Genomic DNA, 55,266 nt, shown 5'->3' on the forward strand with positions numbered 1-55,266 from the left:
GCCTGAATTAAGCCGACCCGCGAAGCGGGTTCGGCTTGAATGAGTTGTTAGGCGTCATCACTCGGACGCCTCAGCGGGGGAAACATAGGGTACGGAATAATGCAGTCTCTGCTTTAAGCATGAACCGTGAGCGCTGAGCACTTGAACGGCGTCCCCCTCAAGCGGCAGAACGATAGGCTGCAGGTCCTGCTCTATCCAAGCTCCGCAGAAGCAGCAGTGATGGTCGCCGCAAATGAGGTCAGACCAAGTTTGGTGCACCGAGAAATCTGCCATGACACCTAACGTTTGACATGAGGGGCGCCCAAAGGCGCTAGCCTTTGGGCGTCTCTCTCGATGGAAAGGTTAAGCGGCACGGGCTACCTTTCAGGGGAGTTTGAGTTGTGAATCGCAGCTCACTCGGTTCATTGGGAACTCGATGAACCGGAGAGCCCCTTTCCGCATGCCCTCGATTCGAGCACGCAGCTTCGTTTCGCCTTCGAGTTGATAGATGACCCGTTGCGGGAAGTCGTGTTGTGGATTCTCGAACACGACCTCGGTCTCACCAAGGCGCAGGAGAGGAAAGACCACTGTTTTCTGCCCTGACGGCATGGCGATGAAAGCCAGTTGTCCGCTTTCCGCAGCTCGGATCTGCATGAACTCAAACTCGACTGTCTTTCCTTGCTTCACCGTGCGGCTCACGCCGAGCAAGGTACCGCCAGCCAAGGGCAGCCAGTGCTCGCCTGAGCCCGGTTCGGCGGTATCGCTTTTCCAGCAGCCCCCAAGCCAAGCCAACTGCGAGATGTCTGCAGCTCTTGCACTTGTGCCCGTGCCAGCGACAAGCACGATTATTACTGCTATGAAGGGCAGAGTATGCATGATGTTTGTGCCACCTAACACCAGAATTAAGCCGACCCGCGAAGCGGGTTCGGCTTGAATGAATTGTTAGGCCGCGCCACCACGATCCCGAGCACGTTTGACCAGGAAATTCGTAGCAACTAGACCAATCACAAAAAAGAGCGCAAGGATAGCCAGCGCTGCGATCACGTAAGCAGTGTCTCCCATTGAGGCTCGATGCTGTCGAAGTGGCCAAGACACGATAAAAATACAAGCGAACCATAGCGCAGTACGAATGCCATAGGTTTGACGCTCTACTGATGGCGTTTGAGCACTGAAAAATCCGCGCCGCCACAGGCCATAGCCCCAAAAAGCTAATGCAACCGCAAGTATCCCCAAAATTGCATGTGCACTCATGAGCGGCCTAACAACTATTCGAAGTCAAAAAGGTGCGTAGCACCGGGGTGTAGTACGTAATCTCTGACCTCCACACCAAGTGCATTCCCATTGGTTTTACCGCGACATCCCGATCGTGGTGCGTGACCACGGTGCGTAAACATGTCGCATTCCCCTGCGGCGACTCATCGCAATGCGACCGTATCATTCCGACCGAACGGCTTCAATGTCTTCGTCTGCATCGGCCGCCAGGCAGCCATCTTCGGCAGCGCCTAGCGGGCGACGGCCTGCCAGGCTGTTGGACCGCGTCCGCGATCGGTTGCAGCGGCTGGGCCGTGCCAAGCGCACCGAGGATGCCTATGTTGGTTGGATTCGGCGCTTCATCCTGGCCAACGACAAACGCCATCCAGAGACGATGGGAGTGCGCGAAGTGGAGGCGTTCCTGACCATGCTGGCGGCGCGCGATGGCGTGGCGCCTTCCACGCAGAATCAGGCACTGGCCGCCTTGCTGTTTCTGTATCGCGAGGTGTTGGGACGCGATCTGTCATGGATGGACGAGATTCAGCGTGCCAAGCGGCCGCGGCGGTTGCCGATCGTCCTGAGTGAGGTGGAGGTCATGGCGGTGCTGGCGCAGATGGAGGGCGTCACGCACTGATGGCGGCACTCCTCTACGGGACCGGCATGCGCTTGATGGAGTGCGTGCGCCTACGCATCAAGGATGTGGATGTTGCGCGCAACGAGATCGTGGTGCGCGATGGCAAGGGTGGGAAGGACCGCCGCACACTGCTGCCGCAGTCATTGCGCGATGCGCTGCAGCTCCAGTTGGACGAAGCCAAGCGCGTGCATGCGCGGGATATGCAGGTGGGCGCAGGTGAGGTCTGGCTTCCGCACGCGCTGCTGCGCAAGTATCCCAATGCAGCGCGTGAGCCAGGATGGCAGTATCTGTTCCCGGCGCCGCGTCGTAGCGTGGATCCGCGCGGGGGTGAGGTTCGCCGCCATCATGTGGACGAGAAGGGTTTGCAGCGTGTGGTGAAGGCGGCCTGTCGGCAGGCAGGGCTGGACAAGCCGGCCAGCTGCCACACGCTACGGCATTCTTTCGCAACCCATCTGCTCGAAGCTGGGTACGACATCCGCACCGTGCAGGAGCTGCTGGGTCACAAGGACGTGGCGACCACCCAGCTCTACACCCATGTGCTGGGGCGAGGCGCGTCGGCGGTGCGCAGCCCGCTCGATCGTCAGCCGCAGGCTTGGCGATAAGTGCTGCTTGCGCGCCTCAGCCGTCCAGCATCGCCTTGTCGCGCACCGCACCCTTATCCGCGCTGGTCGCCAGCAGCGCATACGCCTTCAACGCCGTGGTGACCTTGCGTGGGCGCACTTCCACCGGCTTCCAGCCCTTGGCATCCTGCTCTGCGCGACGAAGAGCAAGTTCCTCGTCCGAGATCAGCAGATTGATCGAACGGTTGGGGATGTCGATCAGGATCTTGTCGCCGTCGCGTACCAGCCCGATCGCGCCGCCCGCCGCCGCTTCCGGTGAGGCGTGGCCGATCGACAGGCCCGAGGTGCCGCCGGAGAAGCGGCCGTCGGTGAGCAGGGCGCATTGCTTGCCCAGGCCCTTGGACTTGAGATAGCTGGTGGGGTAGAGCATTTCCTGCATGCCGGGGCCACCCTTGGGGCCTTCGTAGCGGATCACCACGATGTCGCCGGCTTTCACTTCGTCGGCCAGGATGCCCTTCACTGCCGAATCCTGGCTCTCAAAGACGCGCACATTGCCTTCGAACACGTGGATGGATTCGTCCACGCCCGCGGTCTTCACCACGCAGCCGTCGCGGGCGATATTGCCGTACAGCACGGCCAGGCCGCCCTCCTGCGAGAACGCATGCGCGACATCGCGGATGCAGCCTTCGCTGCGATCGGTGTCCAACGTGTCCCAGCGCGTTGCCTGGCTGAAGGCAATCTGCGTGGGGATGCCGGCCGGGCCGGCCTTGTAGAACGTGTGCACGGTCTCTGCGTCGGTCTGGGTGACATCCCATTGCGCGATGGCATCGGCCAGCGTGCGTGCGTGCACCGTGGCCGCGTTGGTATGCAGCAGGCCGCCACGCGCCAGCTCGCCGAGGATGGCCATGATGCCGCCGGCGCGGTGCACGTCTTCGATGTGGTACTTCGGCGTGTTCGGGGCGACCTTGCACAGCTGCGGCACGCGCTTGGACAGGCGGTCGATATCGCGCATGCCGAATGGCACGTCGCCTTCCTGCGCGGCGGCGAGCAGATGCAGGATGGTGTTGGTCGAGCCGCCCATGGCGATATCCAGCGTCATCGCATTCTCGAACGCTTCGAACGTGGCGATGCCGCGCGGCAGGGCGGTGGGGTCTTCGCCGCCATACCAGCGGTGGCACAGCTCCACCGCCACGCGCCCGGCGCGCAAAAACAATTGCTCGCGGTCGGCATGCGTGGCCACCACGGTGCCGTTGCCCGGCAGCGACAGGCCGAGCGCTTCGGTCAGGCAGTTCATCGAGTTGGCGGTGAACATGCCCGAGCACGAGCCGCAGGTGGGGCAGGCGCTGCGTTCGAACTCGGCCACCTTTTCGTCGGAGGCGCTGTCGTCGGCGGCGATCACCATCGCGTCGATCAGATCGAGCTTGTGTTCGGCCAGCTTGGTCTTGCCGGCTTCCATCGGCCCGCCGGAGACGAACACGGTGGGGATGTTGAGCCGCAGCGCGGCCATCAACATGCCGGGGGTGATCTTGTCGCAGTTGGAAATGCACACCAGCGCGTCGGCGCAATGCGCGTTGACCATGTATTCGACCGAGTCGGCGATGATCTCGCGGCTGGGCAGCGAATACAGCATGCCGTCGTGACCCATGGCGATGCCGTCGTCCACGGCGATGGTGTCGAACTCCTTGGCCACGCCGCCGACGCGTTCGATCTCGCGCGCGACCAGCTGGCCGAGATCCTTCAGATGCACGTGCCCGGGCACGAACTGCGTGAACGAGTTGGCGATGGCGATGATGGGCTTGTGGAAGTCCCCATCCTTCATGCCGGTGGCGCGCCACAGTGCGCGGGCGCCGGCCATGTTGCGGCCGTGGGTGGAGGTTTTGGAGCGGTACTCGGGCATGGCGAATTCGACGGCTGATTGGCGAGCGGTGGCTGGCAATTAGACCGCGTCGTGACTGTTGCTGCTGCAACGGTCGCGGCGCGCTCCGGTGATCCGGCACGGTAGCACGCGGGCCAGGGCACGCCGTGGCGGTGGGGAGGGCGCGCGCCGCGCGCATCGCACAGGCGGCGGCGGAGCGTTCGCGGGCACGGCGCGCGAACACGCGCCTCCCGCTGGTCGGCGTGGCATGTAATGCGATGTAAACGTATGCGGGGCTGCATGCAGTGCCCGGAGTGCGAACCGGAGCGCAGATTGCGCCGTTGCCACACCGGCACCATCGCCGTCAGACCGGTGCGGCAGAGGGGAGCACCACCGCCAAGGATCTCCACCAACGGCACCGCAGGAGGCGCCCATGTCCGACCATCCACACCCACGCCGCACGGCGGCGGCAGCCCCGCATCCCATCGACCAGACGCCGGCAGCAACCGCCGGGATCACCCGCCGTCGCGTGCTGCAGGGCGCAGCCGGCGCGGTGGCACTGGCCGGCCTCGGGTGGGGCGGTCGCGCGGCTGCGCAGAGCGCCACCCTGCCGTTTGCGGGCCTGAACCTGTCGGGCTTGGCCTCCAACAGCTATGTGGAGAATGCGGAGATCGGCACGCACTATCGCGCCATTACCGCACAGCACGTGGCCGCCGCCGGGGCCTGCCCGTTGTTCCGGCTGCCGACCACCGCCGCGCGCTTCACGCGGGGGCAGGGCCTGGCCTTGAACGAGACCTACTGCAGCCAGGTCCAGGATGCGCTGGACCACATCGCCGCCCGCGGCAAGCGCGCCATCGTGGAGCTGCATGACTATATGCGCCTGCCGCAGCGGGTGGCCGTCAAGTCGGGCTATCGGCGCGACGCCAGCGGCACGCTTGTGGATGCGCGCGGCAACCGTATCGACGACCCGGCGGCCGCCGCGGTCTGGGCCGACACCTATCCGCTGCGCAATTTCGGCTACCAGGGCTATTTCGATCGCCGCGATGGGCTGCTCAAGCTGTACGAATACCGCGTGATCGGCACGCCGGGGTGCACGCTCTACAACGCGTCCGGCCTGCCCGACCTGTGGGCACGCATCGTCAACCGGTTCCGGCAGCACCCGGCGGTGTTCGGCTGGGGCGTGATGAACGAGCCCTATCAGGGCGACGAGCGCGCCGCCGACGGCAGCGTGCTGTCGATGGCGGCGCACTGGCAGAACACCGCCACTGCGTGCTGCAAGACCATCATCGATCGCGACCGCGACCACTTCGTGTTCGTGTGCGGCAACGGCTATGCCAGTGCCCGGCTCTGGCAGGAGGATTCGATGGGCCTGTTCGACATCCCCGATCCCTACAACCGCATCGTCTACGAAGCGCACAACTATCTGGACAACAACGGGGCTGGCGGCGGCAACTGGATCGGACCGGGCGGGCGCAACGAAGTGATCCAGCCCGATACCGGCATCATGATGGTGACGCCCTTCATCGACGCCCTGCGGGATGCCGGCAAGCGCGGTTATCTCGGCGAGCACGGCTACCCGGCCGGCAACCGCAGCGCGGAGGTCGCCACCACACGCATGCTGGCCCATCTGCAGGCGAACAATATCCCCAGCACGCAATGGTGCTTCGGCCCCGGTTGGCCGGATGACGACGTGCTCGGCATGAGCCGCGACGTGGGCGCGGACATCCAGGCCAAGAGCAATCTCGCTGCCGTGCAGGCCTTCTTCGACGTGCGCCTGTCCAGCTACATCCCGCCGCGCTAGCCACGCTGCCGCTGCCGGCACGCGGCGGCGGTTTACACTGGCGGCATGCGCAAGAACCTCCCGTGCCGCGCCGGCTGCGCGGCCTGCTGCATCGCGCCGTCGATCAGTTCGGCCATCCCCGGCATGCCGCAAGGCAAGCCGGCGGGCGTGCCCTGCGTGCAGCTCGACGGCCAGGGCCGTTGTCGCCTGTTCGGGTTGCCGACGCGGCCGGCGGTGTGCGCCAGCCTGCGTCCGTCCGAGGACATGTGCGGCGCATCGCGCGCGCAGGCGCTGGCCACGTTGACGGCACTGGAGCACGCCACGCGGCCGTGAGCCGCGGCACGCCTCAGCTGCCGGTGCCCTGCGCCTTGCGGGAGAAGACCCGCTTGATGCCCGTACCCACGGCAAACACGCCCAACAGCACCAGCTTCCAGCCCTTGGCCAGCAACAGGCCCAGCTTGGCGAACAGCCCGGCCTTGGCCGCCAGGCCACCGCCGATCAGGCCGGCCAGCCCATAGCTGGCGATCTTGTCGGTGGACGGGTTGTGGTCGGCATAGCGCGCGCCCTGGTCGAATTCGGTCATCGGCAGCAATTGCTGCATGCCCTGGCGGACCTGTTCGAGCTGGTCCATGCCGGCGACGGCATTGAGGCTGAGGTAGCCGCTGCGGCCGAGCACGCGGATATCGTAGTTGAGCGTGTGCTGCTGGGCGCCATCGAAGCGCAGTTCCTTGGCCCAATAGAGCTTCTTGCTGCCGGCGTCGTACCGCGGCGGCACCGCCCAGCCGAGCAAGTCGACGGTGCCGTAGCCCTGCTCACGGCGCGCGGCGTTGTCTTCGGCGGTGCCCTTCTGCATGTCGGCCAGCAATTCGCTGTAATCGATCTTGGCGGCATCCTCGTCGGACACATAACCGTCGTCGGCATAGGTCACCACCACTGCCCAGCCACCCGGCGCATCCAGCGCGGGTGTGCGCGGCACGATCATGCCCAGCACGCTGTCGTCGGGCGGGTTGCCCCACAGCTGCTCGAGCACGCGGCGCGTGTCGGCCTTGTCCAGGTAGCGGAATGCCGGGTCCAGATCGAAGTGCGCCTTGGCTTGCGGCACGTCGATGTGGCCGTTGCGGTACTGCAGGGCAGACAGCACCTGCGCTTCGTCGACGGCGTCGGCTGGAATGGCCAGCAGCGACTGGCTCGCGATCAGCAGGCAGGCGGCCAGCAGGCTGCGCAGGGCAAAACGCGTATGCATCGGGTCGAATCCATTCGAGGGCAGCGTCCCCACGCCGCAGGGCGCCGATCTTGCCATGCCTGCGTAGGGCGGACAACGGCTCAGCTGGTGCCGACGGTGCCCAGGTACTGGTCCTTGAGCCGCACATAATGCTGTGCGGAGTAATGCAGGCTTTCGATTTCCTTGTCGCTGAGCGTGCGGGCCAGCCGTGCGGGATTGCCCAGCCACAATTCGCCTTCGCCAACGATCTTGCCCGGGCCGACGACCGCCCCGGCGCCGACAAAGCCGTAGCGTTTGACGGTGGCGCCGTCGAGCACGCAGGCGCCCATGCCGATCAGGCACAGGTCTTCGATGGTGCAGGCATGCAGGATGGTGCCGTGGCCGACCGTGACGTCGGCGCCGATCACGGTCGGGTAGCCGGCCTTGTTGAACGGGCTATGGTGGCTGACGTGGATGATGGTGCCGTCCTGCACGTTGGTGCGTGCGCCGATCTGTACATGATTGACGTCGCCGCGAATCACCGTGCCCGGCCACACCGACACGTCATCGCCCAGGCTCACCTTGCCGATGATGGTGCAGGCAGGATCGACATAGACGCGTGCGCCCAGTTGCGGGGTGTGTTCCAGGAACGAGCGAATCGGGGTCACGATGATCTCCGGCATGGGGCGTGCCGCCCGGTGCGGGCACGGCCTGCATGATAGCCGCCGGTGGTGGCTGCGGCGGGGCTCAGGCACAGCGGTGGAGCGCATTTGCGCACGTAGCGCGCTGACGCCGGAGCCGGTGGCTGCATGGTCGTCAACCTGGGAGCGTCCAGCCAACCCGTGATCGACTGGACGGCCATGGCCGGAACGTACCCAACGGGGCTGGGGAACACTGGATGGGCCGCGCTACTGGGCGGCGCGGTGTCGGGGATCGATCTGCTGGTTGCACAGACAGGTCTGGTGGTGCGGCGCGACTGAGCGATGGCCGCCGCCTTGCCGGGCGGCGGCCATTGAAATCGTTATAGGGGCAAGATGTCCCAACAACCGGAGACCGCAACATGCAAGCCCGTCGATTGATGCTGATTACCACCCTGACCCTGGGGTTATCGATGAACCACCCATCCGCAGCGCAAAATCGTCCTTCCGTCCCCGCAGTGCCTGATGCCGGCACGTCACAGCAGGTCCCGGAAGGTCGGCCCATCGTCCCGGAGTGGACTCATCTCGGCATGTCGATGCGGGCGCTGGAGCGCGCCTACATCGAATCGTATGAGCAGTCCGGATTCCGGTTGGTCAGCCGCCATGTGTCGCCGCCGCCAGGCGACTGGTTGATCGAGCTCGTGTTCCAGTTGAAGAGTGCGCCGAAGGGACCCGGAGCGCCTGGCACCACGCTGCGCATCGCTGGCCCCCGATGCCCATGCGGCGTGAGCAGGCTAGACTTCACGTGGGCTGACTACAGTAGTTCCGATCTGGCGGCGTCCGCACGCGGACAACGTCTTCTCATCAAAGCCGATGCCGCTGCGCTGGCAAAGGTCCGGCAACGGTTGGGGGTAAGCTTGCCCCCTATTGATATGCCCACACCTCCAGACTCACACAAGAGCACTGCATCGCCTCTCGCCGAATGATCCTGGCGTCCACCTGACCCCGGCGTTTCTCATCCACGGCGCATCTCGCCGCACAAATTTAGTCAGAAAGCGAGACAGTCGGCGACACGCCTCGTACCGGCATGTCGCCGCGAGCCCTGGAACGCGCCGGCCACTCCGCGGACTGTTTCTTTACCGGCACCGACACGTTCACCTACGTGGTCAACGATGGCAAAGCCAATTCCAACATCGCGACGGTCACGGTCACGGTGCTGGGCCCGAACCTGCCGCCGCTTGCGTTCGACGATGTGGTGGACCTCAAGGAGAACGGTTCGGTACAGATCGACCCAACCGCCAACGACTGGGATATCAACGGTGACGACCTGAAGGCCATGCTGGTCTGCGGCCCGAGCCACGGTCGCCTGTCGCTCAATCCGGACGGTACCTATACGTACACACCGGATGCCAACTGGTACGGCCTGGACGGCTTTACCTATCAGGCGTTCGACGGTCAGTACCGCTCGAACCCGGCAATGGTCTGGATCCGCGTGGCGCCTGTAAACCAGGCGCCGGTGGCAGCTGTGGATGCCTTCACCGTACGTGCCGGCGTGGCAACGCGCCTGGACGTGCTCGCCAACGACAGCGATGTCGACGGCCTGACCGCGAAGCTCGCCACCTCGCCGAAGAACGGCACGCTTACCCGCAACCGCGACGGCAGCTTCAGCTATACCGCGAAGTCCGGCTTTGTCGGGACCGATACGTTCACGTACGTGGCAACCGATGGCGCACTCGACTCCAGGCCGGTCACCGTCAGCATCACGGTACTGGCGCCAAACCGTGCGCCCGTGGCCAAGGACGACAAGGCCACCACCATGGCCGGTGCCGCCGTGCGCATCGATGTGCTCGGCAACGACAGCGATGCCGACGGCGACCGCCTCGCCGCCCTGCTCGTCTGCGCTCCGTCCCATGGCAAGTTGTCGCTCAACGCCGATGGCAGCTACACCTACACGCCCGACAAGGGCTGGTACGGCACCGACAGCTTCAGCTACCGGGCGACCGACGGCGATGCCCAGTCCGGCGTGGCGATGGTCAGCATCACGGTGCAGAAGGTGAACCGCGCACCCACCGCCCAGAGCGCCTCGTTCCAGGTGCAAAAGGACGGCAGCGTGCGGATCGACTTCGACTGCCTGGTCAACGACCCGGACGGCGACGCGCTGACGCTGAGCCTCACCAATCCGTCGAAGGGTTCACTGACGCGCAACCGGGACGGCAGCTATACGTATCGTCCGAAGAGCGGCTTCATCGGTACCGACACGTTCACCTACTCGGTCAGCGACGGCAAGCTGACCGCCAGCGCGAGAATCACCCTGGTGGTGTCGAAGAACCCGCCCCGCGACAATGCGATGAGCATTGTTGTCGGTGCGTCGGCCTCTGCCGGAAGCGTCCAGGGCGGTGGCTACATCGTCGTCAACCTCGGGGCGTCTAGCCAACCCGTGATCGACTGGACGGCCACGGCCGGAACGTACTCAACGGCACTAGGAAACACTGTATGGGCCGCACTGCTGGGCGGCACGGTGTCCGGATCGATCTGCTGGTTGCACAGACAGGTCTGGTGGTACGGCGCGACTGAGCGATGGCCGCCGCCCCCGCTGGGCGGCGGCCATTGAAATTGTTATAGGGGGCAAGATGTCCAAACAACCGGAGACCGCAACATGCAAGCCCGTCGATTGATGCTGATTACCACCCTGACCTTGGGAATACTGATGAATTACCCGTCCGCAGCGTATAGTCCTGTCGTGACCGAAACTCCCCACGGCGGCATGTCGCGAGAGGCCCTGGAACGTGCCTACATCGAGTCTTACGAGCAATCTGGGTTCCGCCTCGCTAGCAGCAAAAAGTATTCAAATCAGTATGGTTCCTGGAGCACCGTATTGGAGTTCCAGTTAAAGAGTGCACCAGAAGCGCTGGGTGCGCCCGGCACTACTCTGGTCATCTCGGGTAGTAACGCGCCAAGGTGTCAGCCATGCAACCTGAGCAGGGAAACTTTCAGGGCGCCCGACGAGCACAGCTCTGATCCGGCAATCTTCGCGCGGGGGCAGCGCGTTCTCATCAAAGCCGATACGGATGCGCTGGCAAAGGTGCGGAAACGATTGGGCGTGAGCTTGCCCGCCATGGATATGCCCACACCCTGATACTGTCCTTTCTAATGAGACACGTGCTACCCCCTTGGCAGCAATGGCTGGTGGTGACAACGGCCTAGCCGAGTCAGGCCGCCTGTAGCGCTTCACATTAATATCCTGGCGTACGTCTCCAGCGTCCAATGGGCTACAGCCCGACGGCAGCTCGGAGAACCCCTTGCGCATTGCCGGCGCCGATCGAGTCTCGGTGCGTAGGCCTCGGTGCGTCGGCCTCTGCCGGAAGCGTCCAGGCCGGTGGCTACATCGTCGTCAATCTGGGCACGTCCAGCCAACCCGTGATCGACTGGACGGCCACGGCGGGAACATACCCGACGGGGTTGGGGAACACTGGATGGGCCGCGCTACTGGGCGGGGCGGTGTCCGGGATCGATCTGCTGGTTGCACAGACAGGTCTGGTGGTGCGGCGCGACTGAGCGATGGCCGCCGCCCCCGACGGGCGGCGGCCATTGAAATCGTTATAGGGGGCAAGATGTCCCAAGAACTGGAGACCACCACGTGCAAGCCCGTCGACTGCTTATTATCGCCACCCTGACAATGGGGCTACTGATGAACTACCCATCCGCTGCGACTAGTCCTGCCTATAGCGGAACACTCCACGTCGGCATGTCGCGGAAAACGCTAGAAAGCGCCTACATTTCGGCTTACGAACAATCTGGGTTTCGCCTCGCCAGCCGCAAGGAGTATTTGAATCGGTTAGGCACATGGAACACAGTACTTGAATTTCAGTTGAGCAGTGTGCCGAAGGGGCCGAATGCACCGGGCTCTACGTTGATGATCTCGGGCATTGATTCAGGGTGTCCGTGCGAGGTGACCAGGGAAACTCTCAGGGGGCTGGACCCAGATAGTCCCGATCCGAAGGCACGTTTCCGGGGATTTGGTGTTGTCATCAAAGCCGAAACAGCTGCATTGAGAAAGGTTAAGGAACGGTTGGGGGTGAGCTTGCCCGAAATGGGTATGCCCACACCCTGAAGCTACTGCTCCAAGACACGCGCTATCCCTCGGCAGCAACGTGGGATGGTGCGCTAACGGTGACAATGGCCTTGGCGAGTCATCGTAATCGCCGGGGTTAAGCCCGAAGCGCAGCCATGAACGTTGCCGGCGCACGGCTGGTGAAGAAGGCGCCGCTAACGTGGGAGTGATCCACGCGAGCGGAGCAAGCAAAGCTTCGAGAGATCCTGTGCGGACATTCCCGATCCTTCGGCAGTTGCACGGGTTTCGACACATCGTCGATTTTCAGTTCGGTACCAACGCGTTCACCTACCCGGTGAGCGACGGCAAGCTGACCGCCACTGCGAGCATCACTCTGTTAAGTTCCAGGAACCTGCCTTGCGACAATGCGATGAGCATCGTCATCAGTGCGTCAGCATATTCCGGGAGTGTCAGGCAATAGGTTTTTTCTTGGTTGTGCAATGACGCGCCCGCAGGGCACAGCCAGTGCACGGCCACTGCACAGCGGTGTGAGGAAGCATGGGATTGGCCTTCAGCGTTGCATGCGCTGCGTCACCATGGCATCGGCTGCCGCATGCATGGTTGCTTGGTCGGACAGAGAGATCGGCACGGCGCCTGGCATGCCCCAGCTTTTCTATGCGGCATTGCAGGAGCTGTCGTAGGTCACTGATCGCGCTTGCAGTAGGAGCGTGTGACAAGGCACGCATTCGCCGGATTGCCGAACGCGCGGGTGCCCAGGCGAAGCGCTTGCCCGTGGCGTCCGATAAACGCACAGCACTGTGGTAATCCGGATTGAACGATGTCTGCGATGGACCTAGCGTGCGTGAAGTCGCGCTGGTCGTTGTCGCGCAGCGCGAAGTTGGTTTCCTGGTGGTCGCCGTCATCGTGGCGGCGGATAGATTCATGTCGATGCAAGGCCACCATGCGTCCCTGTCTGCAATACACACGCTCGTCTTCCCGCAGGAAACTCCGATGCTACAACGTACCTCAACACCTGCACCCTTCGTACTGCAACGCATGACGCGGTTTCAGTGGAGGGCGGTGGCGGTGTGCGTGTTGCTGACCATGCTCGATGGCTTCGATGTGATGGCGATGGCCTTCACCGCCCCGCATGTGTCGGCGCAGTGGCAGTTGTCGGGCAAGCTGCTCGGGGCCTTGTTCAGTGCCGGCCTGGTCGGCATGGCGGTGGGATCGTTGCTGTTGGCGCCGCTGGCCGACCGCATCGGGCGGCGCGCGACGATCCTGGCATGCCTGGCGATTTTGACCGTGGGCATGGGCGCCTCGGCGCTGGCCACCGGGGTGTGGCAACTCGGCGCGTTGCGTGCATTTACCGGGATCGGCATCGGCGGCATGCTGGCCTGCGTTGCGGTCATCGCTGCCGAATATTCCACCGCCCAGTGGCGCAGCACGGCACTGGCGCTGCAGGCCACCGGTTATCCGATCGGCGCGACGCTGGGCGGCGCGATCGCAGCACTGCTGTTGCAGCACTGGTCCTGGCACGCGGTGTTCGTGCTCGGCGCGCTCGGGTCGCTGCTGTGTGTGCCCTTGGTGCTGGCGTTTTTGCCCGAGTCGTTGGAATTTCTGATCGCGCGTCGCCCACCCAACGCAGGCGCACGCTTCAACGCAGTGCTTGCGCGTATGGGCATGCCGCCGCAGGCGGTACTGCCGTCACCGCCGCCGCATGGCTCCGGTCGGGCGCGGGGCTATGCGGCCTTGTTCGTGCCGGCATTGCGGCGGCAGTCGCTGTTGATCGCGCTGGCGTTCTTTCTGCTGATGTTTGCGTTCTATTTCGTGCTCAGCTGGACTCCGAAGCTGCTGGTCGTGGCCGGCTTGTCGGCAGAGCAGGGCGTGACCGGTGGCGTGTTGTTGAATCTGGGCGGGATCGCCGGCGGTGCGATCTTCAGCGCGCTGGCCGCGCGTGCGCGGCTGTCGTGGCTGACCGCCGGTGTGCTGGGGCTGTCGGCGCTGGCGCTGCTGGCCTTTGGCTGGTACAGCACGGTGCTGGGTTGGGCGTTCGTCATTGCGGTGCTGAGCGGCGCGGCGCTGTTTGCCGCCATCGCCGGGCTGTATGCGGTGGCGCCGGTGGTCTTCACGGCGGCGGTGCGTTCCACCGGCATGGGCTGGGCGATCGGGGTGGGCCGCTTCGGTGCGATCGCCTCGCCGCTGTGCGTGGGCGTGCTGGTGGATGCGGGCTGGTCGCCGGCGGCCCTGTACCTGGCCTGCAGCGTGCCGCTGCTGCTCGCGGCCATCGCCGTGCTGGGCATGCGCCTGCCGGCGCGCTGAACTGCTCAGCCGGCGGTCGCCGCGCGGCGCGAGCGAGTTCTACCGGACCAAAGAAATCCTGCGCACTGCCGATAACCCGACAGACCCTCCATCGTCGTGGCGGGCTCTTCCGCGGACCATTTGCAGATCAGCGCCGGCATGCTCAGAACCATCGATTCAGACCAACTCCGCCCCGGCATGTATGTCTACAAGCTGCTGGGCGCGTGGGTGCACCACCCGTTCTGGAAGACCTCGTTCCTGGTCGATTCGGACGACGTGGAGAAGATCCATGGCAGCCGGATCGAGCAACTGGTGATCGACACCGCGCGTGGCCTGGACCTGGACACGGCAGCGCCGGACGCGCCCGATCCGCAGCCTGAGCCGGAGCAACCGCCGCCGCCGGCACCGGAATCCCCGGAGCCGGCCACCGCCACGCGCACCGCGCGGACCAATAGCGTCACCGCGCAGGTCGGCATCGAGTCCGAAGTGGTGCGCGCACGCAAGATCTTCGAAGACGGCCGCGATACGGTCGAGGCGATGTTCCGCGATGTGCGGCTTGGCCGCACCGTCGACACCGAGGCGGCGATGCCGCTGGTGGAGGCCATTAACGATTCGGTCCTGCGGCATCCGCAGGCCTTGATCAGCGTGGCAAGGCTCAAGACCGCCGACGACTACACCTATCTGCATTCGATGGCGGTGGCCGGCCTGATGAGCGGGCTGGCGCGCCAGCTCGGTCTGCCTGAAGGGCAGGTCGTCGAGGCGGCCATGGGCGGCCTGCTGCACGACATGGGCAAGGCGGTGACGCCGCTGGACATCCTCAACAAGCCCGGCAAGCTCACCGACGAAGAGATGGCGATCATGCGCCAGCACCCGCTGGACGGTCATCGTCTGCTGGTGGCCGGCGGGGTGCAGAACGCGGTGGTGCTGGAGATCGCGTTGCACCACCACGAGAAAATGGACGGTAGCGGCTACCCGAACCGCTTGGCGGGCGAGAACATCGCGCTGATGTCGCGGATGGGCGCGGTGTGCGATGTGTACGACGCCATCAGCTCGGACCGCCCCTACAAGCGCGGCTGGGATCCGGCCGAATCGCTCAAGCGCATGGCGTCGTGGCAGGGGCACTTCGACCCGGTGGTGTTCCAGGCCTTCGTGCGCCGGCTGGGGATTTATCCGGTCGGCTCGTTGGTGCGGCTGGAGTCGCAGAAACTGGCGGTGGTGATCGAGCAGACCCCCGATGCGCTGCTCAAGCCCAAGGTGCGCGTGTTCTATTCGGCCAAGCTGCGCAGCCATGTGCTGGTGCAGGACATCGACCTGTCGCGCCCGGACTGCCAGGACCGCATCGCGCAGATGGAAAGCCCCTCGGACTGGGGCTTCCGCGATCTTGAGAAACTCTGGCTGCCGTAATCCGTAACCCGTAACCCGTAACCCGTAACCCGTAACCCGCTGGCCACAGGCCGCACATGTGCACCCGGCCTAGCCGGTGCGGAGATGCGCTGGGCGAGTGGGCTGGGTCCGCAGGCGTCGTCCGGCGACGGCCGCAGCCTTGCCGTCGTGATTGCCACCACCGCTGCCAGGCCCGGCATACCGCGCACACCTGTGCCCGGCGTGCCTGTCACAGGCGGTTGCCACCATGCCCGCCAGGCCTATCGGCCCGCCGAGTCAGCCTGGCGAGCGCGACCATGCTGCGCTGCAGCTTGGCAATGTAGTTATGATCCATAACTATTCCGGAACGCAATCACTTGCCGACCCCGGATCCCATGTCGCAGCCGTGCCTGGATGACCGTCGCTTCCCACACCTGCGTGCCGCCGCATGCGGCCGTCATGTGCTGGCGCTGGACTGGCACCAGCCTGTGGCGACCTGCCTGCACGGCGGTGCCACGCGCTCGGCGGCCACGCCCACATCGGCATGCCTGCGCGCGTCTACAATGCAGCTCACGCCGCGGATCGGCGTTGCGGGCGGTGAGCGTTGCGCGCACCGGTCCGCCTGTCGTCTTCGCTGCGAGAACCGTCATGTCCGTCACTGCCACTGCCGTACCGCTGCCGGATGCCGTCACTACGGTGGATCAGGCACGCCTGCTGCGGCTGCTGGGCTACCGCATCACCCGCACCGAGTTGCTGGTGCGGCGGATGTTTCAGGACTGCGTGGCTGCGTTCGACCTCAAGCCGGTCGACTTCTCGCTGCTGATGCTGGTGGACGGCAACCCGGGCATCAACCAGCGCCAGATCGGCGACGTGCTGCACGTGTCGGCGCCCAACCTGGCGATCGTGGTGGCACGCTTGGTCAAGCGCCGCCTGCTGCGGCAGGTGCGTGGACGCCAGGACCGACGCATGCAGCATCTGTCGCTGACCAGCGCCGGCGTGACCCTGCTGAGCGCTGCCGAGGCCGAAGTGCTGCGCATGGAGCAGCAGCTCAGCGTGGTGCTGGGCAGCAGCGAGGCGCCGTTGCTGCGCGCACTCGACCGGCTGGACCGTCTGGACACCGTGTAATCCGCCGCTGCCGTGCAGGCGCACGGCCAGCTTTCCTGTTGACCTGCGCACGCGCCGTTGCCGGCGTGTCGATCGCGCCTGCCTGACCGTTGTCCCGCCGCAGTTCCCGCTGTTCCTCCCAATGCTGGAGATGTTCGCAGTGAGCTATCGATCGGTCCTGTCTGGGTTGTCTTCCCGCGCGTCGGCACTGCGCCGTGCAGCGCTTGGCATGCTGTCGCTGCTTGCTGCCGGCACGGCCGGCGCACAGAGCCTGCCGCAGAGTACGACGCTGACCAACGGCATCAATACCGGCGGCACCAGCTATCTGGACGGCTTCACCCGCACCACGCCCGGCTGGGCGGTGGTCACCTATCTGCGTCAGAGCTCACTGGACGCGATCAAGGATTCGCGCGGCAACGACGTGCCGGTGTTCGACCGCCCACGCATCGATTCGACCCTGCTGCTGACCCAGGTCGCCTATGTCACCCCGTACACGCTCTTCGGCGGCGCAGTGGGCATCAACACGCTGCTGCCGCTGATCAATCTGGATGCCTCGTTCGGGCGCAACAGCATTGCCAGCTTGCGCGACAACGGCGCCGGCGTGGGCGACCTGACCTTTGGCCCGTATCTGCAGATGCTGCCGGTGATCCGCAATGGCAGGCCGGTGTTTTCGCAGCGCTTCGAAATCGATGCGATCGCGCCGATCGGCAAGTTCGACCGCGATCGCGACCTCAATCAGGGCGCCGGCTACTGGTCGCTGGTGCCGCAATATGCGTTCACCGTGTTCCCGACATCCAACTGGGAAGTCAGCGCACGCATCAACTACATCTACAACTTTCGCAGCGAGCGCCGGCCGAACCTGCCACCGGGCTTCGAGTTCCGCAACGGCCAGGCCGGCGACGCGGGCTGGATCAACTTCGCCACCTCCTGGGAAGTGGTACCCGACATCCGGCTTGGCGTGAATGCCTATTACCTCACCCAGTTCCGCGACAACCGCACCAATGGGCAGCGTGTGGCCGACACCCGCCAGAGCGTGTTCTATGCCGGCCCCGGCGGCGTGTGGCGGATGGATGCCAACAACATGCTGTTTGCCAATGTGTATCTGCCGGTGGAGGTCAAGAACGCCGCCTCCGGCAACAACGTCAACCTGCAGTACGTCCATGTGTTCTAGCGCCGGCACGGCCGGCCTCTTCGGAGAGTGGCAATGAATTTGCAGAACAAGACCATCGTGGTCACTGGCGTGGCATCGGGCATCGGTGCCGAAGTCGCGCGTCTGGCCCGCTTTCATGGCGCCACGGTGATCGGCGTCGATCGCACGCCGGTGCAGATGTCGCTGCACGGGTTCCACCAGGCCGATCTCGGCGATCCGGCGTCCATCGATGCGCTGGTGCAGGCCTTGCCGGCGCGTATCGATGCGCTGGCCAATGTGGCTGGCGTCCCCGGTACCGCGCCGCTGGAGGTGGTGGCACGCGTCAACTATCTGGGCCTGCGCCATTTGAGTCAGGCGCTGCTGCCGCGTCTCACGCCCGGCGGTTCCATCATCGATGTGGCTTCCATCCTGGGCGCCGAGTGGCCGCAGCGCCTGGAACTGCACAAGCAACTGGCTGCCACCGACAGCTTTGCGTCTGGCGATGCATGGCTGCAGGCGCATCCGGTGGCGCACGACACCTGCTACCAGTACTTCAAGGAAGCGCTGATCGTCTGGACGCTGCTGCAGTCGCGGCCCTGGTTCGCCGAGCACGGCGTGCGCGTCAATAACGTTTCGCCGGGGCCGGTGTTTACGCCGATTCTTGGCGATTTCGTCACCATGCTCGGCGAGGAGCGCGTCAAGGAAGATGCCAAGCGCATGACGCGGCCGGCGTATGCCGACGAGGTGGCGGAGGCCATCGTGTTTCTCGCCTCCGATGCGGCGCGCTGGATCAACGGCATCACCCTGCCGGTCGATGGCGGGCTGGCGTCCACCACTCTGTAACACCACCCCCTCAGCAGGAGGCTAGACCATGAACGCTCTCCCCAATACCGCCATTGCCGCAAGCGCCGCTCCGGCGTGGCATGGCTGCATCTTCAATGGCGACTGGGTGCCCGGCAACGGCGGCACCGCGCAGATCATCGAACCGGCCACCGGCACGCTGCTGCACGAAGTCGGCAAGGCCGACCTGGCCGATGTCGCCGCTGCCGTGGCGCTGGCGAAAAAAGCGCAGCGTGCCTGGGCAGCCACTGCGCCACGCGAGCGCGCTGCGGTGTTTCACCGTGCCGCGCAGCTGATGGAAGCGCGCAGTGCCGAAGCGGCACTGCTGATCGCGCGCGAAACCGGCGGCATCCTGCCCAAGGCCCAGCGCGAAGTGAACGAGTCGGTGGTGATCTACCAGCAGTCTGCGGCACTGCCGCTGCAGGCGGTCGGCCAGGTGCTGCCGACGGGCGCCGGCCAGCTCAGCTTGGCCCGGCATCTGCCGCTGGGCGTGATCGCAGTGATTTCCCCGTTCAATTTCCCGCTGATCCTGTCGCTGCGCTCGGTCGCCCCGGCGCTGGCGATGGGTAATGCAGTGGTGCTCAAGCCCGACCCGCGCACGCCGTATACCGGTGGCGTGGTCATCGCCCAGGTGCTGGAAGAAGCGGGCCTGCCGAAGGGACTGCTGCATGTACTGCATGGCGATGCCGCCATCGGGCAGGCGCTGGTCGAATCGCCGGATATCCCGATGATTGCCTTCACCGGCTCCACCGCGGCCGGGCGGCGCATCGGCGAAATCGCTGGCCGGCATTTGAAGAAGGTGTCGCTGGAGTTGGGCGGCAACAACGCAGTGATCGTGCTCGACGACGCCGATCTGGACAAGGCCGCCGCTGCAGTGGCATTCGGCGCCTACATGCATCAGGGACAGATCTGCATGGCCACCGGCCGCGTGCTGGTCCAGCGCGGGATCGCCGATGCATTCACGCAGCGGCTGGCCGAAAAAGCCAGGCATCTGCCGGTTGGCGATCCGGTCAGCGGCACCGTGGCACTGGGGCCGATCATCGACCAGCGCCAGCTGCAGCGGGTGATCGATATCGTGGACGACAGCGTCGCCGCCGGTGCGGTGGTGGAGGCCGGCGCCAGCAACCAAGGCCTGTTCTATGCGCCGACGGTGCTGTCCAACGTGCGTCCGGGCATGCGTGCATTCGACGAAGAAGTCTTTGGCCCGGTGATCAACATCACCGTGTTCGATACCGACGACGAAGCCGCGGAACTTGCCAACCATGGCGAGTACGGACTGGCTGCGGGCATCCTGTCGGCGTCGGTGTCGCGCGCGATGCGCCTGGGCGACAAGCTGCACACCGGCCTGTTGCACATCAACGATCAGACCGTGGCTGATGAAGTCATCAATCCCTTTGGCGGGACCGGCGCGTCGGGCAACGGCACCAGTGTCGGCGGACCGGCCGATTGGGAGCAGTACACCCACTGGCAATGGCTGACGATCAAGAACGAAGTGCCGCAGTACCCGTTCTGACCGGCGCGTCGCAACTGACCGGGGGGCGGGGCTGCAGGCGAGCCGTGGATCAGCCGCTTTGGGGCTGATCTATCCGCGTTGTCCAAGCGCACCGCTCTTAACCTTGCCCACCGACCCTCTCAACTGGGCCTTGCCCGCCCGCCGTCGCGGGACCTTACGCGGTCATGGATGCCGCGTACAGGGATGTACTTGCGGCGTGTCCTGCGAGGGTGGGCGGGCAAGGGCCGTGCAACAAAGCTGCAGATCAACCGCTCTACGATTGAGCTATCGCAAGGGCTCGGCAGCCAAGCTCCAGACCAGCCGCTCTTACTCGCCAGCGCGGAATTGCGTCGGCGAGCAGCCGGCATGGCGTGCGAAGTAGCGGCTGAAGTATGCAGCGTCGAAAAATCCAAGGCTGGCGGCGATCTGCTGCACGCTCAGACTGGTGTAGCGCAGGCTGCGGCGTGCTTCGAGCATGATCCGGCGCTGCAGTAACTGCAGTGCCGAGGCGCCGGCCAGTCGCTGGCACAACGCGTTGAGATGGCCCGGAGTCAGACCCAGCTGCTCGGCATAGCGGGAGATCGGCCAGTGCGCGCGATAGTGCTGGTCAATAAGGGCCTGATAGCCACGCAGATGGCGCAATGCCGGGTCGGCGTACGGGCTCACCGCAGCCGCATCCTGCGCGTGCTCCAGCGCCGTGCGGGCCGTCCAGATCAACAGCTGCGCTGCGGCGGCGTGCAATGCGGCCTCGTGGCCGACGCGTCGGTACGCGTGATCGCCGGCAATACTGGCGAACAGCACGTCGAGCAATCCGCGTGCGCGGCGTGCGTGCAGGACCTGCGGGACCGTCAGTGCGCCCTGCAATAGTGGCGCGGCACTCAAGGCATTGCGTACCAAGGGCATGCACACGGTGATGATGTGGCCGCGTACCTGTGGATCGAATTTGAAGCCATGCACGCATAGCGGTGGCAGCCAGATCACGCTTTCGCCACGCACGCGCTGGCTGCGTCCATCCAGCTGCAGTGTCGCCGGCCCGCGTTGCACGTACAGCAGTTGCGCCAGGTCTTCGTGCCGGTGCGGGGCGATGCGCCAGTCATGCAGCCGGCTGCGTGCGGCAATCGACTCCCAGTGCAACAGCTCGGGCGTGTCGGCATGCTGCTCGCCATATAGGCCGAAGGCGGGAACCGCAGTAGCTGCGGCAGTGGCGTGCGCGCGTGTGGGCATCGTCGAAAAGTCCAAGCACTGCACGCAATCATCCCTTCAAAGCATGTGCTTGGCTACCCACACTGGCCTGCATCCGTCGGCTGAGGCAGGAGCATTGCATGCGAACCCAGATCGCGATCATCGGCGCCGGCCCCTCCGGCCTGTTGCTGGGCGAGCTGTTGCTGCGGGCCGGTATCGATACCGTGGTGATCGAGCGACAGACCCCGGAGCATGTGCTGGGGCGTATCCGTGCCGGCGTGCTGGAACAGGGCAGCGTGGCGCTGTTGCAGCGGGCAGGCGTTGGCGCACGCGTGCAACGCGAAGGCTTGCCGCATCACGGCTTCGAACTGTCGCTGGATGGCCGGCGCGAGCGTATCGATCTGCTGCGCGGCTGCGGACGCAGCGTGACCGTCTACGGCCAGACCGAGGTCACTGCCGATCTGATGCAAGCCCGTGCGCGCAGCGCTGCGCCAACGTATTACAGCGCGCAGGACGTGACACTGTGCGGAGTGGACAGCGACGCGCCTGCGGTGGAATTCACCCACGATGGCCAGCGCCTGCGTATCGACTGCGACTATATCGTCGGCTGCGACGGCTTCCATGGCATCAGCCGCGCCAGCATCCCGCCGGAGCGACTGCGCCTGTTCGAGCGGATGTACCCGTTCGGGTGGCTTGGCGTGCTTGCCGACACCCCACCGGTCAACGACGAGTTGATCTACGCGCAGCACCCACGCGGCTTTGCCTTATGTTCGATGCGCTCGCCGACGCGCTCGCGCTATTACGTGCAGGTGCCGGCCGATGCGCGGGTGGAGGCGTGGAGCGATCAGGCATTCTGGGATGAGTTGCGTGCGCGTCTGCCAGACGCCTTGTCTGCGCAACTGGTCACCGGGCCGTCGATCGAGAAGAGCATTGCGCCGTTGCGTAGCTTCGTCGCCGAACCCATGCAGTACGGGCGTCTGTTCCTGGCCGGCGATGCGGCGCATATCGTGCCGCCCACTGGCGCCAAGGGCCTGAATCTGGCGCTGGCCGATGTCGGCTTGCTGGCGCAATTGTTCGAGCGCTGGAACGCGCGTGGCGATACCACGGTGCTGCAACAGTATTCGGCGCTGGCGCTGCAGCGGGTATGGAAGGCCGAACGGTTTTCATGGTGGATGACCACCTTGCTGCATACCTTCGACGACCAGGACGCATTCACCGCACGCATTCATGCCGCAGAGCTGGATTATCTGCTGGACAGCGAGGCCGGGCGGGCCACCCTGGCCGAAAACTATGCGGGCTTGCCGTTGGTGGAGCTGCCGGATTGAGCGTAGCGATGGTTGCCGCCGAGACGCCTCGTGCGTGCGCGCGAGAAAACCGACTGCCGTGGTTATCTTCTGATTACCACCAATACCGCAGGTGCCCTGGTGCACTCCAGGGCGGCTAGCGGGCGAGCGGACGCGGCCGTTAGGCTGGCGGCGACGCGTGAAAAACCCTGTATGCCAAGGCGCGTCGTCCCCCAATCAACGGTGCACCGTGTTGGCACCCGGCCGGCACAGCGCCCGTCTCCACGTAAGGAGTCTTCCATGAATAAGCTGTTCTCACGCGCCTTGCTGCTGGTCATGCTGGTGGCGCCGGTGGCTGCGTTCGCGCAGACCGCAGTGACGGAAAATCCCAACCACCAGAAGATGCTGCTCGGCTCCACCTGGTATGAAACCGCCAACAAGCGGCTGGTCTACGATTTCTGGCGCATCGTGTTCGAAGCCGGCCAGGTGCAGTATGCGCCGATGTACATGGACAAGAACTACATCCAGCACAACCCGAATGTGGCCAATGGCCGCGATGCCTTCATCGCCTTCCTGACCGCCTTCGTGAAGCCGACGCCGGTGCAGCCGCGCGTGCAGCTGCCGCTGGTGGCCATCACTGCCGACGGCGATCTGGTCACGCTGGTGTCGGTGCGCACCTTGCCCAATCCGAACAAACCGGGCACCACCTACACCACTACCTGGTTCGACATGTTCCGCATCGAAAAAGGCCTGATCAAGGAGCATTGGGATCCGGACACCATTGCCGGCCGCGCCAATAGCGGCGGCCAGTAATCGCTGCTGCATTGCAGGGCTGCAACGTGCAGCCCTGCAATGCGTGATCCATGCAGGTCGTCAGCAACCATGCTAGTTGTTGACGGAAACGACAACGCCCGCCTGATGGCGGGCGTTGTTTTTTTGAGCGCAGCGGTCAGCTGATGCGGAAGCCCATCGTCGCTTCCACTGCCTGCTGCCAGCCGGCATAGAGTTGTTCGCGCTTGTCGTCGGCCATGGTCGGCTCGAAGCGGCGATCCACCGCCCACTGCTTGGCGATCTCTTCGCGGCTGCTCCAGAACCCGGTCGCCAGACCGGCCAGGTAGGCCGCGCCAAGCGCGGTGGTTTCGGCCACTTCCGGGCGCAGCACCGGCACGTTGAGCATGTCGCTCTGGAACTGCGCCATGAAGTCGTTGGCGATCGCGCCACCGTCGGCGCGTAGTTCCTTCAGCTCGATGCCCGAGTCGGCCTGCATCGCAGTCAACACGTCGCGGGTCTGGTAGGCCATCGATTCCACCGCCGCACGCACGAAATGTTCCTTGGTGGTGCCGCGGGTCAACCCGAACACCGCGCCGCGGATATCGCTGCGCCAATACGGCGCGCCCAGGCCAACGAAGGCCGGCACCAGATAGACCCCGTCGTTGTCGCCGGCGCGTTCGGCATAGGCCTGCGAGTCGCTGGCCTTGCCGAGCATGCGCAGGCCGTCGCGCAGCCACTGCACCACCGAGCCGGCGACGAAGATCGAACCTTCCAATGCGTATTCGACCTTGCCGTCGATGCCCCAGGCGATCGTGGTCAACAGACCGGCCTTGGACGCAACCGCCTTGTCGCCGGTATTCATCAGCGCAAAGCAGCCAGTGCCATAGGTGTTCTTGGCCATGCCCGGCTCGAAGCAGGCCTGTCCGAACAGCGCCGCCTGCTGGTCGCCGGCGATCCCGGCGATCGGCACCTGCTCGCCGTAGAAATACTGGGTCTGGGTCATGCCGTAGATTTCGCTGGACGAGCGCACCTCCGGCAGCATTTCCTTCGGCACGTCGAGCATGGCCAGCAGCTCGGCGTCCCACTCCAGCGTGTGGATGTTGTACATCAGCGTGCGCGAGGCATTGGTGTAGTCGGTGACATGCACCTTGCCGCCCGTGAGATTCCAGATCAGCCAGCTGTCGATGGTGCCGAAGGCCAGCTCGCCGTTACGCGCGCGCTCGCGGGCGCCGTCGACGTGGTCGAGGATCCATTTGACCTTGGTGCCGGAAAAATACGCATCGATCAGCAGGCCGGTCTTGTCGCGCACCATCTGCTCGTGCCCGGCCTCCTTGAGCTGCGTGCAGATGTCCTTGGTCTGCCGCGATTGCCAGACGATGGCGTTGTAGATCGGCTGGCCGGTGGCCTTGTCCCACACCACCGCGGTCTCGCGCTGGTTGGTGATGCCGATACCGGCGATCGAGCGCGCATCGATCTGCGCGTTGTTGAGCAGCTCGGTGATCGTGGTGTAGACGCTGGTCATGATCTCGCGCGGGTTGTGTTCCACCCAGCCCGGCTGCGGAAAGATCTGGCCGAACTCGCGCTGCGCCACGCCGGCCACCTTGCCGTTGCGATCGAACAACATCGCCCGTGAACTGGTGGTGCCTTGATCGATCGCAAGGACGTATTGCTTTTCCATCGGAGATTCCTCGAACAATGCCGGCGCTGACGCACGGCGAGAAAGGGGGCAGTGCACGCCGCTGCGCGAAGGCCGATAAAACCCAGCCTGCCCGGCGGCGGCGCTGTGCTGTCAGTCGTGCAGCAGGGCGATCAGCGCGGATCGAGCGGTTTGCCGCCCTGCAGATGGCGCACGCGTGCCGGCAGGAACGGCAGGATCAGCCACTGGTAGGCGAGCGCGCCGATCGGGCCGCCGATCAACGGGCCGACAATGGGGATCCACCAGTAATTGTCCTTGGCCGGCAATGCGGCCTCGCCCCAGCCGGCAAGGTAGGCGAACAGGCGCGGGCCGAAATCGCGCGCCGGATTCATCGCCCAGGCTTCGAGATAGCCCATCGACGCGCCCAGCGTCGCCACCAGCAGGCCGATCATCAGCGCGCCGGAATTGGCGGTCGGCGCGGCTTCGTTGAATTGTTCGGTGATGGCGAAGATGCCGAAGATCAGGAACGCGGTGATGATGATCTGGTCGACCAGCGCATGCATCGGCGTGACCGCAAGGCCGGGTGCGGTAAAGAACACCCCGGCGGCGCCACCGGCTTCGCGGGTGAGTTGCTGCACCTGGTTGTAGTGGTCGATGACCGGGCCGTACAACTGGTAGACGATGGCCGCGCCCAGGAACGCACCGATCACCTGCGCGCCCCAGTACGGCAGCACCTTCTTCCAGGAGAAACCGCGGAACAGCGCCAGCGCCAGCGTCACCGCCGGGTTGGCATGCGTGCCGGACACCGAGCCGGTGACATAGATCGCCAGCGTCACCGCCAGGCCCCAGGCGATGCACACGCCCCAGTAGGCGTTCTGGTACGGGCTGGGGTCGTAGAGGACGTACATCGCCGCGACCGAATCGCCGAGCGCGATGATGATGAACATCGCCACCGCTTCGGAGATCAACTCACCCACGAGTTGGCGGCTCATGCGCGCGTCCTCGTGCCGATGGCGATGACGCAGGCAGGGTGGTGCGATGCGCGCATTGGCGCGCAGGGGTCTTCGGTGATGCTCATCAGGGTGCCCTCCACGTGACTCAGGATGATGCTGGCGAATGCGCCAGGATACGTTGCCGCGCGACCCGTCCTCGCCGGCAACGTGGTTCGATCAGGCCGGCACGCCGTCCGCCTGCCGGACCGAGTGTGTCTGCAGATACGCCTCCAGACGTTCGCGCCCGGCCGCGTCGATGCGCAGGCCGAGTTTGCTGCGACGCCACAGGATGTCGTCTGCGGTCACGGCCCATTCGTGGGCACGCAGGTAATCCACCTCGGCCTGGTACAGATCGGCGCCGAAGTGCGTGCCCAGGGCGGCGATGTCCTGCGCCTGGCCCAGCAGCTGCTCCGCACAGGTGCCGTAGTTACGTACCAGCCGCTGCGCGGTCGGCGCCGGCAGCCACGGGTATGCGTTGCGCACGCGCTCGAGCAGGCTGGCGATATCGCGTTGTTCGCCGCCGGGCAATGCATCGCCGCGCGCGGTCCATGCCGGCTTGCGGGCACCCAGCGCCTGGGTGAGGCGGTCGACCGCTTCTTCGGCCAGCTTGCGATAGGTGGTGAGCTTGCCGCCGAACACGTTGAGCAACGGTGCGCCATCGGTAAGCACTTCCAGCTGGTAATCGCGGGTGACTTCGGCAGCGTTGTCCTCGGCGTCGTCCAGCAGCGGACGCACGCCGCTATAGCTCCACACCACATCGCTGGGGGCGATCTGCTGCTGGAAATACAGGTTCACCGCATCGCACAGGTACTGCACTTCGGCCGCATCGATCCTGGGCGCGGCGGGGTCGGCCTGGTAATCCACGTCGGTGGTGCCGATCAGTGTGAAGTCGTGCTCGTAGGGGATGGCGAACACGATGCGCCGATCCGGTTGCTGGAAGATGTAGGCGTGGTCGTGGTCGAACAACTTGGGCACCACGATGTGGCTGCCCTTGACCAGGCGCAGTGCGTGCTTGTGCGGCACTGCGGCGACCTTGTCCAGGAATGACACCGCCCACGGCCCGGCCGCATTGGCCAGCGCACGCGCCTGCACGGTGCGGCGGCGGCCATCGCGGTCTTCCAGCTCGGCATACCAGAAGCCTGCATCGCGCCAGGCACCGACGCAACGTGTGCGGGTGCGGATCTGTGCGCCACGCCTGGCGGCGTCCATCGCATTGAGCACCACCAGCCGCGCATCCTGCACCCAGGCATCGGAGTACACGAAGCCGGTGCGCAGCGATTCCTGTAGCGGCTGGCCAACCGGGTGCGTGCGCAGCGATAGCCGGCGCGAGCGCGGCAGGCTGCGCTTGCTGCCGCCGAGATGGTCGTACAGGAACAGCCCGGCGCGGATCATCCAGGCCGGGCGCAGATGCGGTTGATGCGGCAGCAGGAAGCGCAGCGGCCAAATGATGTGCGGAGCCAGCCGCAGCAACACCTCGCGCTCGGCCAGCGCCTTGCCGACCAGCGCGAACTCGTACTGCTCCAGGTAGCGCAGGCCACCGTGAATGAGCTTGGTGCTGGCGCTGCTGGTATGCGCGGCCAGATCGTCCTGTTCGCACAGGCATACCGACAGGCCACGCCCGGCCGCATCGCGGGCGATGCCAACCCCATTGATGCCGCCGCCTATCACCAGAAGATCGTATGTCTCGCCCATCGGTGTCTCCGTCCGGGCGCGCCAGTAGCGAACCCAAGTTGTCATGTTCGAACATATTCGAACATCAAACCTTTTCAGGACGTGAAGAGCCGTCAGGCCTGAGAACTAGGCGAAGAAAGGCTAGTTTGTCCTATCGAAGCCGGAAATTTGATAGCCGGGACGGATCATTAGCAAGGCCAGATTGGCACGCCGCACCGCAAACGCACAAAAACGAACAATTGGCTCAGCCGGCGTCGCCAGGCTCGGCCAAGTGCACGCGGGTGCCGGCCTCGGCCAGCACGGCGGCCAGTTCCTGCGGCGGCGGCCGGTCGGTGAACCAGTCGTGCACCTGGGCGATCGCGCCCAGTCGCACCATGGCGTTGCGGCCGAACTTGCTGTGGTCGGCGGCCAGCAGCACCTGCCGCGAGTGCTCGATGATGGCCTGGGCCACGCGCACTTCCTGGTAGTCGAAGTCCAGCAGGGTGCCGTCCAGATCGATGCCGGAAATGCCGATCACCCCGAAGTCCACCTTGAATTGCCGGATCAGTTCCACCGTCGCCTCGCCGGTCACGCCCTGGTCGCGCCCGCGCACCACGCCACCGGCCACGATCACCTCGAAGCTGGGGTTGGCACTGAGCATTACCGCCACGTTGAGGTTGTTGGTGATCACGCGCAGGCCGCGGTGCTGCAGCAAGGCGCGCGCGACCTCTTCGTTGGTGGTGCCCAGGTTGATGAACAACGAGGCATCGTCGGGAATGAAGCGGGCGACCTGCGCGGCGATGTGCTGTTTCTCGCGCGCCTGCAACGCCTTGCGCGCGGTGTAGGCCAGGTTTTCCACGCTCGAGGGCATGCTGACGCCACCGTGATAGCGGCGCAGCACGCCGGCATCGCACAGCAGGGTCAGATCGCGACGGATGGTCTGCGGCGTCACCTCGAAGCGCGTCGCCAGCCCTTCCACCTCGGCAAAGCCCTGCTGCCGCACCAATGCCACCAATTGTTCCTGGCGCGGGTTGAGTGCCGGCGCCGGGACCGTCCTGTAGTGAGTCGACTCCATGCGCAGATGATCGCGCATGCGCGTGAGGATGCAAACACGCGCTGCGCGAGCGCCGGCGTGTGGATGGCTGCGCTCAGCCCAGCTCGCCGCGGTAGCCGGTATCGATGCTGATGCTGCCGCCCACCGCGCGTGAGACGCAGGCGCACAGCTTGCGGTTCTCGCGGCGCTGTTCGTCGCTGAAGAACACATCGCGGTGATCGATATCGGCCGCGCTGTCCAGCACCTCGACCGCGCACAGCCCGCATTCGCCGCGCCGGCATTCGGCAATCAGCTCGACTCCGGCGTCGGCCAGCGCATCCAGCATCGATTCGTTCTCGGCCACCGGCACTTCCAGGCCGAGCCCGGGCAGCTTGACCACGAACGCCTGCGCCGGCACCCGCCCGCTGTTGCCGAAGGTTTCGAAGTGCAGCCGCGCGCGCGGACGCCCGGCGGCGTGCCAGTGCTGGCGCACCGCCTCGAGCATGCCGAGCGGGCCGCACACGTACACCTCGGCATTGGGCGACAGCCGCGCCAGCTCGGCGGCAAGATCCGCCGGGCCGGCGCCGTCGTCGCATTGCAGCTGCAGGCGCTCGCCCAGCAGCGCTTCCAGCTCGTCGACGTAAGCCATCGCACGGCGGGTGCGCCCGGCATACAGCAGGCGGAACGCGCGGTGGCGGCGCGCCAGCCGCTGCGCCATGCCGATGATCGGGGTGATGCCGATCCCGCCGGCGATCAGCAGGATCTCCTCGCCGCCCTCGTCCAGCGCAAAGTTGTTGCTGGGCGGGGAGATTTCCACCACATCGCCGGGCTGCAGCGTCCACATGTGCCGCGAGCCGCCGCGGCTGTCGGGCATCTGCCGTACCGCGATCTGGTAGTAGCCATCGGCACGCGGCTCGCCCACCAGCGAGTACGAGCGCACGTCGGCGCGGCCATGCAGCTGCACGCGAAAATCCAGATGGCTGCCGACCTCGAAGCCGCGCGCCGCAGTGCCCGGGTCGAGCACGATTTCGCGCACGCCCTCGCAGGCGTCGGCAATGCTGACCACATGGGCGCGGTGCCACTGGGTGTCTTTACGCATGGGGAACTCCAGGCAGAGGGGTGGGCCGGCTGCTGCCGGCAGTGGCGGGATGGGCGCGGCCGATCAATGCGCCGCCGCGCACCTGGGTGATCGCCGCCGGGGTCTGCAGCACGTGGCGCAGATTGCGATGGGCCAACCGGGCGTGTTCGCGCATCAGCGCTTCGGCACGCGCGCCCTGGCGATCTTCGATGGCGGCCAGGACTTCGCGGTGCTGGTCCTGCGCCAGGGTCAGGATCAGCCGCGCCTCGGCGCTGGTGGTCTGCGCCATGACCAGGCTGTTGGGCGAGGCGAACGGCAGCTGCAGCACGCGGGTGAGCTCGCGGCCCAGCACATCGCTGCCGGCCATGGCCACCAGCAACGCGTGGAATTGCGCATTTGCCTGCACGTACGCGCTGAAGTCGATGGCGTGCAACGGCGAGCCGACGATGCGGTCGAGCGTGTCCAGCAGCTGACGTGCCTGGGCCAGCGCCGCGGCCGATGCTCCGCGCTCGGCCGCCATGCGCGCGGCCAGGCCTTCGAGCGTGCCGCGCAGTTCGATCGCATCGTGCACATCGCGTTCGCTGAAGGCCTGCACCGCATAGCCGCCGCCGGGCAGTGCGCTGGCCAGGCCTTCTTCGCACAGCCGCTGCAACGCGGCGCGCACCGGCGTGCGCGACATGCCCAGCCGCTGCACCACCGCCAGCTCGGACAGGCGCGTTCCGGCCGGCAGGGTACCGTCGAGGATCAGTTCGCGTAGCGACAGCAGTGCGCGCGTGGTCTGCGCGGCACTGCTGCGAAACGGGGTGGCGGGTGACATGGAAACCTCCGATGCGGTGCTCAGCCCACCATGCGCAGCGACAGTTCCTGCGCGCGCTGCTCCTGGGCGATCAGCCGATCGATCACGCGGCGCGCCCACATCCCGCCGGCATCGACGTTGAGGTTGTAGAAGGTGTGATCCGGATGCGCGTCGATGGCGCGTTGCTGCGCTTCCAGCACCGCCTCGTCCTCGCCGAACACGCCGGTGACGCCCGCACGGGTCAGCGTGGTCAACGATTGGTCGTGCAGCGCGTAGTTGCGCATGAACGCCCAGAAGTAGTGGCAGGTGGTGTCGGTTTCGGGCGTGATGGTATTGAGCACGTAGCCGTTGACACCCTGGCTGCGGTCGCCCTCCGGCGCACCGGTGCCGGCGATGGCCACGCCGACGTCGATGGCGATGGTGCCGGGCGCTTCGAAGCGGATGATCTGCCAGCGGTCGACCTTGCCGCGGTAATCCAGATGGCGCGCGATCTGGCTGGCCCAGAATGGCGGCGCGTCGATGTTGCGCATCCAGCGCGACACCACCACCGAGCGGTCGCCATGCATCACCTCGAACGGCGCTTCGGCGATCTCGTCCTGGCCGATGCTGGAGCCATGCACGAAGGTCTCGTGGGTCAGGTCCATCAGGTTGTCCAGCACCAGCCGGTAGTCGCACTTGGCATAGATGGTGCGGCCATCGCCGGCCCAGGCCGGATCGTGCGCCCAGTGCAGGTCGGGAATCAGGCGGGTGTCGGCCTGCGCCGGATCGCCCGGCCAGATCCACACGTAGCGATGCTTTTCGGCCACCGGAAAACTGCGCACGCACGCGGAGGGATTGATGGTCTCCTGCGAGGGCATGTGCACGCAGCGGCCCTGGCTGTTGTAGACCAGCCCGTGGTAACCGCACACCACATCGTCGCCGCGCAGCTTGCCCATCGACAGCGGCACCAGGCGATGCCAACACGCATCTTCGAGCGCGATCACGGCCCCGGCAGTGGTGCGATAGACCACCACATCCAGGTTGCAGACCTTGCGCGGGGTCAGCGCATGCTTGATCTCGTGGTCCCAGGCGACGGCGTACCACGCATTGAGGGGAAACAGCTGCTTGGACTGGGACATGACCGTGGCTCCTGGGGTTTGTATACAACCTGGGGTGCGGATCGGCAGCGGTGCGCCGGCTGGCGACCAGTTGACGCGCATGCCGGCGCTGGCGTCTGCTTGCAAGCGAAGTTATGTATACACCGGAGACAATGTTGGAGCGTCGGTCGCTTGCCGAAATTGTGCGATTATCGAATTGATGCACCGATAATCGCATTGACCGGGCTGTGCAGCTGCGCCTAACGTGACCACACGCTCGCTGCGCAGGACCGAAGCAATGGCCCAGATCGTCCCCCTTTCAGAAGCGGTGTCCCAGCTGATCGCCGATGGCGACTGCGTGGCGATGGAAGGCTTCACCCATCTGATTCCGCATGCGGCTGGCCACGAGGTGATCCGCCAGCGCAAGCGCGACCTGCACCTGGTGCGCATGACCCCGGACCTGATCTACGACCAGCTGATCGGCGCCGGTTGTGCATCGGCATTGCGGTTCTCGTGGGGCGGCAATCCCGGCGTCGGTTCGCTGCACCGGCTGCGCGATGCGGTCGAACATGCGTGGCCGCAGCCGCTGCAGATCCGCGAACACAGCCATGCCGACATGGCCAACGCGTATGTGGCCGGTGCCTCGGGCCTGCCGTTCGCGGTGCTGCGCGGTTATGTCGGCTCTGACCTGCCGCGCGTCAACGACAGCATCAGGTTCCTGCAATGCCCGTACACCGGCGAGACGCTGGCCACCACGCCGGCGGTCAAGCCCGATGTCACCGTGATCCATGCGCAGCAGGCCGACCGCCGCGGCAACGTGCTGCTGTGGGGCATCCTGGGCGTGCAGAAGGAAGCCGCGCTGGCGGCGCGCAAGGTGATCGTCACGGTGGAAGAGATCGTCGACACGCTGGATGCACCGCCCAACGCCTGCATCCTGCCGCGCTGGGTGGTCGATGCGGTCTGCCATGTGCCCGGCGGTGCGGCACCGTCGTACGCGCACGGTTATTACGCCCGCGACAACCGCTTCTACCTGGCCTGGGATGCGATTGCGCGCGACCGCGCACGCTTCCAGGCCTGGATCCAGACGCACATTCTCGACACCGAGGACTTTGCCGCGTTCCAGCGCGTGTACGCGCAATCGCTGCTGCAGGTGGCCGCATGAGCGACTACAGCACCAACGAGATGATGACCGTGGCGGCGGCGCGGCGCCTGCCCGATGGCGCGGTGTGCTTTGTCGGCATCGGCCTGCCGTCCACCGCCGCCAACCTGGCGCGGCTGACGCATGCGCCGGATGTCACCCTGATCTACGAATCCGGCCCGATCGGCGCGCGCCCGGAAGTGCTGCCGTTGTCGATCGGCGACGGCGAGCTGGCCGAAACCGCCGACACCGTGGTCTCCACGCCGGAAATCTTCCGCTACTGGCTGCAGGGCGGGCGCGTGGACGTGGGCTTCCTGGGCGCGGCGCAGATCGATCGCCATGCCAACCTCAACACCACGGTGATCGGCCCGTACGACGCGCCCAAGACACGGCTGCCCGGCGCGGGCGGCGCGCCGGAGATCGCGGCCAGCGCCAAACAGGTGTTCATCATCATTCGCCAATCCAGACGCAGCTTCGTGCCTGCGCTGGACTTCATCACAACGGTCGGGCATCTGGACGGTGGCGATGCGCGGCAGCGTGCCGGACTGCCCGGCGCCGGCCCCACCGTGGTGGTCACCGACCTGTGCGTGATGGAGCCCGATCCCGTGACCCGCGAACTCACCGTCACCGCGCTGCATCCCGGCAGCACCCGCGAGCAGGTGAGCGCGGCCACCGGCTGGCCGATCCGCTTCGCTGCCGATCTGGCGCAGACCACCCCACCCAGTGCTGCGGAACTGCAGGCGCTGCGCGCGCTGCAGGCACGCACCGACGCCGCGCATGGCAAGCAGGCAGCCGGAGCCGAGGCATGAGCGAGGTCTATCTGATCGATGGCATCCGCACGCCGATCGGCCGCTACGGCGGCGCCCTGGCCGGCGTGCGCGCCGACGACCTGGGCGCGATACCGATTGCCGCGTTGATGGCACGCAATCCGCAACTGGAACCGGCGCTGATCGACGATGTGTACCTGGGCTGCGCAAATCAGGCTGGCGAGGACAATCGCAATGTCGCGCGCATGAGTCTGTTGCTGGCGGGGCTGCCCAGCTCTGTGCCAGGCAGCACGCTCAATCGCCTGTGCGGCTCGGGGCTGGATGCGGTCGGCACGGTGGCGCGCGGTATCCGTGCCGGCGAGCTGGGGTTGGCGATCGCCGGCGGGGTCGAATCGATGACCCGCGCGCCGTGGGTCATGGGCAAGGCCGAGAGCGCGTTCGCACGCACGCAACAGCTGGAAGACACCACCATGGGCTGGCGGTTCATCAATCCGCGCCTGCAGGGCGCCTATGGCGTGGAGCTGATGGGCGAGACCGCGGAGAACGTGGCACAGCGCCATGCCATCGCGCGCGAAGACCAGGACGCGTTTGCGCTGCGCAGCCAGCAGCGCGCCGCCGCCGCACAGGCGGCCGGTTTCTTCGATGCAGAAATCACTCCGGTGCCGGTGGCCGCACGCAAAGGGGGCGAGGCAAGCGCGGTCGATCGCGACGAGCATCCGCGCCCGAACACCACCGCCGAGATGCTGGCCAAGCTCAAGCCGGTGTTCCGCCAGCCCGGCACGGTGACGGCCGGCAATGCGGCCGGTCTCAACGATGGCGCTGCCGCCCTGTTGCTGGCGTCTGCGCAGGCTGTGCACGCGCATGGGCTGACCCCGCGGGCACGCGTGCTCGGCTTCGCCTCGGCGGGCGTGGAGCCGGCCTATATGGGCATCGGCCCGGTACCGGCCACGCAGCGCCTGCTGGCAAGGCTGGGCTTGCGCATCGAGCAGTTCGACGCGATCGAGCTCAACGAAGCCTTCGCCGCGCAGGTGCTGGCCTGCACGCGCGCGTTCGGCCTGGCCGACGATGCCGCGCACGTCAACGCCAATGGCGGCGCCATCGCGCTGGGTCATCCGCTGGGCATGAGCGGTACGCGGCTGGCGCTGACCTTGTTGCGGCAACTGGAGGCGGGCAATGGGCGGCTTGGGCTGGCCAGCATGTGCATCGGGGTCGGGCAGGGCGTGGCGCTGGCGATCGAGCGCGTGTAGTGCGCCGATTGCAACCGCCGCCGCCAAGACCGCACACCCACGTTTTGATCCTGCCGTAGCGCAACCGATGGAGATCCCGCATGCGCGACCCCAGCTCTGACACGTCGATCGATCCGCTGCTCGGCTATCGCCGGCCGCGGATCGGCACACAGCCGGCCTACCTGCATCTGCCCTACGCATCCACCGCATTGCGCGGCCCCACGCGTGCGCCCATCGATATCCCGGCCACGCTGTCGGAAGTCACCGGCCCGCCATTGAATCGGCTCACCCTGGGTGAGCATGCCGCCGACCTCACCGCCGGCTTTGCGGGCGAGCCGTTGGGCGAGCGCATCATCGTGTCCGGCCGCGTGCTCGACGAAAATGGCAAGCCGGTGCGCAACAGCGTGGTCGAGGTGTGGCAATGCAATGCCGCCGGCCGCTATCAACATGCCGGCGACCGGCATGACGCACCGCTGGATCCCAACTTCCGCGGCACCGGCCAGGTGCTCACCGACGACCACGGCCGCTACGCCTTCAAGACCATCAAGCCGGGCGCGTATCCGTGGCGCAATCACTACAACGCCTGGCGGCCGGCGCATATCCATTTTTCGCTGCATGGCGATGGCATCGGGCAGCGGCTGATCACCCAGATGTACTTCCCCGGCGACCCCTTGCTGGCACACGACCCGATCTACAACTGCGTGGACGATGCGCAGGCGCGCGAACGCATGGTGTCCAGCTTCGACTGGGAAAACGCGGTGAGCGAATACGCGCTGGCCTACCGCTTCGACATCGTGTTGCGCGGCCGCAAGCAAACGGTCTGGGAGTGAATCGATGAGCCTGCACGCCACCCCGTCGCAAACCGTTGGCCCGTACTACCGGCTCGGGCTGGAGCCGTTGTATCGCGCGCAACTCGCGCCTGCGCAGGCCGCGGGCACGCACGTGCAGGTCAGCGGTTGCGTATTCGATGGCGCCGGCAACCCGGTGGCCGACGCAGTGCTGGAACTGTGGCAGGCAGATGCGGCCGGCATCTATGCGCATGCCGCCGATGCGCGCTGCCAGGCGCACGATTCCGGCTTCGATGGCTGGGGCCGCGTGCCGACCGACGCGCAGGGGCGGTTTTCCTTCAGCACCGTCAAGCCGGGCCAGGTCGCCGGGCCGGACGGCAAGCAGCAGGCAGCGCATCTGACCGTGCTGGTCTTCATGCGCGGGCTGTTGCGCGGCGTGTCGACGCGGCTGTACTTCGCCGACGATCCGCAGCTGGGCAGCGACCCCATCCTGGCCCTGGTGCCGGCCGAGCGCCGTAGCACGCTGCTGGCGCATTCGCGCGGTGGCAGCGATTACCTGTGGGACATCCATATGCAGGGCGATGCGGAAACGGTGTTCTTCAACTATTGATCGCGCGGTCGGTGCGCGGGGTGCCATGCATGGTTGTCTCCGTGCGAGCAGCACGCCTGCACCTGCGTGCAGATGCTGCGCAGCTGTCGCCGCGCGCCGGGCAGGCGGGTGCCAGTGCGCGCTGCCCTCGGTGATCCATCGCGATCGCGCGGCAGCTGCGTGCAATGCCGTGATCCCGCCGCGACACGCGCCTTGTCCAAACGTGCGGTACGCATGACCCGCACCGACCACCACGCGTGCACACCACCCGGCACCGCGCACGCCAGTTGGCACTCTTGCGCATCGGTGCCATGCTGCCGGCACGCCACCCGAGGCCATGCATGACTGCGACGTCTTCCCTGTTGGGATCCCTGTTTGGCGAGCCTGCCTGCGACGCGTTGTTCGACGACACTGCGCGGGTGCAGGCAATGCTGCACTTCGAATCCGCGCTCGCCCGTGCGCAGGCGCAATGCGGCGTGATTCCCGCCGAGGCCGCGCAGGTCATTGCGGCCGCATGCGACGTGCAGCATTACGATCTGGCCGCGCTGGCCCAGGCCACCGCACTTGCCGGCAACCCCGCCATTCCATTGGTCAAGGCGCTGACCGCGCGTGTGGCCGCCCACGATGTACAGGCCGCGCGCTGGGTGCACTGGGGCGCCACCAGCCAGGACGTCATCGACACCGGCACGGTACTGCAGCTGCGCGCCGCGCTCGACCTGCTGCTGCCGCGCCTGCAGGGCCTGTGCGCCGAGCTGGCTGCGCTGGCCGCGCGCGAACGCAACACCGGCCTGCCCGGACGTACCTTGTTGCAGCAGGCGGTGCCGGTCACGTTCGGGCTCAAGGTCGCCGCCTGGCTGGATGCGCTGCAGCGCGCGCACCAGCGCCTGCAGGCCCTGCAGCACGATGGCCTGGTGCTGCAGTTCGGGGGCGCGGCCGGCACGTTGGCGTCGTTGCAGGAGCGCGGTCTGGATGTCGCCCAGGCGCTGGCAACCACGCTGGCGCTGCCGTTGCCCGCGATGCCGTGGCATACCGCACGCGATCGCCTCGTCGAGGTCGGCTGTGCGTTCGGCCTGCTGGCCGGCACGCTGGGCAAGATCGGCGGCGACGTGGTGTTGCTGATGCAGTCGGAAGTCGGCGAAGTGTTCGAGCCGGCCGCAGCCGGCAAGGGCGGCTCCTCGGCGATGCCGCACAAGCGCAATCCGGTCTCCAGCGTCGCCGCGGTTGCTGCTGCCACCCGCGTGCCCGGCCTGGTGGCGACCTTGTTCAGCGCGATGGCGCAGCCGCATGAGCGCGCCGCCGGCCAATGGCATGCCGAATGGGAGACCTTGCCGCAGATCGTGTGCCTGACCGCCGGCAGCCTGGCGCAGATGCAAGGCTGCCTGACCGACCTGCAACTGGACCGCGAGGCCATGCGCGCGCACCTGCACAGCCATGGCGGCGCGTTGTACGCCGAGGCAGCGGTGTTTGCGTTGGCACCACGGCTCGGCAAGCCACAGGCGCATGCGCTGGTCGAACAGGCGGTGGCACGCGCCCAGGCGCAGCAGCGCCATCTGCGCGAGGTGCTCGGCGACGACGTGCAGGTGAGCGCGGTACTCACGCAGGCGCAACTGCAGGCGGTGTTCGATGTGGACAGCTGGCGCGGCATGTCCTCGGTCTGGATCGATCGCGTGCTGGCCGCTTCTTCATCCCGCTGACGGTGCTCCGATGGCTTATCTCCAGTTGCCCACGCATCGCCTGCACTACCGCCTCGACGGTACCGAAGGCCGCCCCTGGCTGACCTTCTGCAACTCGCTGGGCACCGACCTGCACATGTGGGACGTGCAGATCGCCGCGTTTGCGCCGCATTACCGCATCCTGCGCTACGACCGCCGCGGCCATGGCGATTCGGACACGCCGCCCGGCCCATATCGCGTTGCCGACCTGGGCCAGGACGTGCTGGCGCTGTGGGATGCGTTGCAGATCGCGCAGAGCGACTTCTGCGGCCTGTCGATCGGCGGACTCACCGGGCAATGGCTGGGCCTGCATGCGCCGCAGCGCCTGCGACGGCTGGTGGTGTGCGCCACCGCGCAGAAGATCGGCAGCAGCGAGAGCTGGAACGCGCGCATCGAGCAGGTGCGCAGCGAAGGCCTGCCGGGGCTGGTCGATGCCACCTTGCAACGCTGGTTCACCCCGCCTTTTGCGATCAGCCATGCGCAGCGCCTGGACATGATCGTGGCCGCCTTCGTGTCGACATCGCCGCAGGGCTATATCGCCTGCTGCCAGGCGGTGGCCGACGCCGACTTCCGCGGCGCGCTGGACACGCTGGAGCTACCACTGCTCGCACTGGCCGGCGACGACGACCCGGTCTGTCCGCCGGCCGATCTGCGCGAGATCGCCTACGCCGCCCCGCACGGCCACTACGCACAGGTGCCCGGCCGGCACATCTGCAACCTGGAGTCGCCGGCCGCGTTCAACCACAGCGTGCTGGGCTTTCTGCAGGCCGACCACGTGTGACCCTCCGCCCGGCCAGGCAGCTGCCGGACGCATGCAGCCGTCACCCCGATCCGGCACACACGACGCTCGGCATTCCCGCTCATGCGTTGCATCTGCGCCCAGCTGACCACGGCCAGCTGCCTGTCGCCAGCGACATCAATCGCAACCAATGCCCCTGATATCCCAGCGCTTGCCCTGCGATCGCCGCCAGCACTCCGATTCCCAATTCCCAATTCCCAATTCCCAATTCCCGATTCCCGATTCCCGATTCCCGATTCCCGATTCCCGATTCCCGATTCCCACGCAGGAGAGATTTCCGATGCACGAAGACGAGCGTTACCAGGCGGGCTTGCGCGAGCGCCGCCGCGTCCTGGGCGATGCGCATGTCGAGCGCTCGCTGGCCGCACGCACCGAGTTCACCGACGAGTTCCAGACGCTGATCACCCGCTACGCCTGGGGCACCATCTGGACCCGCGATGGCCTGCCCGCGCACACCCGCTCGCTGCTGACCCTGGCGATGATGGTGGCGCTGGGCCACGACGAGGAGTTCAAGCTGCATGTGCGCGCCGCGCGCAACAACGGCGTCACGCCCGAGCAGATCAAAGAGGTCCTGCTGCAGGCCGCGGTCTATTGCGGCGTGCCTGCCGCCAACCATGCCTTCGCGCTGGCCAAGCCCATCCTCGAGGAGCAGGCCGGCGAAGAACAGCCGGTGCGCGAAGGCTGACGGCCACGGCGACGCGTGAGTGCAGCAGGCACGCTGCGTTGGCGCGGCATGCGGCGCAAATGCGACCGGTTCGGTTGGCTGTGTCCCTGGCCTGCACTCAGGGCACGCCGGGCAGGGTGGCGATCCCAGCGCGCGCACTGCGTTGCACCCTGGCCGTCCCGTAGGCACATCGCCGCTGATGACATCGCCCATCGACGACGGGATGATGGACGTGCCGCAACGGACCACCGCTTCCGTTCGCACAGGACATTCCCATGAGGTTGCCGATGCTGCTGCGTACCGTTTGTTTGCTTTCGCTGCTGCTCACCGTATCCGGGCTGCAGGCACGACCGCATCCCGGGCCCGGAACCGAGCTGGCGCAGGTGCGCGCCGACGATGGCCAGGCGCTGGCGGTGTGGTCGCGCGTCCCCGCGCAGCCGCGCGGCACGATCCTGCTGGTGCATGGGCGCACCTGGAGTGCGTTGCCCAATTTCGATCTGCAGGTTGCCGACGAGCCGCGCGATGCGCGCTCGGTGTTGGCGGCATTGGCGCAGGCCGGCTATGCCGCCTATGCGGTCGATCTGCGCGGCTACGGCGGCAGTGCGCGCGATCGCAGCGGCTGGAACACGCCCGCGCGCGCCGTGGCCGATGTCGATGCGGTGCTGAGCTGGGTTGCCCACCAGCACCCGCAGCTGCCGCCGCCGGCGCTGCTCGGTTATTCCAATGGTGCGCGGGTGGCGCTGCTGATCGCCCAGCAACATCCGCAGGCAGTGTCGGCGCTGGTGCTGTACGGCTTCCCCGACGATGTCGACGCAGCGCCCGACATCACCCCGGCGCCGGCACAGCCATTGCGTGCGCGCACCACGGCCGCGGCGGCCGGCGAGGATTTCATCACCGCCAACGCCGCACCGCCCGGCGTGCGTGCGGCCTATGTGGCACAGGCGGTATCGGCCGACCCGGTGCGTACCGACTGGCGCGCGATGGAGCAGTTCGCCTTCCAGCCCGAGCAGGTGACCACGTTGCCGGTCTTGCTGCTGCGTGGCGTCGACGATCCCATCGCGACCCAGGCGGACAACGCGCACCTGTACGCACGCCTGCGCAGCGAAGACCGCAGCTGGGTCACGCTGCCGCACGCCGATCACGTGGCGCATGTCGAGGACACCCATGCCGCCTGGGTGGATGCAGTGGTGAGCTTCCTGCGCCGGCCGCGCTGAGCGCGCCCGCCGGCGACTAACTCAACAACGCACCCAGCCGCTGCGCCGCCTGTTTCAACGGCTCCAGCAGCGTCTGCATCGTCTGCAGGCTCACGCGCCCGGCCTGGGCGCCGATGTTGAGCGCGGCGATCACCTCGCCGCGCAGGTTGCGCACCGGCACCGCGATCGAGCGCAGGCCGATCTCCAGTTCCTGGTCGGTCAGGCACATGCCTTCGCGGCGCGTACGCGCCAATACTTCCAGCAGTGCAGACGCCTGGGTCACGGTGCGGTCGGTCCGCGGGCGCAGCGTGGTGCGCTCCAGGTACGCCTGCAAGGTGTCGCCGGGCAGGGCCGCCAACAGGACGCGGCCCATCGAGGTGCAGTAGGCCGGCAGGCGTGTGCCCGGGCGCAGCCCGATCGACATGATGCGCACCGTCTCGGCACGCGCCACGTACAGCAGGTCGTCGCCGTCCAGCACGCCCAGCGAGCAGGATTCGTGCAACTGGTCGCGCAGCCCGTCCAGCACCGGCTGCGCCGCCGCGGTCATCGACGAAGACGCCGCATACGCACCGCCGATCCCCAGCACGCGCGGCAGCAGCACGTAGCCGCGGCCCTGCTCGCCGACATAGCCCAGCCTGGCCAGGGTATGCAGCACCCGCCGCACCGCCGCGCGCGAGATGCCGGTTTCCAGGCTGATCTGCGACATCGTCACCTCGCGCGCGTGCTGGGCGAACACGCTCAGCACCACCAGCCCGCGGCCCAGCGAGGTCATGAAGTCCGGGTCGCCCTGGGCGGCGGCGATCTGCTGCATCAACTCATGCGGCAGGCCGCGTTCGCTCCCGGCGGTGGCCACGGTGGTGGTGGGTTTGCGGCGGCTGGAGGCGGGCTCGGGCATCGGATCGCAGCTTGGACGGGTCCGTGCATGGTAAGCGCTCACGCCGATACATGCCCCCGGTCGCAGCTTGCGCCTGGACATGTAAGCGCTTCACCCTGGTTGCCGCATAATCGTTGCTGGTTTGTTTCGGATCGGTCTCCTTAGTCCATGAAAACCCCCAAGGGCCTGCAACCGCTGATCGACGACGGCATCATCGACGAAGTGTTGCGACCACTGAAGAGCGGCAAGGAAGCATCCGTCTATGTGGTCAGTACGGGCGCCGACATCCTGTGCGCCAAGGTCTACAAGGACATGGCGCAACGCAGTTTCCAGGCGCGCGTGCAGTATCAGGAAGGCCGCAAGGTGCGTGGCAGCCGCCAGGCGCGCGCGATGGGCAAGGCCACCAAGTTCGGCCGGCGCGAAGCCGAGACCGCATGGAAGAACACCGAAGCCGAGGTGCTCTATCAACTGATGGACGCCAGCGTGCACGTGCCTAAGCCGCGCGGCTATTTCCACGGCGTGCTGCTGATGGACCTGGTCACCGACGAGGCCGGCCACAGCGCACCGCGGCTGGGCGAAGTGGACCTGGAGCCGGAGCAGGCGCGCAGCTTCCACACCAGCCTGATCGGCGATGTGGTCAAGATGCTGTCGCTAGGCCTGGTGCACGGCGACCTGTCCGAATACAACGTGCTGGTCTCGCCCGAGGGCCCGGTGCTGATCGATTTCCCGCAGGTGGTCAGTGCTGCCGGCAACAACGCCGCACGCGACATGCTGCTGCGCGATGTGCACAACCTGCGCGACTGCCTCGGCCGCTTCGCCCCGGAGTTGCTGGACACCCATTACGGCGAAGAGATGTGGGCGCTGTTCGAAAAGGGCGAGCTGCGCCCGGACAGCGTGCTGACCGGCCGCTTCAAGTTCGACACCCGCCGCGCCGACGTGCGTGCCATCCGCGCCTCGATCGAGGACGCACGCCAGGAAAACCTCATCCGTCAGCAGGGCCGCGAGGCCGCTGCCGAGGACGACGACTAGATCGATATTGCGTTCGCGCGCGATGCGGCGTCACAGCAGCGACACAGTTGTCGCGCATGCCGGCATGCATCGCTCACGACTGTCATGCAGGTGCGCGCCGATGCAGGCGCGCAGCCACGATGCAGTGCAGCAAAAAACCAACAGATGCTGATGATGCGACTGTTCGCCAGGCATCGCCATGGCAGGCGCATGCATCGGCAGCACGGGGTTTTTGCGGTACTGCCGCGCATCTCCGGCACCGCCATTGAAATAATTGATGGCGTTGAATGGTGATTGATCATAAGTATCTGGCAGGCTCAGCCATCGTCTCCTGGAGAGTCCGCCATGTCGTTTGATCCCGATGTCGTGCGCCTGTTTGCCCAGCTTCAACACGCCGCTCAACCACCGATGGAAACCCTGCCGATCGAGGGCGCGCGCGCAATGATGCGTGCACTCGGCACGCAGCTTGGCTTTTCGCGTGTGGAGATGGCCGAGGTGCGCGACCTGCAGGCCGGCACCGCCGCCGGCCCGGTGCGCCTGCGTCTGTATCGCCCGTCCGGGCTGTCTGCCGGTCCGGCCCCGACCTGCCTGTTCGTGCACGGCGGCGGCGGCGTGGTGGGCGACCTCGACTCCCACGACGACGTCTGCCGGCAAGTGGCGGCGCGCGCCGGCTGCCAGCTGCTGGCGGTCGACTATCGCCTGGCGCCGGAACATCCCGCGCCGGCCGGCGTGGAGGACGTGATTGCGACCCTGCACTGGCTGGTTGCCCAGCCCGATGCAGTCGGTGCCGACGTGCAGCGCCTGGCCGTGGCCGGCGACAGCATCGGCGGGGCCATGGCCGCAGTCGCGGCGCTGGCCGCGCGCGATGCTGGGATCGCGTTGCGCTGCCAGGTGCTGGTGTATCCGCTCACCGATGCGCGCGAGGACAACGGCCAATACCCGTCGCGATCACATAACGCCGGCCTGCCGCCGCTGACCACAGAGGCGGTGCGCTTCTTCAATCGCCATCTATTGCCCGACCCCGCCATTGCACAGGACTGGCGCGTCTCGCCGATGCTGGTGCCGGAGGTGGCCGGCGTTGCGCCCGCACTGGTCATCGTGGGCGAGCGCGACATGCTCTACGACGAAGGCCGCAGCTATGCCGAACGCCTGCGCGCCGCCGGTGTGGAAGTCACCCTGCACAGCTTTCCCGGCATGATCCACGGCTTCATCAATATGGGCGGCGTCCTGCGCGCCGCCGGCGAAACGCTGGAGATGGCAGCGCTGTTGCTGCGCCAGCGCTTGCTGCCCGCCGTCGAGCGCAGGGCCGCATAAGGGCCTGCGGCAGGCGTGCCATGCGCGCGCTGCCGCAGCGCGGCAGCCATGCCCGCATGTGGATCAACGCGCGAGGGAAAGACGACGATGCAGGCTTGCAGGTACGCAAGTCTTGCGGGCCGCCAGCAGGCTCAGAAGTTGAAGCGGAACGTGGTCATCAGCACGTGGTTTTCGCGGTCCACGGTGCTGGTGTTGACGAACTGATTCAGATAGCCGGCGTCGACATTGGCAACGTCGTTGAACTTCCAGTTGATGCCAACGAAGACGCGGTTCTGGTCCAGACCGCGTCGGGCGCCCCACTCGGTGTGGTCGAGATTGACGAACAGTTCGTTGAAGGCCACCCACGACAGTTGCGCAGACAATGCACTGGGCCGGACCGCCCTGATCATCTGGCGCACCCGATACCCTTCGTCGCTGAAACCTTCGCGGTGACGCTGCTCCAGGCGGGTGCGACTGGTGATGGTGATATTGGCAATCGGATCGAACTGATATTGAAACTGCCCCCACCAGCGATTTTCGCGGTTGGAGGACTGCCCGGCCGGGTGGCTGATGATGGTGTCATAGCCCATCCAGACACTGGCCTTGGGAGTGAACCGGTAAAACACCGCAGGGCGCAGGATCAACTGGTCGAACTGTTCGCCCTCTTCGCGCCAGCGTGGGTGCACATCCATGCTCCAGTACAGGTTTTCGACCGGCAGCTTGCCCTGGGCATACACGCTCAGCCAGTAACGCCCGTCTTCCTCGGTCTGCGCGGCCGCTTGCGAGGTGCCGCCCAGCATCAGCAGCAGGGCGGGGCAGGCGATCCGGTAGCTGGCCGTCAGCAGCGCGCGCAGTCTGTTCATCGTCAGGAAGTCGTCGGTGGTGCCGGAGCATACCAACTCGTTCGCGACCTCCATCGCGCTTTTCGGCACCGCCGCTGCGATACCGGCGTGTTGCTTCGCCTGCGGCGACATGCCGTCGCGCCATGACATCCGCTGACAAACATTCACGCGTGTGCCGCGTGCAAACGCATGCGTCCGAACAGGCAGCCGCCATGCAGCTGCCCACGCACCGGCGAGCGCTTAAGCCACCTGGCTGCGGCGCGCCCGCTCCAGATGCACCAGCAGCAACGAGATCGCCGCCGGCGTCATGCCGGCAATGCGTTGCGCCTGGCCGATGCTTTGCGGGCGCACGCGCTCGAGTTTCTGCTGCACCTCGATCGACAGCCCGCGCACGCCGGCATAATCGAATCCATCCGGAATCGGCGTGGTTTCGTGGCGCTGCTGGCGTGCGATGTCGTCGCGCTGGCGGTCCAGGTAACCGGCGTATTTGACGCTGATCTCCACCTGCTCTGCCACCTGCGCATCGTCCACGCCCGGCCCCAGCGTCGGCACGCGCATCAGCGCGGCGTAATTGAGTTCGGGGCGCTTGATCAGGTCCAGCACGTTGGTTTCGCGGCTCACCGCCACGCCCAGGGTCTGGGCCACTTCGCGGCCCAGTGCATTACCCGGGGTCGCCCACAGCACCGACAGGCGCGCGCTTTCGCGCTGCACCGCCTCCTGCTTGGCGGAGAAGCGCGCCCAGCGCGCATCGTCGACCAGGCCCATCGCGCGGCCGACGCCGGTGAGGCGCGCATCGGCGTTGTCCTCGCGCAGCTGCAGGCGGTATTCGGCGCGGCTGGTGAACATGCGATACGGCTCGGTGGTGCCGTGGGTGATCAGATCGTCCACCAGCACGCCCAGGTAGGCCTCGTCGCGGCGCGGCGACCACGCCGGCAAGCCCTGCACATGGCGCGCGGCATTGAGCCCGGCCAGCAGGCCCTGTGCGGCGGCCTCCTCGTACCCGGTGGTGCCATTGATCTGCCCGGCGAAGAACAGCCCGCCCACCGCCTTGGTTTCCAGCGAGGCCTTGAGCCCGCGCGGGTCGAAGAAGTCGTATTCGATCGCATAGCCGGGGCGGGTGATATGCGCCTGCGCAAACCCGTGGATCGAGCGCACCAATGCCAGCTGCACGTCGAACGGCAACGAGGTGGAGATGCCGTTGGGATAGATCTCGGCCACTTCCAGGCCTTCGGGCTCGACGAAGATCTGGTGGCTGCTCTTCTCGGCAAAGCGCACCACCTTGTCTTCGATCGACGGGCAGTAACGCGGGCCGATGCCCTCGATCTGCCCGGAATACAGCGGCGAGCGATGCAGCGCGCTGCGGATGATGTCGTGGGTCTGCTCGGTGGTCTGGGTGATCCAGCAGCTGACCTGGCGCGGGTGATCGCCGAGCTGGCCCATGAATGACATCACCGGCAGCGGATCGTCGCCGGGTTGTTCGGCCATCACGCTGTAGTCGAGCGTGCGCCCGTCGATGCGCGGCGGGGTGCCGGTCTTGAGCCGGTCGATCGCGAACGGCCGCTCGCGCAGACGCGCGGCCAGCGTGGTGGCCGGCGGGTCGCCCATGCGTCCGGCCGCGTACTGGGTCTCGCCGACGTGGATCTTGCCGGCCAGGAAGGTGCCGGCGGTCAGCACCACCGAGGGCGCTTCGAAGCGCAGCCCGGTCTGGGTGATCACGCCGCGCACGCTGTCGGCTTCGGCGGCGCCGTTGTGGATGATCAGATCGTCCACCGCCGCCTGGAACACGGTCAGGTTTGGCTGCGCCTCGACGATGCGGCGGATGGCGTTGCGGTAGAGGTTGCGGTCGGCCTGGCAGCGGGTGGCGCGCACCGCCGGCCCCTTGGAGGCATTGAGCGTGCGCCACTGGATGCCGGCCTGATCCGCCGCGCGTGCCATCGCCCCGCCCAGCGCGTCGATTTCCTTGACCAGATGGCCCTTGCCGATCCCGCCGATGGCCGGGTTGCAGCTCATCGCGCCCACCGTCTCGATGTTGTGGGTCAGCAGCAAGGTGCGCGCACCGGCGCGCGCGGAGGCCAGCGCCGCCTCGGTGCCGGCATGGCCGCCGCCGATCACGATGACGTCGTAGCGATAGAAGGAGTCGGACATGGGCGTGGACCAGGAGCAGAAGGAGGTTGGCGGCCGCGAAAGTATCGGCTGAAGGGCGAGGAAGGTCACTCGACGGATAAAAATGTGACGTAGATCACATTATCGAACACTGACTCTCAAGTTGGCATGTTCCGTGCGGATATCCCTAGTGCACCCGTCGTGGCATTGCGACATGGGCGCAAGACTGGAATTGGAACAGGGGCCAGCCACGCGTGCGATGGGGTAGCGTAAGGGTCGGTAGTCGGGGGACTGCCGACCCTTATTTTTTTCTGCGACCCAACGCCGATGCAGCCCAGCCTGCTCGTACGGGTAGTCGCAGGTGCGGCAGAGCAGACCAGACGACAAAAACATAAAGCCCCGGCATGCCGGGGCTTTATGCGTTGGAGGCGCCGATATCCGACAGGGCCGGAACAGGGGGGATCCAGATTTCCCTGTCGGACATCGACATAAGTCGGTCAGTGCGCCCGGCCGGGTCAAAACATGACGTGGCGGGTCACACAGAGCGCCTAGCTTGCGACCAAGTGCCGGCTGAACGCAAGCCCCCAACATCGCCATTTGTGGGCCACGTCGCAGTCAGCAACTCAGGGAATCTGCTCACGTGTGTTGCGCGGCGCGGTCTGCCGTTGAATCTCGCGGATCACCCGCGGCGGCGCACCGATGCGAGGCGGCCGCGACGGCGGAGCGCCAGTCGCCGGTGGGCGATTGGGCTGTTGCGGGCGCGGGCCGTTGGGACGGGGCCCATTGTTGAACGAGCCGTGCGGACGTGGCGGCCGGTACTGCGGGCGGCGATCGTTCTGGCGGTAGTAATAGCCACCGCGGTAGACCGGATACGCCGGGTAGTCGTACAGCCCGATCGAACCGGCGCCGTAAGGGTAACCGTAGGGGTTGCCGTAGAAATACGGCGAATAGCCCGGCGGGTAGCGGTACTGCACCGCGGGCGCGCCGCGGTAATAGCCGCCCGACCCCGCACCGGTGTAGTCGTAGGTTGCGCAGCCGCCCAGGGCCAATAGCCCGGCGGCGAAGATCAGACGGAATTTCATGGATGGTGCCCTCCTGCAACCATGGTGTCACTTTCGAACCGATGCATTGAATCGGTCCTTAACTGTGCCGCAATGTGGTACTTCTGCATCGATCCAGCATGCGCGGGTGCCGCGCGTGCAGCCGTGAAGGCGGGGACGATACGTTAATCTTGCCGGCATGATCGAGACGGTCCCGCTTGCCCATTCCGACGTCCTGCAAGCTGCTGCGCGCATCGCGCCGCAGTGCGTGCCGACACCGCTGCTGACCTCGCATAGCCTGGACGCCCTCTGCGGTGCGCGGCTGTTCTTCAAGGCCGAACACCTGCAGCGCAGCGGCGCCTTCAAGTTCCGTGGCGCCTGCAACGCGGTGTGGTCGTTGCCGGAGGAGCTGGCCGCGCGCGGGGTGGTCACCCATTCGTCCGGCAATCACGGCGCCGCACTCGCGCTCGCCGCGCGCACGCGCGGGATCGGCTGCCACGTGGTGGTGCCCGAAGGCGCGGTGGCCGCCAAGCTGGCCAATATCTCCCGTCACGGCGCCACGCTGTGGCGCTGCGCGCCCACCATCGCGGCGCGCGAGCAGATGTGTGCCGACGTCCAGGCCGGCAGCGGCGCGACGTTGGTGCATCCGTATACCGACCCGGCGGTGATCGCCGGGCAGGGCACCGCCGCGCTGGAGCTGCTGCTGCAGAGCGGCGGGCTGGATGTGCTGGTGGCACCGGTCGGCGGCGGTGGGCTGGCCGCCGGCAGTGCGCTGGCGCTGCAATCGGCGCCGGGCTGTGCGCTGGTGCTGGCCGAGCCGAGCGGGGCGGCCGATACCGCGCGCTCGCTGGCGGCCGGCGAGCGCCTGGTCGACTTCGTGCCCGACACGCTCTGCGACGGCCTGCGCGGCACCCTGGGTGCGCCAAATTTCGCAGTGTTGCAGGCCGCCGGCGCGCAGGTGATCACTGTGGACGATGCGGCGGTGGTGCAGGCGATGCGGCTGATCTGGCAGGTGCTCAAACAGGTGGTGGAGCCGTCCTCGGCGATTGCGTTGGCAGCGGTGCTGGCCGACCCGGCGCGCTTTGCCGGGCGGCGGGTCGGGCTGATCCTGTCCGGCGGCAATGTCGATCTGGATGCGCTGCCGTGGGCCGCGGCGTGAGCAGGCGGTCGCGTGGGATCGGTCTGTGGGGCTGGTGCTGGCGCCTGTGCATGCTGACGCTGATCTGGCTGGTGGGCGTGGCCGGCTGGATCGTCTGGGTCGGCGATCGCGACCAGGCCGCGCCGGCCGACGTGATCATCGTGCTGGGCGCGGCTGCCTACGACGCGCGCCCTTCGCCGGTGTTCGAAGAGCGCATCCGGCATGCGCTGGACCTGTACGCGCAGGGCTACGCGCCGCGGCTGCTGTTCACCGGCGGCTTCGGCAATGGCGCGCGCTTTGCCGAATCGCAGGTGGCGCGGCGCTACGCGCTACGCCACGGCGTACCGCCGGAGGCGATCGTGATCGAGACGGTCTCGCGCACCACCCGGCAGAATCTGCAGCAGGCACGCGCGCTGATGGACCGGCACGGCATGCACCGGGCGATCATCGTCAGCGACCCGTTGCACATGGCGCGCGCGCTGCGGCTGAGCGATGAGCTGGGGATGGACGCGCTGGCCTCTTCCACGCCCAGCACGCGCTTTCGCAGCTTCCACACCAGTTGGCGCTTCCTGCTGCAGGAGGTCTATTACTTCCATCGCGACCTGGTGGTGCAGGGCGCCTGACGCCGGATATGCCGCAGGGCAGGCGTGTTGAAGCGCAAAACGCGCTCTATGATGCGGCTTTCCCAGCGGCAGGTTCGAGCATGAGCGAGCGCAATCGGCAACACGCCACCGGCCTGGTCCAGGCCTATTACGCGGCATTCAACCGCAGCGATTGGGACGCCATGCTGGCGTTCCTGGCCGAGGACGTCGCGCACGACCTCAACCAGGGGCCGCGCGAGATCGGCCGGGCGGAATTTGCCGCCTTCCTGCAGCGCATGAACGACAGCTACCGCGAGCAGCTGCGCGACATCGTGATCACCGCCAACGAGGATGGCACCCGGGTCGGTGCCGAGTACGTGGTGCACGGGGTCTACCACACCACCGACGAAGGCCTGCCGGAAGCCAACGGGCAGACCTATGTGCTGCCGGGCGGTGCGTTCTTCGATGTGCGCGACGGCAAGATCACCCGCGTCACCAACTACTACAACCTGCAGGAATGGATCGCGCAGGTGTCGCGCTGAGCGCATCGACCGGCACGGTAGGAGCGCACCCGGGCGCGATAAGGCGTTACCGGCAATGCCGGTCGCGCCCGGGTGCGCTCCTACGTGATTGGTGCGGTGTTGCGGCCGGAGCTGTGCCTATGTAGGAGCGCGCTTGCGCGCGATGAGGCGTTACCGGCGATGCCTGGTCGCGCCCAGGTGCGCTCCTACGTGGGTGGGTGGGGGTTACAGCAACACGATCCCGACCACCACCAGGATGAAGATGCCCCACTTGAGCGTCTGGTACAGCGGGTTGTTGCGTTCCTTCAGCGCCTTGGCCTTCAGGCGCGCGGCATAGAAATAGCGGAACACGCGGTTGATGCCGCCGGTCTTGTCACCTTCCTGATTGGGCGAGGCACCGGCCGAGAGCAGGCTGCGACCGACGAAGCGGTTCACCGCCGCGGCCCAGCGCCAGCGCATCGGGCGCTCGATGTCGCAGAACAGGATGATGCGGTCCTGGTCGGTGTCGTTGCGCGCGTAGTGGATGTAGGTCTCGTCGAACATCGTCCACTCGCCATCGCGCCAGCTGTGGCGCTGTCCGTCGACATCGATGAAGCAGCGGTCGTCGTTGGGCGTGGCCAGCCCCAGGTGCAGGCGCATGGACCCGGCGAACGGGTCGCGGTGCGGGCGCAGTTCGCTGCCCGGCGGCAACTCGGCGAACATCGCAGCCTTGACCGTGGGGATGGACTTCAGCAACGCGGTGGTCTGCGGGCACAGTTCGGACGCCGACGGGTGGGCGGTGCCGTACCACTTCAGATAGAAGCGCTTCCAGCCACGGCGGAAGAACGAGTTGAAGCCGATGTCGGTGTAGCCGTCGGCAGCGCGGATCTTCTGCATCTGCTGCAGCGCCACCGCTTCGTCGCGGATCAGCGGCCAGTTGGCGCGCAGCGGCGCCAGCTCCGGAAATTCCTTGCCGGGATCGATGAACGGCGTGGTCGGCACGCGCGAACACAGATACATCAGCGTGTTGATCGGCGCCATGAAGGTGGAATGGTCCAGCAGCTGCCGGCTGAGCCGGTGCCGCACACGACCGCGGTAATGGATGTACAGCGCCGATGCGATGAACAGCGCGATGATGAGCCACTTCAACATTGGGAAGGCCGATTGGGGGACGGGGGCCGCAAACCTAAGAGCGGCTATCAAAACGTCAGTGCAGCAGCCGGGCGGGGGCGCTGCCGGTACTCGGAACCGGCATGTACCACGCGTACATGCAGATTTCTGCGCACCGTCTGCAGCCACCTGACGGCTGCGTGCTGCGTTTTGCTAGCCACGCCGGTTCAGGCGTCGAAAAGGCAAGCCGCAACAGGAACATGCGGCCATTGACTGCTGAATTCTACCGGGTGTCGTGACCGAGCCTGACAGGTCAGCATTGGTGCCGTCGCAAAACTGTGTGTCCCGCCGGCAACGGCTGCGTTGCTGCCGGCGATCTGCACCGCCGCTAGTCGATGCGGCGGCGGATCGGGATCGAGGCCACAGGGACGCTGGCGACATCGTGTCCCTGCTCGCGGATGGGCGCGCCCGGCGCCGGTGCCCAGGCGTGGGCATAGATCACTTCCCAGGAGCTGGGCAGGGTGCCGTCCGGCCGCCGCAAGGGCTCATAGGCGGCGCTGGCGGCGGCAAAACGGCCGCGTCCGGTCAGGGTGGCGCGGCGATTGCTGAGTGCGTTGGTGGCGCCCATCGCGCGTAGCTCGCGCATCAGAGCAGGCAGGTCGCTGTAGGTCAGCGTGAACAGGTCGCGGTCCAGCACCGGGTCGCGGAAGCCGGACATCAGCAAGGCATCGCCGAACTGGGCGATCGGCGGAAAGCGGCTGACATGCGGTGCCGGGTCGGCCTGGGCGAAGGCCTCGCGCAGCTCGATCAGCGTCTCCGGGCCGAAGGTGGAGCACAGCAACAAGCCGCCTGGCCGCAGCGCGCGGCGGAAACCGGCAAATACCGCGGGCAGGTCTTCCACCCACTGCAGGCACAGGTTGCTGAAGATCACGTCCACGCTACCGTCGGCCACCGGCAAGGCGCGTGCATCGGCGCAGACCTGCGCGAACGGCTTCCACCAGCCCGCCGCCTTGCGCGCCTGGCGCAGCATCGGCATGGCCTGGTCCAGCGCGATCACCTGCGCCTTGGGCCAGCGCTTCTTGATCGCGCCGCTGGCATGGCCGGGGCCGGCGCCGACATCCAGCACCACCTTGGGCACCTGGTCGCCCAGGTAGTCGAGCGATTCGAGCAGGCGCGCTTCGGCTTCGCGCTGTAGCGCGGCGGCGGCGGCATAGCTGCTGGCGGCACGCGCAAAGGCGCGCCGGACGTGGCGGGGGTCGAAAGTACTATTCATGAGCGACGCTATTGTCGCCTGTGGCCGGGGCGGAGGGAATCGATGGATGGCCTGGCATCGGCCTGGCGAGTCTGCAGACGTTCGGTCTGCCGATGGCTGCGCGGCGAGCGGCAAGGGTTCAACGGGGCTTGGCCAAACACCCACCGGATGTCCGCGGCGGTCGCCACCACTCGCCGCGTGGCCGAGGCGCCCTAGAACGTGCCGGGATAGCTGCCGCCGTCGATCAGCAGGTTCTGCCCGGTGATGTAGCCGGCCTGCGCGCTGCACAGGAACGCGCAGGCCGCGCCGAATTCGTCCGGCTCGCCGAAGCGTGCGGCGGGAATGCCCGCACGTTTGCGCTCGGCGACGTCTTTGGCGCTGCTGCCTTGCTGTTGCGCGATCGCCGCGAAGTTGCCGCGCAGGCGGTCGGTGGCGAACTGGCCGGGCAGCAGATTGTTGATGGTGACGTTGTCGACCACCGTGCTGCGCGCCAGCCCGGCGACGAAGCCGGTGAGGCCGGCGCGCGCGCCATTGGACAGGCCCAGGATGTCGATCGGCGCCTTCACCGCACTGGAGGTGATGTTGACGATGCGGCCGAAGCGCCGCGCGCGCATCGCATCGACGCTGGCGCGGATCAGTTCGATCGGCGCCAGCATGTTGGCGTCCAGGGCGCGCAGCCAGTCGTCGCGTTCCCACTGGCGAAAATCGCCGGGCGGTGGACCACCGGCATTGTTGATGAGGATATCCAGCTGCGGGCAGGCGGCGAGCGCATCGCTGCGTCCCTGCGGGGTGGTGATATCGGCCACCACGCTGCGCACTTCGCCGGCGCCCGGCAGTGCGCGCAATGCCTGGGCGGATTGCTCCAGGGCATCGCGGCCGCGCGCGACGATCACCACGTTGACGCCTTCGCTGGCCAGCGCGCGTGCGCAGCCCAGCCCCAGGCCCTTGCTGGCGGCGCAGACCAGTGCCCAGCGCCCGGCGATTCCCAGATCCATGCGTGTGTCCTCGATCAGCGATGCCGCATGATCGACGATCCGCTCATGGCACGGACGCAACGAAGCGTTGCAGCGCCTCGGCGACCTGATCGGCATGGCCAAGAAACGGTGCGTGCCCGCCACCGGCGATGGTCAGTGCCTGCGCGTGCGGCGTCAGCGCGGCGGCAGCCTGCATGCCGGCCGCTGGCACCAGCCGGTCGCGTTGGCCCGCGATCCACAGGCTGGGGCGCGCGAGTTGCGGCAGCGCGCGGCGCAGGTCGCTGCGTTCCAGCAGCTGCAGGCCTTGCTGCAGTGCTTCGGCGGCCGGTTCGCCACGCGCCACCAGCGTCTCGCGCAGGCTGCGCAACTCGCTGCGGGCATGCGCCGAGCCCAGCGTATCCAGCGCCAGAAACCGCTCCAGCGTGGCGCGGTAGTCGCGCGCCAGGTCCTGGCCGAATTGCACGAATACCTCACGCTCGACGGCGTCGGACCAATCGTGGCCACGCACGAAACGCGGCGTGGCCGCGATCATCGCCAGCCCGCGTACCTTGGGCTGGGTGGCCGCGGCATGCAGCGCGAACAGCCCGCCCAACGACCAGCCCACCCACACCGCCGGCGGCGTGGCGGCGGCGATGCCGGCGACCACATCCGGCAGCGCCAGCGGCGTGCTGTCGTCGCGGCTGAAACCGTGCCCGGGCAGATCCACCAGATGCAGTTGATGCTGCGCGGCCAGGCGTTCCACCAGTGGCGCGAACACGCCGCCGTGCAACGCCCAACCGTGCAGGAGAACCAGCGCAGGCCCGTGGCCGATGACATCGATATGCATGCGGGGATTGTCGCTGATGGCGCTGACCGGCGCATGGGTCGGCGTGTGCGGCGCAAGGTGTCTTGCGTCAGCCTGCGCTGCGCGTGGAGCCGATCAGCGCGGCACGCCAAGCCGGTTGCGGACGCGCAGGACCGCACCGACAGTAGCGATCCGGCAACATCAGCGACGCGGACACTGCCACGTCGAGCACCGGCTGCCGCCGCGCGGCTATTGCGCAACCGTCTGGATCGTCGCCCTCAGGCAGACGCACGCAGCGGTTGCCGGCTGACCACATCGCGTGCCTGCACGATGGCCTCGATCAAGGCCTGCACCTGCTGCGGCGTATGCAGCGCGGACAGGGTCACACGCAGACGCGCCTTGCCTTCGGGCACGGTGGGTGGGCGGATCGCGCCGACCAGGAAGCCGGCCTGTTCCAGCGCTGCGGACATCGCCATGACCGTGGCTTCTTCGCCGCATAGCAGGGGCTGGATCGGCGTATCCGAGGCCATCAGCTCGAAGCCATGCCGGCGTGCGCCATCGCGGAAACTGCCGATCGACTCGACCAGCTTGGCGCGCCGCCAATCGTCGCGACGCGCCAGTCGCACGGCCGCCAACGTCGCAGCGACCTGCGCCGGTGGTAACGCGGTGGTGTAGATGTAGGGGCGCGCGGTTTCGGCCAGATGGCGCACCAGCGCTGCATCGCCGACCACCACCGCGCCATAGCCGCCGAGCGCCTTGCCCAGCGTCACCAACTGCAGCGGCACTTCGGCCACGCCCAGTCCGGCATCGGCAACGCAGCCGCGCCCCTGCGGGCCGAGCACGCCCACGCCGTGTGCGTCGTCGACATAGAACAGCGCCTGCTGCATGCGTGCCACCAGGCTCAACGCACGCAGCGGCGCGACATCGCCATCCATGCTGAAGACGCCATCGCTGGCCAGCATCGCCGCGCCCTCGGGCGAGCCCTTGAGCTGACGCATCGCGCCTTCCACATCCATGTGCGGATAACGGCGCAACCGGCAGCCGGCCAGGCGTGTGGCATCGAGCAGGCTGGCGTGGTTGAGCCGGTCCTGCACGCAGACATCGTCGTCCTCGCTGAGCAAGGCCTGCTGCACCGCCAGGTTGGCGATGAAGCCGCTGCCGAACAGCAGCGCCGACGGATAGCCGAGCCACTCGGCGATCTCGCGCTCCAGCGTTTC

53 protein-coding genes, 1 other RNA gene and 1 pseudogene (1 of these 55 only partly in view) are annotated in these 55,266 nt (G+C 66.6%); 31 read left to right on the plus strand and 24 right to left on the minus strand.

What is annotated here, in order from left to right; genetic code table 11:
* Positions 1-363 precede the first annotated feature (363 nt).
* Positions 364-855, minus strand: coding sequence for a DUF6265 family protein (locus AC1KVE_RS19745; protein ID WP_184457894.1), 492 nt, complete (start codon positions 853-855; stop codon positions 364-366).
* Positions 856-921: 66 nt separating this feature from the next.
* Positions 922-1,230: a hypothetical protein gene (locus tag AC1KVE_RS19750; protein WP_435014251.1), complete on the minus strand. Its 309-nt coding sequence runs from the start codon at positions 1,228-1,230 to the stop codon at positions 922-924.
* A 205-nt stretch (positions 1,231-1,435) separates the two neighbouring features.
* Here AC1KVE_RS19750 and AC1KVE_RS19755 point away from each other — a divergent pair.
* A pseudogene (locus AC1KVE_RS19755) lies at positions 1,436-2,466 on the plus strand (integron integrase).
* A gap of 16 nt (positions 2,467-2,482) precedes the next feature.
* On the opposite strand, the gene ilvD reads toward AC1KVE_RS19755, so the two are convergent.
* A complete protein-coding gene (gene ilvD / locus AC1KVE_RS19760; protein WP_184457896.1) occupies positions 2,483-4,321 on the minus strand; it encodes a dihydroxy-acid dehydratase in 1,839 nt (612 codons plus the stop codon).
* Positions 4,322-4,712: 391 nt separating this feature from the next.
* On the opposite strand from ilvD, the gene AC1KVE_RS19765 reads away from it, so the two are divergent.
* Together AC1KVE_RS19765 and AC1KVE_RS19770 are read left to right on the plus strand one after the other, a co-directional pair.
* Complete coding sequence (locus AC1KVE_RS19765) at positions 4,713-6,080, plus strand: glycoside hydrolase family 5 protein (RefSeq protein ID WP_126965403.1); 1,368 nt, start codon at positions 4,713-4,715, stop codon at positions 6,078-6,080.
* 45 nt (positions 6,081-6,125) lie between these two features.
* Positions 6,126-6,392 carry a YkgJ family cysteine cluster protein gene (locus AC1KVE_RS19770; RefSeq protein ID WP_039513263.1) on the plus strand — a complete coding sequence of 89 codons (267 nt, stop codon included), beginning with the start codon at positions 6,126-6,128 and terminating at the stop codon, positions 6,390-6,392.
* A gap of 13 nt (positions 6,393-6,405) precedes the next feature.
* Here the strand turns inward: AC1KVE_RS19770 and AC1KVE_RS19775 are convergent, their stop codons facing one another.
* Together AC1KVE_RS19775 and AC1KVE_RS19780 are read right to left on the minus strand one after the other, a co-directional pair.
* Positions 6,406-7,302 (minus strand): DUF2167 domain-containing protein, encoded by an 897-nt coding sequence (locus tag AC1KVE_RS19775; RefSeq protein WP_046345395.1) that lies wholly within the window; start codon positions 7,300-7,302, stop codon positions 6,406-6,408.
* Positions 7,303-7,382: 80 nt separating this feature from the next.
* Positions 7,383-7,928, minus strand: a complete 546-nt coding sequence (locus AC1KVE_RS19780; RefSeq protein ID WP_167763553.1) for a gamma carbonic anhydrase family protein — start codon at positions 7,926-7,928, stop codon at positions 7,383-7,385.
* A gap of 141 nt (positions 7,929-8,069) precedes the next feature.
* Here AC1KVE_RS19780 and AC1KVE_RS19785 point away from each other — a divergent pair, with 141 nt between their 5' ends.
* The 5 genes from AC1KVE_RS19785 to AC1KVE_RS19805 all read left to right on the plus strand — a co-directional run bounded on the left by AC1KVE_RS19785 (position 8,070) and on the right by AC1KVE_RS19805 (position 12,009).
* Positions 8,070-8,240: a hypothetical protein gene (locus tag AC1KVE_RS19785; protein WP_155412948.1), complete on the plus strand. Its 171-nt coding sequence runs from the start codon at positions 8,070-8,072 to the stop codon at positions 8,238-8,240.
* An 80-nt stretch (positions 8,241-8,320) separates the two neighbouring features.
* On the plus strand, positions 8,321-8,884 hold the full coding sequence (locus tag AC1KVE_RS19790) for a hypothetical protein (RefSeq protein WP_146093122.1): 564 nt from the start codon (positions 8,321-8,323) through the stop codon (positions 8,882-8,884).
* 101 nt (positions 8,885-8,985) lie between these two features.
* Positions 8,986-10,509 carry an Ig-like domain-containing protein gene (locus AC1KVE_RS19795; protein ID WP_184457898.1) on the plus strand — a complete coding sequence of 508 codons (1,524 nt, stop codon included), beginning with the start codon at positions 8,986-8,988 and terminating at the stop codon, positions 10,507-10,509.
* A gap of 45 nt (positions 10,510-10,554) precedes the next feature.
* Positions 10,555-11,034: a hypothetical protein gene (locus tag AC1KVE_RS19800; protein ID WP_146093121.1), complete on the plus strand. Its 480-nt coding sequence runs from the start codon at positions 10,555-10,557 to the stop codon at positions 11,032-11,034.
* A gap of 552 nt (positions 11,035-11,586) precedes the next feature.
* Entirely contained in the window at positions 11,587-12,009 is a 423-nt protein-coding gene (locus AC1KVE_RS19805; protein ID WP_184457900.1) for a hypothetical protein, read from the plus strand.
* A gap of 642 nt (positions 12,010-12,651) precedes the next feature.
* Here the strand turns inward: AC1KVE_RS19805 and AC1KVE_RS19810 are convergent.
* Positions 12,652-12,912 carry a hypothetical protein gene (locus AC1KVE_RS19810; protein ID WP_184457902.1) on the minus strand — a complete coding sequence of 87 codons (261 nt, stop codon included), beginning with the start codon at positions 12,910-12,912 and terminating at the stop codon, positions 12,652-12,654.
* Positions 12,913-12,960: 48 nt separating this feature from the next.
* Between AC1KVE_RS19810 and AC1KVE_RS19815 the strand changes: the two genes are divergently transcribed.
* From AC1KVE_RS19815 to AC1KVE_RS19840, 6 genes are all read left to right on the plus strand, one after another.
* Positions 12,961-14,271 (plus strand): MFS transporter, encoded by a 1,311-nt coding sequence (locus AC1KVE_RS19815; RefSeq protein ID WP_184457905.1) that lies wholly within the window; start codon positions 12,961-12,963, stop codon positions 14,269-14,271.
* Positions 14,272-14,409: 138 nt separating this feature from the next.
* Complete coding sequence (locus AC1KVE_RS19820) at positions 14,410-15,654, plus strand: HD-GYP domain-containing protein (protein WP_481092957.1); 1,245 nt, start codon at positions 14,410-14,412, stop codon at positions 15,652-15,654.
* A gap of 606 nt (positions 15,655-16,260) precedes the next feature.
* A complete protein-coding gene (locus tag AC1KVE_RS19825; protein ID WP_065033065.1) occupies positions 16,261-16,737 on the plus strand; it encodes a MarR family winged helix-turn-helix transcriptional regulator in 477 nt (158 codons plus the stop codon).
* A 121-nt stretch (positions 16,738-16,858) separates the two neighbouring features.
* Positions 16,859-17,887: a SphA family protein gene (locus AC1KVE_RS19830; protein WP_481092956.1), complete on the plus strand. Its 1,029-nt coding sequence runs from the start codon at positions 16,859-16,861 to the stop codon at positions 17,885-17,887.
* Between the two features lie 33 nt (positions 17,888-17,920).
* Positions 17,921-18,688 carry a coniferyl-alcohol dehydrogenase gene (locus AC1KVE_RS19835; protein WP_481093102.1) on the plus strand — a complete coding sequence of 256 codons (768 nt, stop codon included), beginning with the start codon at positions 17,921-17,923 and terminating at the stop codon, positions 18,686-18,688.
* A gap of 28 nt (positions 18,689-18,716) precedes the next feature.
* Complete coding sequence (locus AC1KVE_RS19840; protein ID WP_481092955.1) at positions 18,717-20,198, plus strand: benzaldehyde dehydrogenase; 1,482 nt, start codon at positions 18,717-18,719, stop codon at positions 20,196-20,198.
* A gap of 306 nt (positions 20,199-20,504) precedes the next feature.
* On the opposite strand, the gene AC1KVE_RS19845 is transcribed toward AC1KVE_RS19840, so the two are convergent.
* The gene (locus AC1KVE_RS19845) at positions 20,505-21,401 is read right to left on the minus strand and encodes a helix-turn-helix domain-containing protein (RefSeq protein ID WP_481092954.1); all 897 of its coding nucleotides are present in this window, start codon (positions 21,399-21,401) and stop codon (positions 20,505-20,507) included.
* Positions 21,402-21,499: 98 nt separating this feature from the next.
* Between AC1KVE_RS19845 and pobA the strand changes: the two genes are divergently transcribed.
* On the plus strand, positions 21,500-22,684 hold the full coding sequence (gene pobA, locus AC1KVE_RS19850; RefSeq protein WP_481092953.1) for a 4-hydroxybenzoate 3-monooxygenase: 1,185 nt from the start codon (positions 21,500-21,502) through the stop codon (positions 22,682-22,684).
* 258 nt (positions 22,685-22,942) lie between these two features.
* Complete coding sequence (locus tag AC1KVE_RS19855) at positions 22,943-23,455, plus strand: nuclear transport factor 2 family protein (protein WP_016903479.1); 513 nt, start codon at positions 22,943-22,945, stop codon at positions 23,453-23,455.
* A 136-nt stretch (positions 23,456-23,591) separates the two neighbouring features.
* On the opposite strand, the gene glpK is transcribed toward AC1KVE_RS19855, so the two are convergent.
* The 7 genes from glpK to AC1KVE_RS19890 form a co-directional block, all read right to left on the minus strand.
* A complete protein-coding gene (gene glpK, locus AC1KVE_RS19860; protein ID WP_039517354.1) occupies positions 23,592-25,091 on the minus strand; it encodes a glycerol kinase GlpK in 1,500 nt (499 codons plus the stop codon).
* A 131-nt stretch (positions 25,092-25,222) separates the two neighbouring features.
* Positions 25,223-26,041, minus strand: coding sequence for an MIP/aquaporin family protein (locus AC1KVE_RS19865; RefSeq protein ID WP_016904933.1), 819 nt, complete (start codon positions 26,039-26,041; stop codon positions 25,223-25,225).
* A gap of 177 nt (positions 26,042-26,218) precedes the next feature.
* On the minus strand, positions 26,219-27,733 hold the full coding sequence (gene glpD / locus AC1KVE_RS19870) for a glycerol-3-phosphate dehydrogenase (RefSeq protein WP_065033059.1): 1,515 nt from the start codon (positions 27,731-27,733) through the stop codon (positions 26,219-26,221).
* 223 nt (positions 27,734-27,956) lie between these two features.
* The gene (locus AC1KVE_RS19875) at positions 27,957-28,784 is read right to left on the minus strand and encodes a DeoR/GlpR family DNA-binding transcription regulator (RefSeq protein WP_016904930.1); all 828 of its coding nucleotides are present in this window, start codon (positions 28,782-28,784) and stop codon (positions 27,957-27,959) included.
* A 55-nt stretch (positions 28,785-28,839) separates the two neighbouring features.
* Entirely contained in the window at positions 28,840-29,823 is a 984-nt protein-coding gene (locus tag AC1KVE_RS19880) for a PDR/VanB family oxidoreductase (protein WP_046345406.1), read from the minus strand.
* The gene (locus tag AC1KVE_RS19885) at positions 29,816-30,619 is read right to left on the minus strand and encodes a GntR family transcriptional regulator (RefSeq protein WP_016904720.1); all 804 of its coding nucleotides are present in this window, start codon (positions 30,617-30,619) and stop codon (positions 29,816-29,818) included. Before AC1KVE_RS19885 ends, AC1KVE_RS19880 begins: the two co-directional genes overlap by 8 nt.
* Positions 30,620-30,639: 20 nt before the next feature.
* Entirely contained in the window at positions 30,640-31,716 is a 1,077-nt protein-coding gene (locus tag AC1KVE_RS19890; RefSeq protein WP_016904721.1) for an aromatic ring-hydroxylating dioxygenase subunit alpha, read from the minus strand.
* Between the two features lie 256 nt (positions 31,717-31,972).
* On the opposite strand from AC1KVE_RS19890, the gene AC1KVE_RS19895 reads away from it, so the two are divergent.
* The 9 genes from AC1KVE_RS19895 (at position 31,973) to AC1KVE_RS19935 (ending at position 40,571) form a co-directional block, all read left to right on the plus strand.
* Positions 31,973-32,836: a CoA transferase subunit A gene (locus AC1KVE_RS19895; RefSeq protein WP_184381017.1), complete on the plus strand. Its 864-nt coding sequence runs from the start codon at positions 31,973-31,975 to the stop codon at positions 32,834-32,836.
* Positions 32,833-33,621, plus strand: a complete 789-nt coding sequence (locus AC1KVE_RS19900; protein WP_039517333.1) for a CoA-transferase subunit beta — start codon at positions 32,833-32,835, stop codon at positions 33,619-33,621. The genes AC1KVE_RS19895 and AC1KVE_RS19900 overlap by 4 nt, the downstream gene beginning before the upstream one ends.
* Positions 33,618-34,826 carry a 3-oxoadipyl-CoA thiolase gene (pcaF, locus tag AC1KVE_RS19905; RefSeq protein ID WP_481092952.1) on the plus strand — a complete coding sequence of 403 codons (1,209 nt, stop codon included), beginning with the start codon at positions 33,618-33,620 and terminating at the stop codon, positions 34,824-34,826. The genes AC1KVE_RS19900 and pcaF overlap by 4 nt, the downstream gene beginning before the upstream one ends.
* An 80-nt stretch (positions 34,827-34,906) precedes the next feature.
* A complete protein-coding gene (gene pcaH / locus AC1KVE_RS19910) occupies positions 34,907-35,635 on the plus strand; it encodes a protocatechuate 3,4-dioxygenase subunit beta (RefSeq protein WP_102580284.1) in 729 nt (242 codons plus the stop codon).
* A 4-nt stretch (positions 35,636-35,639) separates the two neighbouring features.
* Entirely contained in the window at positions 35,640-36,203 is a 564-nt protein-coding gene (pcaG, locus tag AC1KVE_RS19915; RefSeq protein ID WP_481092951.1) for a protocatechuate 3,4-dioxygenase subunit alpha, read from the plus strand.
* A 320-nt stretch (positions 36,204-36,523) separates the two neighbouring features.
* The gene (locus tag AC1KVE_RS19920; protein WP_481092950.1) at positions 36,524-37,876 is read left to right on the plus strand and encodes a 3-carboxy-cis,cis-muconate cycloisomerase; all 1,353 of its coding nucleotides are present in this window, start codon (positions 36,524-36,526) and stop codon (positions 37,874-37,876) included.
* 10 nt (positions 37,877-37,886) lie between these two features.
* A complete protein-coding gene (gene pcaD, locus AC1KVE_RS19925) occupies positions 37,887-38,675 on the plus strand; it encodes a 3-oxoadipate enol-lactonase (RefSeq protein WP_039517320.1) in 789 nt (262 codons plus the stop codon).
* A 298-nt stretch (positions 38,676-38,973) separates the two neighbouring features.
* Entirely contained in the window at positions 38,974-39,378 is a 405-nt protein-coding gene (gene pcaC, locus AC1KVE_RS19930) for a 4-carboxymuconolactone decarboxylase (RefSeq protein ID WP_184432373.1), read from the plus strand.
* Positions 39,379-39,644: 266 nt separating this feature from the next.
* Positions 39,645-40,571 (plus strand): alpha/beta hydrolase, encoded by a 927-nt coding sequence (locus AC1KVE_RS19935; RefSeq protein ID WP_481092960.1) that lies wholly within the window; start codon positions 39,645-39,647, stop codon positions 40,569-40,571.
* Between the two features lie 16 nt (positions 40,572-40,587).
* On the opposite strand, the gene AC1KVE_RS19940 is transcribed toward AC1KVE_RS19935, so the two are convergent.
* Positions 40,588-41,445, minus strand: coding sequence for an IclR family transcriptional regulator domain-containing protein (locus tag AC1KVE_RS19940; protein ID WP_024938784.1), 858 nt, complete (start codon positions 41,443-41,445; stop codon positions 40,588-40,590).
* A gap of 147 nt (positions 41,446-41,592) precedes the next feature.
* Between AC1KVE_RS19940 and AC1KVE_RS19945 the strand changes: the two genes are divergently transcribed.
* Positions 41,593-42,453, plus strand: coding sequence for a PA4780 family RIO1-like protein kinase (locus AC1KVE_RS19945; RefSeq protein WP_039528778.1), 861 nt, complete (start codon positions 41,593-41,595; stop codon positions 42,451-42,453).
* Positions 42,454-42,483: 30 nt separating this feature from the next.
* On the opposite strand, the gene AC1KVE_RS19950 is transcribed toward AC1KVE_RS19945, so the two are convergent.
* A complete protein-coding gene (locus AC1KVE_RS19950; RefSeq protein ID WP_481092949.1) occupies positions 42,484-42,822 on the minus strand; it encodes a hypothetical protein in 339 nt (112 codons plus the stop codon).
* On the opposite strand from AC1KVE_RS19950, the gene AC1KVE_RS19955 reads away from it, so the two are divergent.
* The gene (locus tag AC1KVE_RS19955; RefSeq protein ID WP_481092948.1) at positions 42,778-43,746 is read left to right on the plus strand and encodes an alpha/beta hydrolase; all 969 of its coding nucleotides are present in this window, start codon (positions 42,778-42,780) and stop codon (positions 43,744-43,746) included. The two genes, AC1KVE_RS19950 and AC1KVE_RS19955, sit on opposite strands and share 45 nt — an antisense overlap.
* A gap of 131 nt (positions 43,747-43,877) precedes the next feature.
* Here the strand turns inward: AC1KVE_RS19955 and AC1KVE_RS19960 are convergent, their stop codons facing one another.
* The 3 genes from AC1KVE_RS19960 to AC1KVE_RS19970 form a co-directional block, all read right to left on the minus strand.
* Positions 43,878-44,588, minus strand: coding sequence for a DUF2490 domain-containing protein (locus tag AC1KVE_RS19960; protein WP_481092959.1), 711 nt, complete (start codon positions 44,586-44,588; stop codon positions 43,878-43,880).
* A 219-nt stretch (positions 44,589-44,807) separates the two neighbouring features.
* On the minus strand, positions 44,808-46,712 hold the full coding sequence (mnmG, locus tag AC1KVE_RS19965; RefSeq protein WP_226426965.1) for a tRNA uridine-5-carboxymethylaminomethyl(34) synthesis enzyme MnmG: 1,905 nt from the start codon (positions 46,710-46,712) through the stop codon (positions 44,808-44,810).
* Positions 46,713-47,293: 581 nt separating this feature from the next.
* Positions 47,294-47,752 (minus strand): hypothetical protein, encoded by a 459-nt coding sequence (locus AC1KVE_RS19970; protein WP_024938779.1) that lies wholly within the window; start codon positions 47,750-47,752, stop codon positions 47,294-47,296.
* A 157-nt stretch (positions 47,753-47,909) separates the two neighbouring features.
* On the opposite strand from AC1KVE_RS19970, the gene AC1KVE_RS19975 reads away from it, so the two are divergent.
* The 3 genes from AC1KVE_RS19975 (at position 47,910) to AC1KVE_RS19985 (ending at position 49,971) form a co-directional block, all read left to right on the plus strand.
* Positions 47,910-48,869 carry a pyridoxal-phosphate dependent enzyme gene (locus tag AC1KVE_RS19975; RefSeq protein ID WP_434982158.1) on the plus strand — a complete coding sequence of 320 codons (960 nt, stop codon included), beginning with the start codon at positions 47,910-47,912 and terminating at the stop codon, positions 48,867-48,869.
* The gene (locus tag AC1KVE_RS19980) at positions 48,854-49,471 is read left to right on the plus strand and encodes a YdcF family protein (RefSeq protein WP_049818085.1); all 618 of its coding nucleotides are present in this window, start codon (positions 48,854-48,856) and stop codon (positions 49,469-49,471) included. Before AC1KVE_RS19975 ends, AC1KVE_RS19980 begins: the two co-directional genes overlap by 16 nt.
* A gap of 80 nt (positions 49,472-49,551) precedes the next feature.
* Positions 49,552-49,971 carry a nuclear transport factor 2 family protein gene (locus AC1KVE_RS19985; RefSeq protein WP_104569214.1) on the plus strand — a complete coding sequence of 140 codons (420 nt, stop codon included), beginning with the start codon at positions 49,552-49,554 and terminating at the stop codon, positions 49,969-49,971.
* Between the two features lie 204 nt (positions 49,972-50,175).
* On the opposite strand, the gene lpxO is transcribed toward AC1KVE_RS19985, so the two are convergent.
* On the minus strand, positions 50,176-51,081 hold the full coding sequence (lpxO, locus tag AC1KVE_RS19990; protein WP_016903250.1) for a lipid A hydroxylase LpxO: 906 nt from the start codon (positions 51,079-51,081) through the stop codon (positions 50,176-50,178).
* A gap of 101 nt (positions 51,082-51,182) precedes the next feature.
* Here lpxO and AC1KVE_RS19995 point away from each other — a divergent pair.
* A non-coding RNA gene (locus AC1KVE_RS19995) (sX9 sRNA) lies at positions 51,183-51,258 on the plus strand.
* 169 nt (positions 51,259-51,427) lie between these two features.
* Here AC1KVE_RS19995 and bioC read toward each other — a convergent pair.
* The 4 genes from bioC to bioF form a co-directional block, all read right to left on the minus strand.
* Complete coding sequence (bioC, locus tag AC1KVE_RS20000) at positions 51,428-52,312, minus strand: malonyl-ACP O-methyltransferase BioC (RefSeq protein WP_039517288.1); 885 nt, start codon at positions 52,310-52,312, stop codon at positions 51,428-51,430.
* Between the two features lie 191 nt (positions 52,313-52,503).
* A complete protein-coding gene (locus AC1KVE_RS20005; protein ID WP_481092947.1) occupies positions 52,504-53,286 on the minus strand; it encodes an SDR family oxidoreductase in 783 nt (260 codons plus the stop codon).
* Between the two features lie 43 nt (positions 53,287-53,329).
* Positions 53,330-54,091: a pimeloyl-ACP methyl ester esterase BioH gene (gene bioH, locus AC1KVE_RS20010; protein ID WP_481092946.1), complete on the minus strand. Its 762-nt coding sequence runs from the start codon at positions 54,089-54,091 to the stop codon at positions 53,330-53,332.
* 236 nt (positions 54,092-54,327) lie between these two features.
* A protein-coding gene (gene bioF / locus AC1KVE_RS20015) for an 8-amino-7-oxononanoate synthase (RefSeq protein ID WP_481092945.1) crosses the window boundary here: on the minus strand, positions 54,328-55,266 show its 3' portion. It continues 267 nt past the right edge of the window; only the last 939 of its 1,206 coding nucleotides appear in the window; its start codon lies beyond the right edge, outside the window; it ends in the stop codon at positions 54,328-54,330.

Source organism: Xanthomonas sp. NCPPB 2864, assembly GCF_056675615.1.

Excerpts from the sequence above, each read along its gene's own strand:
- AC1KVE_RS19745 (WP_184457894.1), bottom strand. The coding sequence starts at position 855 with ATGCATACTCTGCCCTTCATAGCAGTAATAATCGTGCTTGTCGCTGGC.
- AC1KVE_RS19750 (WP_435014251.1), bottom strand. The coding sequence starts at position 1,230 with ATGAGTGCACATGCAATTTTGGGGATACTTGCGGTTGCATTAGCTTTT.
- ilvD (WP_184457896.1), bottom strand. The coding sequence starts at position 4,321 with ATGCCCGAGTACCGCTCCAAAACCTCCACCCACGGCCGCAACATGGCC.
- AC1KVE_RS19765 (WP_126965403.1), top strand. The coding sequence starts at position 4,713 with ATGTCCGACCATCCACACCCACGCCGCACGGCGGCGGCAGCCCCGCAT.
- AC1KVE_RS19770 (WP_039513263.1), top strand. The coding sequence starts at position 6,126 with ATGCGCAAGAACCTCCCGTGCCGCGCCGGCTGCGCGGCCTGCTGCATC.
- AC1KVE_RS19775 (WP_046345395.1), bottom strand. The coding sequence starts at position 7,302 with ATGCATACGCGTTTTGCCCTGCGCAGCCTGCTGGCCGCCTGCCTGCTG.
- AC1KVE_RS19785 (WP_155412948.1), top strand. The coding sequence starts at position 8,070 with ATGGTCGTCAACCTGGGAGCGTCCAGCCAACCCGTGATCGACTGGACG.
- AC1KVE_RS19790 (WP_146093122.1), top strand. The coding sequence starts at position 8,321 with ATGCAAGCCCGTCGATTGATGCTGATTACCACCCTGACCCTGGGGTTA.
- AC1KVE_RS19795 (WP_184457898.1), top strand. The coding sequence starts at position 8,986 with ATGTCGCCGCGAGCCCTGGAACGCGCCGGCCACTCCGCGGACTGTTTC.
- AC1KVE_RS19800 (WP_146093121.1), top strand. The coding sequence starts at position 10,555 with ATGCAAGCCCGTCGATTGATGCTGATTACCACCCTGACCTTGGGAATA.
- AC1KVE_RS19805 (WP_184457900.1), top strand. The coding sequence starts at position 11,587 with ATGAACTACCCATCCGCTGCGACTAGTCCTGCCTATAGCGGAACACTC.
- AC1KVE_RS19810 (WP_184457902.1), bottom strand. The coding sequence starts at position 12,912 with ATGGTGGCCTTGCATCGACATGAATCTATCCGCCGCCACGATGACGGC.
- AC1KVE_RS19815 (WP_184457905.1), top strand. The coding sequence starts at position 12,961 with ATGCTACAACGTACCTCAACACCTGCACCCTTCGTACTGCAACGCATG.
- AC1KVE_RS19820 (WP_481092957.1), top strand. The coding sequence starts at position 14,410 with ATGCTCAGAACCATCGATTCAGACCAACTCCGCCCCGGCATGTATGTC.
- AC1KVE_RS19825 (WP_065033065.1), top strand. The coding sequence starts at position 16,261 with ATGTCCGTCACTGCCACTGCCGTACCGCTGCCGGATGCCGTCACTACG.
- AC1KVE_RS19830 (WP_481092956.1), top strand. The coding sequence starts at position 16,859 with ATGCTGGAGATGTTCGCAGTGAGCTATCGATCGGTCCTGTCTGGGTTG.
- AC1KVE_RS19835 (WP_481093102.1), top strand. The coding sequence starts at position 17,921 with ATGAATTTGCAGAACAAGACCATCGTGGTCACTGGCGTGGCATCGGGC.
- AC1KVE_RS19840 (WP_481092955.1), top strand. The coding sequence starts at position 18,717 with ATGAACGCTCTCCCCAATACCGCCATTGCCGCAAGCGCCGCTCCGGCG.
- AC1KVE_RS19845 (WP_481092954.1), bottom strand. The coding sequence starts at position 21,401 with ATGCCCACACGCGCGCACGCCACTGCCGCAGCTACTGCGGTTCCCGCC.
- pobA (WP_481092953.1), top strand. The coding sequence starts at position 21,500 with ATGCGAACCCAGATCGCGATCATCGGCGCCGGCCCCTCCGGCCTGTTG.
- AC1KVE_RS19855 (WP_016903479.1), top strand. The coding sequence starts at position 22,943 with ATGAATAAGCTGTTCTCACGCGCCTTGCTGCTGGTCATGCTGGTGGCG.
- glpK (WP_039517354.1), bottom strand. The coding sequence starts at position 25,091 with ATGGAAAAGCAATACGTCCTTGCGATCGATCAAGGCACCACCAGTTCA.
- AC1KVE_RS19865 (WP_016904933.1), bottom strand. The coding sequence starts at position 26,041 with ATGAGCCGCCAACTCGTGGGTGAGTTGATCTCCGAAGCGGTGGCGATG.
- glpD (WP_065033059.1), bottom strand. The coding sequence starts at position 27,733 with ATGGGCGAGACATACGATCTTCTGGTGATAGGCGGCGGCATCAATGGG.
- AC1KVE_RS19875 (WP_016904930.1), bottom strand. The coding sequence starts at position 28,784 with ATGCGCGATCATCTGCGCATGGAGTCGACTCACTACAGGACGGTCCCG.
- AC1KVE_RS19880 (WP_046345406.1), bottom strand. The coding sequence starts at position 29,823 with ATGCGTAAAGACACCCAGTGGCACCGCGCCCATGTGGTCAGCATTGCC.
- AC1KVE_RS19885 (WP_016904720.1), bottom strand. The coding sequence starts at position 30,619 with ATGTCACCCGCCACCCCGTTTCGCAGCAGTGCCGCGCAGACCACGCGC.
- AC1KVE_RS19890 (WP_016904721.1), bottom strand. The coding sequence starts at position 31,716 with ATGTCCCAGTCCAAGCAGCTGTTTCCCCTCAATGCGTGGTACGCCGTC.
- AC1KVE_RS19895 (WP_184381017.1), top strand. The coding sequence starts at position 31,973 with ATGGCCCAGATCGTCCCCCTTTCAGAAGCGGTGTCCCAGCTGATCGCC.
- AC1KVE_RS19900 (WP_039517333.1), top strand. The coding sequence starts at position 32,833 with ATGAGCGACTACAGCACCAACGAGATGATGACCGTGGCGGCGGCGCGG.
- pcaF (WP_481092952.1), top strand. The coding sequence starts at position 33,618 with ATGAGCGAGGTCTATCTGATCGATGGCATCCGCACGCCGATCGGCCGC.
- pcaH (WP_102580284.1), top strand. The coding sequence starts at position 34,907 with ATGCGCGACCCCAGCTCTGACACGTCGATCGATCCGCTGCTCGGCTAT.
- pcaG (WP_481092951.1), top strand. The coding sequence starts at position 35,640 with ATGAGCCTGCACGCCACCCCGTCGCAAACCGTTGGCCCGTACTACCGG.
- AC1KVE_RS19920 (WP_481092950.1), top strand. The coding sequence starts at position 36,524 with ATGACTGCGACGTCTTCCCTGTTGGGATCCCTGTTTGGCGAGCCTGCC.
- pcaD (WP_039517320.1), top strand. The coding sequence starts at position 37,887 with ATGGCTTATCTCCAGTTGCCCACGCATCGCCTGCACTACCGCCTCGAC.
- pcaC (WP_184432373.1), top strand. The coding sequence starts at position 38,974 with ATGCACGAAGACGAGCGTTACCAGGCGGGCTTGCGCGAGCGCCGCCGC.
- AC1KVE_RS19935 (WP_481092960.1), top strand. The coding sequence starts at position 39,645 with ATGCTGCTGCGTACCGTTTGTTTGCTTTCGCTGCTGCTCACCGTATCC.
- AC1KVE_RS19940 (WP_024938784.1), bottom strand. The coding sequence starts at position 41,445 with ATGCCCGAGCCCGCCTCCAGCCGCCGCAAACCCACCACCACCGTGGCC.
- AC1KVE_RS19945 (WP_039528778.1), top strand. The coding sequence starts at position 41,593 with ATGAAAACCCCCAAGGGCCTGCAACCGCTGATCGACGACGGCATCATC.
- AC1KVE_RS19955 (WP_481092948.1), top strand. The coding sequence starts at position 42,778 with ATGTCGTTTGATCCCGATGTCGTGCGCCTGTTTGCCCAGCTTCAACAC.
- AC1KVE_RS19960 (WP_481092959.1), bottom strand. The coding sequence starts at position 44,588 with ATGAACAGACTGCGCGCGCTGCTGACGGCCAGCTACCGGATCGCCTGC.
- mnmG (WP_226426965.1), bottom strand. The coding sequence starts at position 46,712 with ATGTCCGACTCCTTCTATCGCTACGACGTCATCGTGATCGGCGGCGGC.
- AC1KVE_RS19970 (WP_024938779.1), bottom strand. The coding sequence starts at position 47,752 with ATGAAATTCCGTCTGATCTTCGCCGCCGGGCTATTGGCCCTGGGCGGC.
- AC1KVE_RS19975 (WP_434982158.1), top strand. The coding sequence starts at position 47,910 with ATGATCGAGACGGTCCCGCTTGCCCATTCCGACGTCCTGCAAGCTGCT.
- AC1KVE_RS19985 (WP_104569214.1), top strand. The coding sequence starts at position 49,552 with ATGAGCGAGCGCAATCGGCAACACGCCACCGGCCTGGTCCAGGCCTAT.
- lpxO (WP_016903250.1), bottom strand. The coding sequence starts at position 51,081 with ATGTTGAAGTGGCTCATCATCGCGCTGTTCATCGCATCGGCGCTGTAC.
- bioC (WP_039517288.1), bottom strand. The coding sequence starts at position 52,312 with ATGAATAGTACTTTCGACCCCCGCCACGTCCGGCGCGCCTTTGCGCGT.
- AC1KVE_RS20005 (WP_481092947.1), bottom strand. The coding sequence starts at position 53,286 with ATGGATCTGGGAATCGCCGGGCGCTGGGCACTGGTCTGCGCCGCCAGC.
- bioH (WP_481092946.1), bottom strand. The coding sequence starts at position 54,091 with ATGCATATCGATGTCATCGGCCACGGGCCTGCGCTGGTTCTCCTGCAC.